Origin of the sequence: Corynebacterium sp. USCH3, assembly GCF_037619475.1 — a bacterium.
GTDB lineage: Bacteria > Actinomycetota > Actinomycetes > Mycobacteriales > Mycobacteriaceae > Corynebacterium.
The window spans coordinates 283,659-339,807 of record NZ_JAQPZT010000004.1 but is presented as its reverse complement, the minus strand read 5'-3'; the positions used below and the strand labels follow the sequence as shown (position 1 = coordinate 339,807).

The 56,149-nt window shown below is 67.9% G+C and carries 54 protein-coding genes (1 of these 54 running past the window's edge); 23 read left to right on the top strand and 31 right to left on the bottom strand.

Annotated features, from left to right (window positions below; translation table 11 throughout):
• The first annotated feature begins 249 nt into the window (after window positions 1–249).
• Window positions 250–744 (top strand): Hsp20/alpha crystallin family protein, encoded by a 495-nt coding sequence (locus tag PQI66_RS10715; RefSeq protein ID WP_339998175.1) that lies wholly within the window; start codon window positions 250–252, stop codon window positions 742–744.
• Here PQI66_RS10715 and PQI66_RS10710 read toward each other — a convergent pair whose 3' ends face one another.
• A complete protein-coding gene (locus PQI66_RS10710) occupies window positions 745–1,896 on the bottom strand; it encodes an ATP-binding cassette domain-containing protein (RefSeq protein WP_339998173.1) in 1,152 nt (383 codons plus the stop codon). It lies immediately after the preceding gene.
• Window positions 1,897–1,940: 44 nt separating this feature from the next.
• Window positions 1,941–3,932, bottom strand: a complete 1,992-nt coding sequence (locus PQI66_RS10705) for a fructose-specific PTS transporter subunit EIIC (RefSeq protein WP_339998171.1) — start codon at window positions 3,930–3,932, stop codon at window positions 1,941–1,943.
• 112 nt (window positions 3,933–4,044) lie between these two features.
• Between PQI66_RS10705 and PQI66_RS10700 the strand changes: the two genes are divergently transcribed.
• The 3 genes from PQI66_RS10700 (at window position 4,045) to PQI66_RS10690 (ending at window position 9,537) form a co-directional block, all read left to right on the top strand.
• A complete protein-coding gene (locus tag PQI66_RS10700) occupies window positions 4,045–6,600 on the top strand; it encodes a YhgE/Pip domain-containing protein (protein ID WP_339998169.1) in 2,556 nt (851 codons plus the stop codon).
• On the top strand, window positions 6,597–8,912 hold the full coding sequence (locus PQI66_RS10695; protein WP_339998167.1) for a YhgE/Pip domain-containing protein: 2,316 nt from the start codon (window positions 6,597–6,599) through the stop codon (window positions 8,910–8,912). Before PQI66_RS10700 ends, PQI66_RS10695 begins: the two co-directional genes overlap by 4 nt.
• Before the next feature lie 190 nt (window positions 8,913–9,102).
• Complete coding sequence (locus tag PQI66_RS10690; protein ID WP_339998165.1) at window positions 9,103–9,537, top strand: hypothetical protein; 435 nt, start codon at window positions 9,103–9,105, stop codon at window positions 9,535–9,537.
• A 13-nt stretch (window positions 9,538–9,550) separates the two neighbouring features.
• Here PQI66_RS10690 and PQI66_RS10685 read toward each other — a convergent pair whose 3' ends face one another.
• The 4 genes from PQI66_RS10685 to PQI66_RS10670 form a co-directional block, all read right to left on the bottom strand.
• A complete protein-coding gene (locus tag PQI66_RS10685; RefSeq protein ID WP_339998163.1) occupies window positions 9,551–10,270 on the bottom strand; it encodes an energy-coupling factor transporter transmembrane component T family protein in 720 nt (239 codons plus the stop codon).
• Window positions 10,267–11,052, bottom strand: a complete 786-nt coding sequence (locus PQI66_RS10680) for an ECF transporter S component (RefSeq protein ID WP_339998161.1) — start codon at window positions 11,050–11,052, stop codon at window positions 10,267–10,269. Before PQI66_RS10680 ends, PQI66_RS10685 begins: the two co-directional genes overlap by 4 nt.
• 333 nt (window positions 11,053–11,385) lie before the next feature.
• Window positions 11,386–11,829: a hypothetical protein gene (locus PQI66_RS10675; RefSeq protein ID WP_339998160.1), complete on the bottom strand. Its 444-nt coding sequence runs from the start codon at window positions 11,827–11,829 to the stop codon at window positions 11,386–11,388.
• Between the two features lie 206 nt (window positions 11,830–12,035).
• Entirely contained in the window at window positions 12,036–13,748 is a 1,713-nt protein-coding gene (locus tag PQI66_RS10670; RefSeq protein ID WP_339998159.1) for an NAD(P)H-hydrate epimerase, read from the bottom strand.
• 446 nt (window positions 13,749–14,194) lie between these two features.
• On the opposite strand from PQI66_RS10670, the gene metE reads away from it, so the two are divergent.
• Together metE and PQI66_RS10660 are read left to right on the top strand one after the other, a co-directional pair.
• Window positions 14,195–16,546, top strand: coding sequence for a 5-methyltetrahydropteroyltriglutamate--homocysteine S-methyltransferase (metE, locus tag PQI66_RS10665; protein ID WP_339998157.1), 2,352 nt, complete (start codon window positions 14,195–14,197; stop codon window positions 16,544–16,546).
• 130 nt (window positions 16,547–16,676) lie between these two features.
• On the top strand, window positions 16,677–17,195 hold the full coding sequence (locus tag PQI66_RS10660) for an RDD family protein (RefSeq protein ID WP_339998155.1): 519 nt from the start codon (window positions 16,677–16,679) through the stop codon (window positions 17,193–17,195).
• Between the two features lie 107 nt (window positions 17,196–17,302).
• On the opposite strand, the gene PQI66_RS10655 is transcribed toward PQI66_RS10660, so the two are convergent.
• Window positions 17,303–17,797: a MarR family winged helix-turn-helix transcriptional regulator gene (locus tag PQI66_RS10655; RefSeq protein WP_339998153.1), complete on the bottom strand. Its 495-nt coding sequence runs from the start codon at window positions 17,795–17,797 to the stop codon at window positions 17,303–17,305.
• 121 nt (window positions 17,798–17,918) lie between these two features.
• Between PQI66_RS10655 and PQI66_RS10650 the strand changes: the two genes are divergently transcribed.
• Window positions 17,919–19,565, top strand: a complete 1,647-nt coding sequence (locus PQI66_RS10650; protein ID WP_339998151.1) for a DHA2 family efflux MFS transporter permease subunit — start codon at window positions 17,919–17,921, stop codon at window positions 19,563–19,565.
• Window positions 19,566–19,657: 92 nt separating this feature from the next.
• Here the strand turns inward: PQI66_RS10650 and PQI66_RS10645 are convergent, their stop codons facing one another.
• From PQI66_RS10645 to PQI66_RS10635, 3 genes are all read right to left on the bottom strand, one after another.
• A complete protein-coding gene (locus PQI66_RS10645) occupies window positions 19,658–20,440 on the bottom strand; it encodes a MarR family winged helix-turn-helix transcriptional regulator (RefSeq protein ID WP_339998148.1) in 783 nt (260 codons plus the stop codon).
• 213 nt (window positions 20,441–20,653) lie between these two features.
• Window positions 20,654–21,673, bottom strand: coding sequence for an SDR family oxidoreductase (locus tag PQI66_RS10640; protein ID WP_339998145.1), 1,020 nt, complete (start codon window positions 21,671–21,673; stop codon window positions 20,654–20,656).
• Window positions 21,670–22,719, bottom strand: coding sequence for an aldo/keto reductase (locus tag PQI66_RS10635; RefSeq protein WP_339998143.1), 1,050 nt, complete (start codon window positions 22,717–22,719; stop codon window positions 21,670–21,672). Before PQI66_RS10635 ends, PQI66_RS10640 begins: the two co-directional genes overlap by 4 nt.
• 87 nt (window positions 22,720–22,806) lie before the next feature.
• Between PQI66_RS10635 and PQI66_RS10630 the strand changes: the two genes are divergently transcribed.
• A complete protein-coding gene (locus PQI66_RS10630) occupies window positions 22,807–23,397 on the top strand; it encodes a TetR/AcrR family transcriptional regulator (protein WP_339998141.1) in 591 nt (196 codons plus the stop codon).
• 128 nt (window positions 23,398–23,525) lie between these two features.
• Here PQI66_RS10630 and PQI66_RS10625 read toward each other — a convergent pair whose 3' ends face one another.
• Window positions 23,526–24,002 (bottom strand): winged helix-turn-helix transcriptional regulator, encoded by a 477-nt coding sequence (locus PQI66_RS10625; RefSeq protein WP_339998139.1) that lies wholly within the window; start codon window positions 24,000–24,002, stop codon window positions 23,526–23,528.
• 237 nt (window positions 24,003–24,239) lie between these two features.
• Between PQI66_RS10625 and PQI66_RS10620 the strand changes: the two genes are divergently transcribed.
• Window positions 24,240–24,596, top strand: coding sequence for a nuclear transport factor 2 family protein (locus PQI66_RS10620; protein ID WP_339998137.1), 357 nt, complete (start codon window positions 24,240–24,242; stop codon window positions 24,594–24,596).
• 125 nt (window positions 24,597–24,721) lie between these two features.
• On the opposite strand, the gene PQI66_RS10615 is transcribed toward PQI66_RS10620, so the two are convergent.
• From PQI66_RS10615 to PQI66_RS10595, 5 genes are all read right to left on the bottom strand, one after another.
• Window positions 24,722–25,075 carry a DUF1801 domain-containing protein gene (locus PQI66_RS10615; protein ID WP_339998135.1) on the bottom strand — a complete coding sequence of 118 codons (354 nt, stop codon included), beginning with the start codon at window positions 25,073–25,075 and terminating at the stop codon, window positions 24,722–24,724.
• A gap of 109 nt (window positions 25,076–25,184) precedes the next feature.
• On the bottom strand, window positions 25,185–26,174 hold the full coding sequence (locus PQI66_RS10610; protein ID WP_445228025.1) for a glycine betaine ABC transporter substrate-binding protein: 990 nt from the start codon (window positions 26,172–26,174) through the stop codon (window positions 25,185–25,187).
• 7 nt (window positions 26,175–26,181) lie between these two features.
• Complete coding sequence (locus PQI66_RS10605; RefSeq protein WP_339998300.1) at window positions 26,182–26,922, bottom strand: ABC transporter permease; 741 nt, start codon at window positions 26,920–26,922, stop codon at window positions 26,182–26,184.
• A 20-nt stretch (window positions 26,923–26,942) separates the two neighbouring features.
• Entirely contained in the window at window positions 26,943–28,088 is a 1,146-nt protein-coding gene (locus PQI66_RS10600; RefSeq protein WP_339998133.1) for an ABC transporter ATP-binding protein, read from the bottom strand.
• A complete protein-coding gene (locus tag PQI66_RS10595) occupies window positions 28,085–28,726 on the bottom strand; it encodes an ABC transporter permease (protein ID WP_339998130.1) in 642 nt (213 codons plus the stop codon). Before PQI66_RS10595 ends, PQI66_RS10600 begins: the two co-directional genes overlap by 4 nt.
• A 327-nt stretch (window positions 28,727–29,053) precedes the next feature.
• Here PQI66_RS10595 and PQI66_RS10590 point away from each other — a divergent pair, with 327 nt between their 5' ends.
• On the top strand, window positions 29,054–30,127 hold the full coding sequence (locus PQI66_RS10590) for an isocitrate/isopropylmalate dehydrogenase family protein (RefSeq protein ID WP_339998128.1): 1,074 nt from the start codon (window positions 29,054–29,056) through the stop codon (window positions 30,125–30,127).
• Here PQI66_RS10590 and PQI66_RS10585 read toward each other — a convergent pair.
• The 3 genes from PQI66_RS10585 to PQI66_RS10575 all read right to left on the bottom strand — a co-directional run bounded on the left by PQI66_RS10585 (window position 30,124) and on the right by PQI66_RS10575 (window position 32,719).
• Window positions 30,124–31,029 (bottom strand): GntR family transcriptional regulator, encoded by a 906-nt coding sequence (locus PQI66_RS10585; RefSeq protein ID WP_339998126.1) that lies wholly within the window; start codon window positions 31,027–31,029, stop codon window positions 30,124–30,126. The two genes, PQI66_RS10590 and PQI66_RS10585, sit on opposite strands and share 4 nt — an antisense overlap.
• Window positions 31,030–31,052: 23 nt before the next feature.
• On the bottom strand, window positions 31,053–31,847 hold the full coding sequence (locus tag PQI66_RS10580; RefSeq protein ID WP_339998124.1) for a histidine phosphatase family protein: 795 nt from the start codon (window positions 31,845–31,847) through the stop codon (window positions 31,053–31,055).
• A gap of 68 nt (window positions 31,848–31,915) precedes the next feature.
• Entirely contained in the window at window positions 31,916–32,719 is an 804-nt protein-coding gene (locus PQI66_RS10575; protein WP_339998123.1) for a histidine phosphatase family protein, read from the bottom strand.
• 83 nt (window positions 32,720–32,802) lie between these two features.
• Between PQI66_RS10575 and PQI66_RS10570 the strand changes: the two genes are divergently transcribed.
• Genes PQI66_RS10570 through PQI66_RS10555 form a run of 4 tightly spaced genes read left to right on the top strand, consistent with a single transcriptional unit; the run spans window position 32,803 to window position 36,605 of the window.
• Window positions 32,803–33,435 (top strand): TetR/AcrR family transcriptional regulator, encoded by a 633-nt coding sequence (locus tag PQI66_RS10570; RefSeq protein WP_339998122.1) that lies wholly within the window; start codon window positions 32,803–32,805, stop codon window positions 33,433–33,435.
• A gap of 31 nt (window positions 33,436–33,466) precedes the next feature.
• On the top strand, window positions 33,467–34,231 hold the full coding sequence (locus PQI66_RS10565; RefSeq protein WP_339998120.1) for an SDR family oxidoreductase: 765 nt from the start codon (window positions 33,467–33,469) through the stop codon (window positions 34,229–34,231).
• Between the two features lie 53 nt (window positions 34,232–34,284).
• Window positions 34,285–35,571, top strand: coding sequence for an acyl-CoA dehydrogenase family protein (locus PQI66_RS10560; protein ID WP_339998118.1), 1,287 nt, complete (start codon window positions 34,285–34,287; stop codon window positions 35,569–35,571).
• Window positions 35,568–36,605 carry a phosphotransferase family protein gene (locus tag PQI66_RS10555; RefSeq protein ID WP_339998116.1) on the top strand — a complete coding sequence of 346 codons (1,038 nt, stop codon included), beginning with the start codon at window positions 35,568–35,570 and terminating at the stop codon, window positions 36,603–36,605. Before PQI66_RS10560 ends, PQI66_RS10555 begins: the two co-directional genes overlap by 4 nt.
• A gap of 24 nt (window positions 36,606–36,629) precedes the next feature.
• Here PQI66_RS10555 and PQI66_RS10550 read toward each other — a convergent pair whose 3' ends face one another.
• The 3 genes from PQI66_RS10550 to PQI66_RS10540 all read right to left on the bottom strand — a co-directional run bounded on the left by PQI66_RS10550 (window position 36,630) and on the right by PQI66_RS10540 (window position 40,199).
• On the bottom strand, window positions 36,630–38,249 hold the full coding sequence (locus PQI66_RS10550) for an AMP-binding protein (protein WP_339998115.1): 1,620 nt from the start codon (window positions 38,247–38,249) through the stop codon (window positions 36,630–36,632).
• Between the two features lie 109 nt (window positions 38,250–38,358).
• Window positions 38,359–39,393 (bottom strand): nucleoside hydrolase, encoded by a 1,035-nt coding sequence (locus tag PQI66_RS10545; protein WP_339998113.1) that lies wholly within the window; start codon window positions 39,391–39,393, stop codon window positions 38,359–38,361.
• Complete coding sequence (locus PQI66_RS10540; RefSeq protein WP_339998112.1) at window positions 39,390–40,199, bottom strand: hypothetical protein; 810 nt, start codon at window positions 40,197–40,199, stop codon at window positions 39,390–39,392. Before PQI66_RS10540 ends, PQI66_RS10545 begins: the two co-directional genes overlap by 4 nt.
• 99 nt (window positions 40,200–40,298) lie before the next feature.
• Between PQI66_RS10540 and PQI66_RS10535 the strand changes: the two genes are divergently transcribed.
• On the top strand, window positions 40,299–41,333 hold the full coding sequence (locus tag PQI66_RS10535) for an alcohol dehydrogenase catalytic domain-containing protein (protein ID WP_339998110.1): 1,035 nt from the start codon (window positions 40,299–40,301) through the stop codon (window positions 41,331–41,333).
• A gap of 262 nt (window positions 41,334–41,595) precedes the next feature.
• On the opposite strand, the gene PQI66_RS10530 is transcribed toward PQI66_RS10535, so the two are convergent.
• From PQI66_RS10530 to PQI66_RS10520, 3 genes are read right to left on the bottom strand one after another with little or no spacing between them, the layout of a single operon-like run.
• The gene (locus tag PQI66_RS10530) at window positions 41,596–41,961 is read right to left on the bottom strand and encodes an MGMT family protein (RefSeq protein WP_339998109.1); all 366 of its coding nucleotides are present in this window, start codon (window positions 41,959–41,961) and stop codon (window positions 41,596–41,598) included.
• A gap of 28 nt (window positions 41,962–41,989) precedes the next feature.
• Complete coding sequence (locus tag PQI66_RS10525; RefSeq protein ID WP_339998108.1) at window positions 41,990–42,520, bottom strand: GNAT family N-acetyltransferase; 531 nt, start codon at window positions 42,518–42,520, stop codon at window positions 41,990–41,992.
• Between the two features lie 12 nt (window positions 42,521–42,532).
• Window positions 42,533–43,819 (bottom strand): adenylosuccinate synthase, encoded by a 1,287-nt coding sequence (locus PQI66_RS10520; protein WP_339998106.1) that lies wholly within the window; start codon window positions 43,817–43,819, stop codon window positions 42,533–42,535.
• Window positions 43,820–43,901: 82 nt separating this feature from the next.
• Here PQI66_RS10520 and PQI66_RS10515 point away from each other — a divergent pair, with 82 nt between their 5' ends.
• Window positions 43,902–44,816, top strand: a complete 915-nt coding sequence (locus PQI66_RS10515) for a hypothetical protein (RefSeq protein ID WP_339998104.1) — start codon at window positions 43,902–43,904, stop codon at window positions 44,814–44,816.
• A gap of 12 nt (window positions 44,817–44,828) precedes the next feature.
• Here PQI66_RS10515 and PQI66_RS10510 read toward each other — a convergent pair whose 3' ends face one another.
• Both PQI66_RS10510 and PQI66_RS10505 read right to left on the bottom strand, forming a co-directional pair.
• Window positions 44,829–45,305 carry a GNAT family N-acetyltransferase gene (locus PQI66_RS10510; protein ID WP_339998102.1) on the bottom strand — a complete coding sequence of 159 codons (477 nt, stop codon included), beginning with the start codon at window positions 45,303–45,305 and terminating at the stop codon, window positions 44,829–44,831.
• A 26-nt stretch (window positions 45,306–45,331) separates the two neighbouring features.
• Entirely contained in the window at window positions 45,332–46,582 is a 1,251-nt protein-coding gene (locus PQI66_RS10505; RefSeq protein WP_339998100.1) for an FUSC family protein, read from the bottom strand.
• A gap of 92 nt (window positions 46,583–46,674) precedes the next feature.
• Here PQI66_RS10505 and PQI66_RS10500 point away from each other — a divergent pair, with 92 nt between their 5' ends.
• The 4 genes from PQI66_RS10500 to PQI66_RS10485 all read left to right on the top strand — a co-directional run bounded on the left by PQI66_RS10500 (window position 46,675) and on the right by PQI66_RS10485 (window position 50,728).
• Window positions 46,675–47,307, top strand: coding sequence for a TetR/AcrR family transcriptional regulator (locus PQI66_RS10500; protein ID WP_339998098.1), 633 nt, complete (start codon window positions 46,675–46,677; stop codon window positions 47,305–47,307).
• Window positions 47,304–48,866 (top strand): MFS transporter, encoded by a 1,563-nt coding sequence (locus PQI66_RS10495; protein ID WP_339998097.1) that lies wholly within the window; start codon window positions 47,304–47,306, stop codon window positions 48,864–48,866. The genes PQI66_RS10500 and PQI66_RS10495 overlap by 4 nt, the downstream gene beginning before the upstream one ends.
• 54 nt (window positions 48,867–48,920) lie before the next feature.
• Window positions 48,921–49,661 (top strand): DUF1345 domain-containing protein, encoded by a 741-nt coding sequence (locus PQI66_RS10490; protein WP_339998095.1) that lies wholly within the window; start codon window positions 48,921–48,923, stop codon window positions 49,659–49,661.
• Window positions 49,662–49,735: 74 nt separating this feature from the next.
• A complete protein-coding gene (locus PQI66_RS10485) occupies window positions 49,736–50,728 on the top strand; it encodes an alpha/beta hydrolase (protein ID WP_339998094.1) in 993 nt (330 codons plus the stop codon).
• A gap of 15 nt (window positions 50,729–50,743) precedes the next feature.
• Here PQI66_RS10485 and PQI66_RS10480 read toward each other — a convergent pair whose 3' ends face one another.
• The 4 genes from PQI66_RS10480 to PQI66_RS10465 all read right to left on the bottom strand — a co-directional run bounded on the left by PQI66_RS10480 (window position 50,744) and on the right by PQI66_RS10465 (window position 54,534).
• Window positions 50,744–51,745: an endonuclease/exonuclease/phosphatase family protein gene (locus tag PQI66_RS10480; RefSeq protein WP_339998093.1), complete on the bottom strand. Its 1,002-nt coding sequence runs from the start codon at window positions 51,743–51,745 to the stop codon at window positions 50,744–50,746.
• Between the two features lie 6 nt (window positions 51,746–51,751).
• Window positions 51,752–52,225, bottom strand: a complete 474-nt coding sequence (locus tag PQI66_RS10475) for a DUF3151 domain-containing protein (protein ID WP_339998092.1) — start codon at window positions 52,223–52,225, stop codon at window positions 51,752–51,754.
• Window positions 52,226–52,238: 13 nt separating this feature from the next.
• On the bottom strand, window positions 52,239–53,276 hold the full coding sequence (fbaA, locus tag PQI66_RS10470; protein ID WP_339998091.1) for a class II fructose-bisphosphate aldolase: 1,038 nt from the start codon (window positions 53,274–53,276) through the stop codon (window positions 52,239–52,241).
• A 97-nt stretch (window positions 53,277–53,373) separates the two neighbouring features.
• The gene (locus PQI66_RS10465) at window positions 53,374–54,534 is read right to left on the bottom strand and encodes a glycoside hydrolase family 76 protein (RefSeq protein ID WP_339998090.1); all 1,161 of its coding nucleotides are present in this window, start codon (window positions 54,532–54,534) and stop codon (window positions 53,374–53,376) included.
• 56 nt (window positions 54,535–54,590) lie between these two features.
• On the opposite strand from PQI66_RS10465, the gene PQI66_RS10460 reads away from it, so the two are divergent.
• From PQI66_RS10460 to PQI66_RS10450, 3 genes are all read left to right on the top strand, one after another.
• Window positions 54,591–55,193: a DUF1707 SHOCT-like domain-containing protein gene (locus tag PQI66_RS10460; RefSeq protein WP_339998088.1), complete on the top strand. Its 603-nt coding sequence runs from the start codon at window positions 54,591–54,593 to the stop codon at window positions 55,191–55,193.
• 135 nt (window positions 55,194–55,328) lie between these two features.
• On the top strand, window positions 55,329–55,673 hold the full coding sequence (locus PQI66_RS10455) for a hypothetical protein (protein ID WP_339998087.1): 345 nt from the start codon (window positions 55,329–55,331) through the stop codon (window positions 55,671–55,673).
• A gap of 368 nt (window positions 55,674–56,041) precedes the next feature.
• Window positions 56,042–56,149: the beginning of a DUF1801 domain-containing protein gene (locus PQI66_RS10450; protein ID WP_339998085.1), read on the top strand. The gene runs 246 nt beyond the window's last position; 108 of the gene's 354 nt are visible here — the first part of the coding sequence; its start codon is at window positions 56,042–56,044; its stop codon lies off the right edge, out of view.

Sequence of the window (56,149 nt, the reverse complement as noted above, 5' to 3'; positions counted from 1 at the left end):
TAGCTGGCAGAGGCACCGGCAGGATGGCAGAGGTGACGGTCGGTTTTCGACAGTGAACCGACCGACACCTCTGATCCCACACCAACCATCATCTACGCCACTGCGCCGACAGCCCTGCCACTGCCGGTCCAGACACTCCTCAAAAAAGTACTCCCCAAAGTTGAGTCTGGTGGAATAAACCTTGGGGACACGTAGTTGAGTCGGGTGTACGCAAGTTCAGCAGACAGATGAAGGAGTGAGGTACCCACCATGGCCACCTTCCGTTTCGATCCTTTCGCCCAGCTCGACTCCGTCGCCCGCGAGATCTTCGGGGAGTCCGGTGCACTCGGTTCCGCGAGCCGGAACCAGGCACCGCGGTTCATGCCGATGGACCTGGTCCGCAAGGACGACGACTACATCCTGACCACCGATCTCCCGGGCGTGGACGCTGGCAGCATCGACGTCGACATCGACAACGGTGTGCTCACCATCTCGGCCCAGCGCACCACCGGGCCGACGCAGAGCGCAGAGACCCCGGACGCCCAAGGCAACGAGGACAACCACAAGTGGATCGCCAACGAGCGTTTCACCGGCACGTACCGTCGCCAGGTCACGGTCAGCGACAGTGTCGACACCGAGCGGGTGACCGCGGACTACACCGACGGTGTCCTGACCGTCACCCTCCCGGTGGCGGAACGGTCCAAGAGCCGCAAGATCACCGTCGGACGCTCCGGGGACGACACCCCGAAGGAGATCGACGCCTGATCAGGCACGGTTGCCCAGCATCGCCGACCGGTCACTGACCGCGTCGGCGAAGCCCGCGTTGTGGCACGACCACAACACCGCCGGCCTGTCCCCGCGCCACAACGCCGGGATCCCGGCAGCGGACAGGTGGGCGTGGTACTCACCCGCGGCATAACCGTGCATCACGCGGGCCAGCCACGTGTACCCCTCAGCGTCGAGACCGACCGTCGGCTCATCGAGAATCACCAGGCCGGGTCCCCGTACCAGGGCGGCAGCCACGGAGAGCATGCGGCGCGGAGAGCTCGGGACGTCCAACGGATGGACATCACGCCAGCGCTCCAGGCCCACCCACCGCAGCGCCGCCTCGGCGTGGGCCTCGTCGGTACCGACAGCGAGTTCCTTGAGGACGGTTCGCCTGGAGAATGCGGCGTCCATTCCCGTCGGTGCCCACCCCGCGACAGGCGCGTCGAGGACCCCCTCATGCGGCAGGAGGCCGAGGACGGCGAGCATCAACGTGGTCTTACCCGTGCCGTTCGGGCCGGCGAGGTGGGTCACCTGGCCGCCGAGAACATTCAGGTTTACCGGTCCGAGCGCGAAGGCTCCACGGGTTACGCCCACATTCGCCATGGTCAGCACAGGGTCTCCGGGGGCGGTCGCCGGGGAGGACGAGGGAACAGGGTCCGGCGCATCCTCCTCCGTCCCGTCCAACCGCACCTCCGTCCTGGCATCGTCCGCCAGGACGGTGCGCACACGGTCGTAGACGGTGACCGCCCCGTCGAACTCGGCGAGTGTGGCGCGGAGTGTCTCCACAGCCGCGGCATCGAGCCCGTCGGTCGGGCAGTCGAGCACCAGTGAACCGGGGTCGCGGAGGAGTGCCGCGGCGACCGCGAGCCGCCGGGTCTGCCCGGTGGAGAGCCTCGACGGCTCCCGCTCGGCGATGTGCCGCAGACCCCAGGTGTCCATCGCCGCATCGATCCGGGCGGCCATGATCTCCGGTGCGATACCCTGCTGCTCCATGCCGAATGCGAGTTCTTCGCGGACGGTGGAGCGCAGCAGGGAAACGTGGGCTGCGGCATCGTTGCCCACCCAGGCCGCCCCGGATTCTTCCGCGGCGGCCCATGCGTGTTCGGACAGCCCGGCACCGGAGGCCGCCCAGATGAAACGGTCGATCATGAGGTGACCGTACCAGTGGGCGGACCGGGTGCCGCTACGCACAACTACGCGGGCACCGGCCCCTGCACCTCCTCGACACCGAGGCCCTTCACCAGGTTGACCACCTCTGCCGACGACGATGCATGCCGCAGGGACTCACGGAACTCGTCCTTCATCAACGCACGGGCGAGCTTCGCAAGGATCTTGAGGTGCTGTTTACCCGCGTCCTCCGGCACCGCGATGAGGAACACCAGATCCACGGGTCCCCCGTCCGGGGCGTCCCACCCCACCGGCGACGCCAGACGGGCGAACGCCAGCGTCGGGACGTTCACCGCAGCACTGCGCGCGTGCGGGATGGCCACACCGTTGCCGACCGCGGTGGTGGACTGTGTCTCGCGGGCCAGTGCGGCATCCAGCACTCCGGCGGCGTCGAGACGTCCCTGCTTCTCCGCCCGCCCGGCGAGGGCACGGATCACGGCGGCGGCGTCTGCTGTCTGCCCGAGGTCGAGAACGACGGTGCCTGCGTCAATGAGGTCCGACGAGGTCGGTTCCGTATCCGACTCCGCGTCGTCCTCCCCGGCCTCCCCCACCCCTGAACCGCCCGTGGTGAGAGCCATGAGCAGCAGGGACACCGCAGATGTCACGGCGATGCCGATGACCAGGCACAGGAAGAACCAGGCGATCCCCTCCACCGCGCCGAGCACCGCGACGATCGGGCCGCCGTGCATCACGTTGTCCTTCACCCCGAACATCCCGGCCAGAGCCCCCGCCACAGCACCACCGATGACGTTCGCCGGGATGATCTGCAGCGGGCGGGCGACAGCGAGCGGAATCGCCCCCTCCGAGATGCCGAAGAAGCCCATGAAGAGCCCGGCGATCCCGGCGTCCCGCTCGGCCTTGTTGAACCGTCGACGTGCCAGCAACGTGGTCACGCCCGCGGCGATCGGCGGGACGGCGATGGCGACGGCCGCCATCCCCATCGGTGCGGCATTGCCGGTCGCAATGAGACCACCGGCGAAGAGGAACGCCGTCTTGTTGAGCGGGCCGCCCATGTCGAAGGCGATCATCGCGCCGATGATCGCCCCGAGCAGCAGTACTGACGAACCCTGCATGCCCTCCAGGCTCTCCGTCATGACCTCGAAGAGCGTGGCGATGGGGTTACCCAGCAGGTAGATGAACAGTCCACCGACGATGAGGGTCGTCAGCACGGGGATGACGATGATCGGCCAGATCGGCTGGATGTACTTGTGGACGGGGATCTTCCGGATCGCCAGGGCCACGTAGCCGGAAAGCACACCGGTCACGATCCCGCCGAGGAAGCCGGCGTCGGCTTCGGAGCCGTACAGGTCCCCGGTCACCGCCACCAATCCGGTCACGAAGCCCGGAGCCAGGCCGGGGCGGTCGGCGATGGCCATCGCGATGTACCCGGACAGCACCGGGACCATGAGAGAGAACGCCAAGCCGCCGAGCTGGTTGAGCGTGTCCCAGAACGTCCCCTCCGGGATGACGAGGCCCTCCGCCGTCGGCTCGCCCCCGAGGGAGAGCGCCACGGCGAGCATCAGACCACCGGTGACGACGAAGGGGATCATGTGCGAGACACCGTTCATCAGTGCCCGGTAGAGGTCATCGCCGAACCGACGGAGCCGGGACCGCCCGGCACCCGACCCCCCGGCGTCGTCACCACCTCCGGCGCGGACACTGCCGTCGACACCCGCAGCGTCGCCGCCACTGCTCGCCGGCGCGCCCAGTGCCGACCGGAGCAGTTCCGCCGGTTTCCTGATCCCCTCGTCCACGCCGGTCGACACCAGGGGCTTGCCGACGAACCGGGTGGTGTCGATCTTCATGTCGGCCGCGACGACAACGGCGGCGGCCCCGCGGATCTCCCCGTCGGTGAAGGCGTCCTCCACACCGATCGAGCCGTGTGTCTCCACCCGGACGCGGACGCCGGCAGCGTCTCCGGCTGCCGCAAGGTTCTCCGCCGCCATGTAGGTGTGGGCGATACCGGTAGGGCACGCGGTGATCGCCAGGACGAGGGGTCGTGTCTCCGGGTCCGTCATGCCACCGAGGGTACTGATGATTCAGCAAGAAAACAGCACAGTGACCGCGGTGCGACGGAGCGAGTGCTACGGTCACCGGGTGGCCGTAAGCTGGAATATCTTCACACGTGACGTGGGACGCATCCTGCGCACCCCCAAAGTATGGGTGATCGTCATCGGGGTGCTTATCACCCCTGCCCTCTACTCCTGGGTCAACGTCGCCGCCTTCTGGGACCCGTACGCCAATACGGGGAACATCGGGGTCGCCGTCGTCAACGAGGACGAGGGGGGAACCTCCGACATCACCGGCCCCATCGACGTGGGTGGCCAGATGATGGACCAACTGGACCAGAACGACCAGTTGGGCTGGCAGTTCATGGACGAGGACGAGGCGGACGACGCCTTACGCAAGGGCGACGTGTCCGCCAGCATCACCGTCCCCACCAGCTTCTCCTCCGACATCCTCAGCATGTTCGAGGGCACCTACTCCCAGCCGACGATCCAGTACCAGGTCAACGAGAAGAAGAGCGCGATCTCACCGAAGATCACCGACCAGGGTGCCACCACCCTCGACTCGACGATCACGTCGGTGTTCAAGGAGACCGTCGCCGAGGCCGTCACCAACGAGCTCCGCGACGCCGGCGGCTCACTGGGCGACCGGCTCACCGACGCCGGTACCCGCACCGCCAACGCCTTCGACGAGACCGCGGAGACGATGGCCTCGGCACAGGACGAGGTCAGCCGTATCCAGGGCCGCCTCGACGACGCCCGCCCCACCATCGCCGCCACGCAGGAGGCACTGCGCTCCGTCGACGCGACCCTGGGCGACGCCGCCACCGCACTCGGCCAGGTGCAGTCGATCATGACGGAGGTCCAGGACCAGGTGACGTCCTTCTCCGACGCGGCGACCGCGGCCTATGTGGAAGGGACCACCGCGCTGGCGGACGGGACCGCCTCGGCCAATGCGGCGATCTCGTCTGTCACCGGGGAACTCGAACGGGCGGAGTCCGGCCTCGGCACCGCGACGCGCGAGGCGTCGGGCATCGTCCGGCAGGGCGACCAGGCGATCGACCAGCTCCAGAGACTGCTCGACAACGCCGCCGTGACCCCCGGCGTCGCCGGCCCGCTGACGGAGACTCTCGACGGCCTCCGGGAACGCAACGCCACGAACCAGGAACTGCTCGACGATCTCACAGGGCTGCAGGGCAACGCGTCCGACACCGTGTCCTCCGTGACCGCGGCGGCCGACGCCCTGGCTGCCGCCACCAGCGACACCCGCGACCGGGCGCAGGGGCTGCGCAGCTCGGTCAGCGACTCTCTTCCGGCACTGAACTCGGCCATCAACCAGGTCAGCTCCACCGCCGGCGCGTTCTCCTCCGCCCTGAGCTCACAACGCACCCTCCTGGGCGAGTCCATCACCCTCCTCGACGGACTCGACCGGCAGATCGGGACGTCGAAGGAGGTCCTCGGCAACTTCCGCAACGATCTGTCCGGCATCGAGGACGGACTGCAGACCGCACGGGCGGACGTCCTCGCGCTCAACGCCTCGTCCGGGGACGGCATCCTGGGCACGGTGTCCAACCTGGACTCCGTCGGCATCTCCGAGTTCATGGCCACCCCGGCAGAAATGGAGAGCCACGCCGTCTACCCGGTCGCCAACTACGGTTCCGGCATGGCGGGCCTGTTCACCAACCTGTCGCTGTGGATCGGCGCCTTCATGCTCATGGTGATCTTCCGGACCGAGGTCGACACGGCAAACCTCAGGAAGAAGATCACGGTCGCCCAGGCCTACCGCGGGCGTCTCCTCCTCCTCGCCGTGCTGAGCACGTGCCAGGGCGTGGTCGTCTCCGTCGGCAACATGATCATGGGCGTCCAGTCGGTGAACCCGGTCGCGTTCGTCGCGACCTGTGTGGCCGTCGGGCTCTGTTACCTGAGCATCGTCTACGCCCTGATATCGGCGCTGGGCAACATCGGACGGGTGATCGCCGTGGTACTGGCGTTCCTGCAGATCCCGGGCGCCTCGGGGATGTACCCGGTGGAGATGACACCGGACTTCTTCCAGGCGCTGCACCCGATCCTGCCACTGACCTACGGCATCGACGCCCTACGCGAGACCATCGGCGGTTTCTACGGGAACCACTACTGGAAGGCCATGGGAACACTGCTGGTCATGGCTGTGGTCTCGTTCATCCTGGGCACATTGCTGCGAAGAGGACTGTCGAACGTGAAGGGGATGGTCAACCGGCAACACGCGGCGTCCGGCCTGATCGTCAGCGACCAGGTGGAGGTCGTCGGCAGCAGCTACCGTCTGACCGACGTCATCCACGCCATGCGTGACCGGGACGCCTTCCGCGCCGAGATCGACAACCGCTGGAAGCCGGTCCGGGACAACTACCCGAGGCTGCTGCGCGCGGCGATCATCACGGGTGTCGTCGGCGTCGTCGTCCTCTGTGTCCTCGCCCGGATCTACACCGACGAGAAGGCCCTCCTCTTCGGCCTGCTGTGCCTGTGGGGCCTGCTGATCGTGGGAGTCATCGCCGCCCTCGAGTACGTCAAACAGAGCTTCGCCCACGTCCAGGAGCTGACCGACCTCTCCGAGGAGCAGCTCCAGGAGGCCGCCGACACACAGAGCAAGCGTCCGAAGACCTACTCCCTGGGTGGGGACAACGCGGACGGAGACAACGCATGAAGAAGGCCATGAACATTCTCCGCAGCGACCTGCGAGGTGTGAAGAACAATGTCATGACCGCTGTCGTGGTCTTCAGCCTCGTCGTCATCCCGCTGCTGTTCTCCACGTTCAACGTGCTGGCCAGCTGGAACCCCTTCGGCAACACCGACCAGCTGAAGATCGCCGTCGCCAGCGCCGACGAAGGCCACGAGAGCGACCTGGCGTCACTGCGCATCAACCTCGGTGACCAGGTGCTGTCCCAGCTGAGCCGTAACGACCAGATCGACTGGGTTGTCACCGGCGAAGACAAGGCGATCGAGGGAACTAAGGCCGGCGACTACTACGCGGCCATCGTCCTGCCCCCGTCCTTCAGCACCGACATGCTGACGTTCTATGTCGAAGGCACCGAACCCTCCAAGCTCGAGCTGTACACCAACGAGAAGAAGAACGCGCTCTCCACGGTGATCACCACGCAGGGCGCCGACGGCATGATCTCCGAGATCAACGAGACCTTCACCCGGACGCTGAGCAGCGTGGGCCTGGGGCTGGTGTCCTCCCTCGACGACTACCTCGAACAGGACGACACCCAGGCGGCGATCCAACGGATCGAGTCCCGGGTGGAGAACGTCAGCACCCGTCTGCACTCCGGCGCCCAGTCCGTACGGTCGCTGACCGGCCTGGTGGACTCGTCCATCCCGCTGGTCCAGGGAGCGGACAGCATCATCAGCGCCGCCGGCGACCAGTTCGACGACCCGTCCACCAGCATCGGCGGCGGCTCCGGCGCCGCGACCGACCTCGACTCCACGCTCCGCAACGCCACGGACTCCCTGGAGACCGCGCTGCAGGCCACCGGTGACAGCTACGGCGCGGTGAGCGACCGTCTCGGCGAACTGTTCGACAGCGCCAACGCCACCAGCGACAGCACCGCGTCGACGTTCAACACGCTCGCCAGCCGCGTCCAGCAGCAGGTCGACTTCTTCCAGTCGCTGCGCGACAACCTGGAGAGCAACGTCTCCGGTGCGCTGCCCGATGTCGCCCAGCCCGGTTACGAGCGGGTGCTCGCACGTCTCGACGCGGCGATCGACCGGAGCACGGACCTGCAGAACAGTTTCGCGCAGACCGCGGAGGACATCTCCAGCGGCAACGGGTCGGCGCAGTCGTCCCGCCAGGAGAGCCAGGACGCCATTTCACAGGCCCGGGCCGCGGTGAACGACGCCGTCACGTCCTACCGCGAGGACCTGAAGCCCCAGCTGTCCGAGCTCGGGACGACCCTGGACTCACTCGGCAACAACATCGCCAGTGTCCGCGAGGACCTCAGCGACATCAGGTCGTCCACGTCCGACTCACCTGGTTCCGTGCAGGACGCGCTCAGCCGGACGCGCGACGCCACCGCAGGCATCGCCGACAAACTCGACGAGCACGCCGGACGCTTCTCCGACCTTCAGGACGCACTGTCAACTGCGGGGGACACCGGTGACTTCTCCCGCCTCGCCGAGGTCGTGGGCTCGGATCCGGAGGCACTGGCGTCCCAGCTGGCCGCGCCGATCGACGTCAAGCGTGAACCGGTGTTCCCCGTCGCCAGCTTCGGTGTCGGAATGACCCCGCTGTACCTGACCCTCGCACTGTGGATCGGCGCCGTGCTGACCTCCGTGCTCGTGCGCACCGGTGTGCCGGAGAAGAAGAGGGACGGCAAGAACTCGGAGAAGGCCGGGGACACGGCCGACGGCGCGGCTGACGGTGAAGCCGACCTCGCCGCACCTGCGTCCGGTCAGAATGACGCCTCTGACAACTCCGACGCTTCCGGCGCTTCTGACGAGGTCACGGAGTACACGCGGACCCAGGCCTACTTCGGACGTTTCGCCATCTTCGCCTGCATCGGACTGGCACAGAGCACGCTCGCGGTGCTGGGTCTGATCTTCTTCGTGCAGATCGAGGCCGCCCACCCACTGCTCCTCCTGGTCTGCGGCTGGGTCACGTCACTGGTGTTCATGCTGATCGTCTACACACTGGTGCTGTCGTTCGGTAGCGCCGGCAAAGCGATCTCGGTGTTGCTGCTGGTGTTCCAGGTGTCCGGCGCCGGTGGCGCGTACCCGCTGCCGCTGCTGCCGGGCTGGTTCCAGAACATCAGCCCATGGCTCCCGGCGACCCACGCGATCGACGCGATGCGCGCCGCCATCGCCGGTGTCTACCAGGGAGACCTGTGGATCGAGCTGGGGCTGCTCCTGTTGTTCGCCGTCCCGATGCTGATACTCGGGCTCGTCTTGCGGGGCCTTCTCGACGGCTACAACCGCAAGACGACGGAGGCGATCGAGTCGACGAAGATCATGCAGTAGGCGGGTTCTGGAATACGCCGAAGCCCAATGCTGGCATCTCGACGCCGTTGTTCAAAGTCACATTCATGCTCATGGACGTCAACGGTAGGACCGTATTCTCCGTTGCGGGAGGAACTGGCAGTACGCGGTAACTGCCCGGTAGGCTCGGCCATCACCCGTCTCCGGCGTCCGGACCCGAGGAGATAACGCCATGAGCGATGCATTCAACAACAAGCACAACGACGCCCTACAGCTGGCGTTCAGCCGTTCGCTCAAGAACCTCGAAGACGCCTCTTCGGGACCCGTCGACCCGTCGATACTCGCCATCCTCGGCGACTCGGTGTCGGCCGACGTCCCCGAAGAACTCTGGAGCGCAGAGAGCATAGACAAGGTCGACAACGCCATACGGTCGGGCGATGCGGCGGTGACCGCCGAGGCTCTCACGCTGTACCTCGGGAAGTACCTCGTGGAACAGGCCGGCTGCACCTGGGGCGTCATGGACGCCTCCCCCGGAGACTGGCCATCCACCCGCATCTGGTTCGGCGTCTACAACGACAGACGCAGCTCCTTCACCCCGGTCTACAGCTGGGCACGCCACGTGGTCGACGGTGACGACTGGGCACCTCTCTCCTTCCTGTTGCTGTAGCACCCACCGTCAGTTACATGACCGCGCCGGCCACAACCACCACGACGACCCCGAGCAGCATCAGCCACCGGCACACCCGCTGAACCGCAGAGTCCGGCACCGGCACCAGCAGCGTGCGCGCCCCCGGCTCCCCGATCCCGGTACGCTGCAGCGGGCGGGCCCGCTGGGATGCGTCGTCGATCAGCCCCACCACCAGGGGAAGGACGGTCGCCCCACGCGACCGCCACGTCTCCACGTCCACCCCGCGGGACGCCTGGACCTGCCGGATCGCCCGCCACCGCTGCTGCGCCATCGGCAACAGACGCACCACCGTCCCGACCATGTACACCAGTGGTGCGGGCACACTGAGCTGCAGTCTCCGCATCAACGCATCGACGTCGACGAAGCTGCCGAGCACCAGGCCCGAACACGTCATCGCGGCGAAACGCAGTCCGAGGTCCCAGGCGATCCACGCCCCGTCCGACGTGACCGGAACCACCACCCGGGCGACCTCGATATCACCGAAAGGCACGTAGATCAGCGCATACGACAGGAACGCCGGTGCCGAGAGCACCAGACCGGCGACCAGCGCACGGCGCTGCCGACGTCCTGCGCATGCAAGAAGGACCGCACCCAGCAGGAACGCGGCAGACACCCACGGGTTGTGCAGCACCATCACCGTGACGATGGCGCAGACCGCCGCGGTCAACGGGGTCAGTGGGCTCACTGGGCTCACCGGGCTCACTGGACTCATGCGGTCGCGGGGACCTTCTGCGCCGGGGTGGCGTCGGGGTCGAACGTCCTGCGGGACCGCTCCGGCAGGGAACGCACCACCACCCACACCACGAGGAACACGATGACCTTGTCCAGCGGGTCGGACGTCCACGACTGCAGGAACACCGCCGTGGTCTGCGACGCACCGAGCGACTGGTAGAAGCTCACCAGCAGACCGGTGCCGGTGCCCGCGGTACCGCCGAAGATGAAGGACGCCACGGGTGCGGACACCAGCGCGGACAGGAACCCCAGCACCAGGCCGGCGACCACGACCTTCCACCAGGACGACCGGAACAGCGCCCTGACCAGCCCCGCAGCCAGTCCCATCAGTGCGTAGCCGGCGGCGAAGGGCACGATCGTCGGGTTGAACGTCCCCCACACCAGCGCCGAGAGCCCACCGGTGGCCAGGCCCGCCGCCGGGCCCGCGAGCACGCCGACCAGCACGGTGCCGAAGGAATCGAGGTACAGCGGGATCGGCAGGCCCATCGTCCCCACGACCTGGCCGACGACGATGTTGAGCACCAGCGCCACCGGCATCAACGCCAGCGTGCGGACCGGGAGGGTGGGGATCACCGCAATGAGGGCGATGACTGTGGGCACCAGGAAACCGATGAGTGCGGTCGTCGTGGAGGCGGAGTCCGCCATGGAGGAGAAGTCGGAGTCCTCCGGCTGGTTGAGCACGAGGTAGAGCCACGTCGCCGTGTAGATGACGACAGCGATCGTGATCAGGGTGATGCGCAGGGTTCGTGACAGGGGACGCACTGGTGGGCTCCTGGATGGGGGCGGATGTGTGGCGCTCGCAGATGCGGCGCCATGACCGGCTCCCCTATGTCACCTCGGGGGTCGGCCTGTAGCTGGTCCTATCTTGCCTAGTCGCGTCGGCGGGGGCAAGTGGGTGGCGCGGTGAGGACACAGGAGGTGGCTGCCGTGTCCCGCGTGCGTAGGTGTGCGGCGAGGGCGCATGTCATCTGAGCCACCACAGGAGCCACCACATCGCTGATTATTGCCCCGTGCGGTGGCTCAGACGACATCGGGCACGTCCCAGGAGAGCCACGGGCCCCTCAGGGGCGGTACCTCGGTGAGCCGAAAAACAACTCACCGCTGAAGAATGCTGTCGTCGTCGAGGTGCTGTACCTCACGGTCCCCGACCTCGTCCCCCAGGTCAACCAGTAGCGACGCTTCCCTGCCGATGTCGGGACAGGCCGAGTGCGCCTCAGGAACGGTGCCCACGATCGTCGCAATGAGGACGGCCTCGGACTCCTCCCGGACGACCGCGCGTGTGCCGTAGCAGGTGGTGGTACCCGCCGTGAAGTGCACCCGCAGGGTCGTGGGGTCCACCTCGTCGACCGACGTCCACGGGGTGATGCGTTCGTCGGTCATGTCATCGCGCGGCTCGTCGTCGACTGGTTCGGCCCCATCGGTCCCCGTCGCGGACGGAGCTGTACCGCCCTGGTCCCCAGGCCCACCACGGTTCTCCACGGAACACCCGAGGAGCACCAACGGGAGCAGCACCACCGACAAGCATCTCAGGCGGGTCATGGTCCCTCCGTCCGTCTGCCCTGCAGTTCCTTGTGGCCCACAGTACGCAGCTCGTGGCTCTGGGATGACCGGACAGGTGAGGCGGTTTCCCTGCTGGACGTCGAGTTCGCCGGGCGACTACCTCGGAACGTTGGTCAGCCAGTAGTCATGTCATGTGAGCCACCGCAGGGGTCACGAAACGGCCATTTATTGACCTGGGCGGTGGCTCAGATGACAGGGTCCTTCTCCCGTCGCGGCGTCTGAAGTTCATGCAGGGTGCGGCGCTGGCGAGCCGCAATCTGCTGCGCCCGTGGGACAACGTCAGGTTCCCGCTCTTCAGCGACCGTTGCACAGGCCAGCAGAGTCAACGCAGCCTCAATCAGCAGATCGTCGTGCATCCTGGTCGCCGCGACCGCCCCTGCGATCACCTCGGGCATGCCCTGGACTCGCGACGCCTCCGTCGTTGTCCGCACCAGGAATGTCTTGTTGCCACGAGAGTAGACAACCGTGGTGCCGGTGAGGATCACTCCGTATCCGGTGCAGGCAGTCAACTCTTCTGCAGCGGTGACCGGATCCCACCGGTTGGGCCGCATCTCATCATCGCGCTCACCGCACCATGCGTCCAACGCCGCATCAGCCGTGGGACGGTCCACAACCAGGACAGACCGCTTGCCGGCCAGCCGCTCCGGTGGCCGACGTCCCTGATCCAACCAGTCTCGGACGGCATCACGGGTCACCACGAGCTTGTCTGCCATCTCCACCCGTGCCGTCGATGTTCCGGAACAGAGCACGTGGGGGAGGGCAGTTTCCCGTATGTCCCCGTCACTCACCTCGGTCTCCGGATATGTGTTGCCGAGCCTGTGTACCGCGTCTTCATCTGCGAGAAGATCCACCGGGCGGACTCCGGTCGCCCCCGCGGCGACGAGTAACGGCGCGCCGGGGCGACGCTGAGGAACACCGACGATGCATAGGTGAGACGCGGGCTGCAGTCGACGCCGGACGTCGAACAACAGATCCAGGTTCCCCATCACTTCCGGACGGTAGGTGGTGCCGTGACCGTCGCTGTCCGGGTACGCCGGAACAGCCTTCTCCGGAGAGGGGTCCCGCACGATCACTCCACTACGCGTCCGGACGGAGAAGTACTTGTGCGTGTCGAAGACGTCCATGTCAGCAGCATCGGCGGCACGGAGGCGCTCGTCCTCCGCCCGGCGGAGCAGCCTGCCGAGTCCACCGGGAACATGAACGAGACGGCCACAATCTTCCCTCAAGAGATGCACCGCCCGCAGACCACCGAGGACGACGGTCGTCGCTGCCGTAAAACCGCCCTGAGCAGGTACGGCCCGTTCCGATGCAGGCACCGTACGCCCACTGTCCGGGAGCATGCCGGTCGGGGAGTCAACGGCGATATCTGCATGGCATGCCCACGCCGTCGCCGGACCGCGGAGACGTCCGTCGATCCCCCTGCCGCAGATAGCGTCGACGGTGATGCAGAGCTCTCCGACCTCATCGTTAAACCGTCGGGAGGTGATTTGCCCTCCGTACTCCAAGAACCGCTCCAGCAGTTCGTGTGCTTCAGGTGTAGCGTCGTCTCGCCACAGAGCCTGCTGGTCGTCGTAGAAGTCCGGGTACCGGTCCGGGTTGTCACCCTCCCGGGGGACAGGAAGTAACTCGACCTCCACCCGGTACCCACGCTTCACCAGCAGCCACGCCGCCCTCAAGCCGGCGCGCCCGTTACCACCCGCCCCGACCAAAATGAAGACGAGAACAGGGTGGTCACGGCGCTGTTGTTCCACCTCGACGCAGGCAGCAACAGCCTGGGCCTCCTGGTCGTAACAGTCCTCGCGATCGCGTCGGGTACGCCAGTCCTCTGGTTCGGGCTCACCGTCGGCCCATTCCTGCAATGCCGCGCGGTACTGCTCTCCTGTGTACACGTTCCACATCCACCCGACGCTACGTGACATAGGCTGCGCCCAGACCCCGATCGAGATCTCCGTTTGTCATGTGAGCCACCGCAGGGGTCACGAAACGGTCATTTACTGACCTGGGCGGTGGCTCAGATGACAGGAGGCAGAACAGACGGTGCGACAGGCGACAGCACGGGGATAACGTGACGGACTTGACAGACTAAGCGGTCTACTGGTTACCTTGGTCGCGAAGCAGTCGACGAGAGTCGAGTTCCCCTCCTGGAGCCCCGGACGAGGTGGAACCTGCGGTGTCCCACGTCCCGGCCGAGCCCGGGTACTTGCAACACACCGCAGCATGTGGCCTGCCGTCCATCGCCGCCAATGGTCGATGACCGCCATGTCCGGGACTCCATCCCCCGTGCACCACATGTGACTCACCGTTCGACGGCGAGAACCGTACATCCACATGTGAAGGATCATTTGTGAACGCACAGATCAACGCCACCGTCGCCGGGGTTCCGCGCATCGGCCCGAAGCGCGAGCTGAAGAAGGCCCTCGAGACCTACTGGAAGGACGACTCCACCGGTCGCAACCTGGCCACCGTCGCCACCCAGCTGGTCAACCAGCAGGCCGACAACCTCACCGAGGCAGGCCTCGACTCCGTCCCCACCATCGGCCGTAGCTTCTACGACTCGATGCTGGACACCTCCGCCCTGCTCGGCGCCCTGCCGGCCCGCGTCGCCGACATCGAGGACCACGGCAACGACGGCCTCCCCGCCTTCATCGACCGGCTCTTCGCCGCCGCCCGCGGCACCGCCGAGCTGCCCGCCAGCGCGATGACCAAGTGGTTCGACACGAACTACCACTACATCGTGCCCGAGCTCGCCGCCGACACCGAGTTCCGCCTCGACGACGCTGCCCTGCTCGCCGACCTCGGTGACCAGGTCACCCGCGGCACCGCGGCCCGTCCGGTCCTCATCGGCCCGCTGACCTACCTGGCTCTGGCCCGCACCACCGACGGGTCGGACGCACTGACCCACCTCGAGGAGATCTTCGAGGCCTACGCCCGCCTGCTGCCCCGCCTAGCCGACCGCGGCGCCGCCTGGGTCCAGTTCGACGAGCCCTACCTGGTCACCGACGTCGACAACGACGACGCCCGCAAGGCCGACCTGCTGGCCCGCACCCGCGCCGGCTACGAGAAGCTCGTCTCCGCCGCAGGCGGCACCAACCTGCTGGTCCAGACCTACTTCGGCGACGGTGACCTGGCCGTCAAGACCCTCTCCGGTATCGGTATCGCCGCGTTCGGTGTCGACCTGGTCACCGGCCGCACCGATGAGCGTCAGGCCGACGACACCAACGTCGCCGACGCCGACCTGCTCCCGTCCTGGTCCGGCGAAGAGGAGATCCTCGCCGGCGTCGTCGACGGGCGCAACATCTGGCGCACCGACCTGGCCCGTGCCCTGGACACCCTCAAGGCCCTGGCGAAGCGCGGCCCGGTCGGCGTGTCCACCTCGTCCTCCCTGCTGCACGTCCCCTACTCCCTCGCCCAGGAGACCAGCCTCGACGACGATTCCGAGCTGCGCAGCTGGCTCGCCTTCGGCGCCGAGAAGGTCGCCGAGGTCGCCCTGCTGTCCCGCGCCCTGCGTGGCGAGGAGTCCGAGGGTGACGACGCCGCCGTCGCCGAGGCCCACGCGGCCGTGGCGTCCCGCAAGAACTCGGAGCGCACCCGCAACGCCGCGCTGCGCGAGCGCACCGCCGCCATCACCGAGGCCGACCGCCACCGCAACCCCTTCGACCAGCGTCGCGAGGTGCAGGAGAAGGAGCTCGGCCTGCCGCCGCTGCCGACCACCACCATCGGTTCCTTCCCGCAGACCACGGAGATCCGTCAGGCCCGCGCCAAGCTGCGCAAGGGTGACTTCACCCCCGAGCAGTACCACGAGGCCATGGTCAACGAGATCAAGGACGTCATCGACCGTCAGGAGGCCCTCGGCCTCGACGTGCTCGTCCACGGTGAGCCCGAGCGCAACGACATGGTGCAGTACTTCTCCGAGCAGCTCGAGGGCTACCACTCCACCGACCTGGCGTGGGTCCAGTCCTACGGCTCCCGCTGCGTCCGTCCGCCGATCCTGTTCGGTGACGTGACCCGCCCGAAGGCCATGACCGTCGAGTGGTTCACGACCGCGCAGTCCTTCACCGACAAGATCGTCAAGGGCATGCTCACCGGTCCGGTGACCATGCTGGCGTGGGCCTTCGTCCGCGACGACCAGCCGCTCGGCGAGACCGCCGACCAGGTCGCCCTGGCCCTGCGCGACGAGATCGACGACCTGGTGGACGCCGGTGCGAAGATCGTCCAGGTCGACGAGGCCGCACTGCGTGAGCTGCTGCCGCTGCGCCGCGCCCAGCAGCCGTACTACCTGGAGTGGTCCGTCGGATCCTTCCGCCTGGCCACCTCCGGTGCCGAGGACGCGACCCAGATCCACACCCACATGTGCTACTCCGAGTTCAACGAGCTCATCGGCACCATCGCGGACCTGGACGGTGACGTCACCTCCATCGAGGCCTCCCGTAACGGCATGCAGGTGCTGCACGCCCTCAAGGACTCCGGCTTCGAGCTGGCCGTCGGGCCGGGTGTGTGGGACATCCACTCCCCGCGCGTCCCGGAGCAGGGCGAGGTCGACAAGCAGCTTGCCGACGCCCTGGAGGCCGTGCCGGCCCGCCAGCTGTGGGTCAACCCGGACTGCGGTCTGAAGACCCGCGGCTGGGAGGAGACCACCGCGGCCCTCAAGGTGCTCGTCGCCGCCGCAGAGAAGGCCCGCGCATCCGTGAACGCGTAGTTCCCTGACGCTGCACTTCGTGGCCAGTGGCCCGTGGCAACCCCGGAAGCCGATCTGTCGAGCTTCCGGGGTTGCTCCTCTATGCTGAAGACCCGTCTTCCCTCGACGTATCAAAGGACGTGAGATTCCCATGACGAACAGTTCGAACCCCTACGACGGTGTCCCGTCCTACGGTGCCTACAACAACGACCCCTACGGGCAGGACCCGAACCGGCTCGTCCCGAACAACCGGCCCGGCGCGGGGCGTCGCCTGGCGGGGACGTTCATCGACGGTGTGATCATCGCCCTGATCTCCACGGCGATCACCTCACTGTTGGGCGTGGACAGCTCTGACCTGGGCACCGGTTCGTTGTTCACCACAAGCCTGGTCATGATCATCGTCTGGCTCGTCGGCAGCGAGGTCGCCTGGGGTGCCAGCCCCGGCAAGCGGATCCTCGGCATGAAGGTCGTCACCGCGGACGGTTCGAATCCTGATGCCGTGGCGTCACTGAAGCGCAACAGCTGGATCATCAGCCAGATCATCCCGATCGTCGGTGGTCTGGTGCAGATCGCGCTGCAGATCTTCATCGGCGTCGGCATCGCCAACGACCCGGAGAAGCGCTCCTGGTTCGACAAGCTGGGCAACCTCTCCGTGGTTCGCACCAGCTAGCACGGCACGGGTCCGTCCCGGCCGACCCGGCCCCACGCTGAACCCCCGCCTGGTGTTGGTTTCACCTCTCCGAAACCGACACCAGGCGGGGGTCTCCGTTTCCCCACCTATCCCGTCCCACGCTCCCGGGCGTAGACCTCCATCGTCGAGCGCAGGTCCTCGATGACCGCCTCCACCTCGGTGAGCAGGTCCGCCGGATACTTCTCGAGCACGGCGGTGACCCGGACGCCGAGCGGGTCGAAGAACCGGTCCGCGGCGGCCTGGATCCCGGGGGTGGACCGCAGGGTGACGACCCGGCGATCCTCCTGGTCCCGTGACCGGACGATGTGCCCGGCACTCTCCAACCGCCGGAGCAGCGACGACGTCGCCCCGGTGGTCAACCCGATCCGCTCGCTGAGCCGCGCCGGCGTCAACGGTGTGCCGCCTTCCTCCGCGGCGAGAATCTCGATCACGGCCGTCGCGTCCGTGTAGTGCAGGTCCAGACCGGCAGCGAACTGTCGTCCGACTTCACCGTAGGTCTTCCCGTAGGCCCGCAATCCGGTGATCATCCGGTCGCGTTGCCGCTCCAGTGCACCAGGACCTTCCTGCGTTCCATCACTCATGCCGTGCTGCCCTTCGCTCTCGTGTGCGCTCCCCGCCGGGTCCCGTCAGTTGACAACGTATCACCCTCCATTTACCTTCATGATGTAACTATAACACTGTGTGACTATATCGGAGGTCTGCATGACACCGGAAGTACAGACGGGCCGCCGCTGGCTCGGTCTGATCGCCCTCGCCCTGGGGGTGGCGTTGATCGTGGTGGACACCACGATCGTCAACGTGATCACCCCGTCAGTGATCGACGACCTGGGGATCAACTCGTCCCAGGCGCAGTGGGTCCAGGAGTCCTACGCCATCGTCTTCGCCGCACTCCTGCTCGTCGCAGGACGCATCGCCGACCTCCGCGGCGCGCGCTTCGTCTTCCTCGTCGGCGTCATCGTCTTCGGTGCCAGCAGCCTGATGGCCGGCGTCGCCGGCTCCGGCGAGATCCTCATCCTCGCCCGCTTCATCCAGGGCGTCGGCGCGGCCATGGTCCTGCCCACCACCCTGGCGTTGCTGAACCACATGTTCACCGGCAAGGCACGCGGGCAGGCGTTCGCCGTCTGGGGAGGCACCATCGGCGCCGCCACCGCTCTTGGCCCCGCCCTGGGTGGCTGGCTGTCCGAGCACGCCTCCTGGCGCTGGGCCTTCGGGATCAACATCCCGCTGACCCTCGTCATCATCGCGCTCACCGTCACCTTCATCGCACCGTCCCCCCGCACCAGGGGACGCGTCGACCTCACCGGTGCCGTACTGTCCGTCCTCGGCCTCGGCCTGCTGGCCTTCGGCGCCATCGAGGGCCGCATCTACGGCTGGCTGACCAGTAACCACCCCTTCAGCCTGGTCGGGATGACCTGGAACTCCGGCCCGTCCCCCGCCTTCACCGCACTGGTCGTCGGCACGGTCCTGCTGGTCTTCTTCACCCTCCGCCAGGTCCGGCTCAGCCGGAGCGACGCGGGCGAGGAGCCACTGATGAACACCCGCCTGTTCTCCATCGCGTCCTTCCGCAACGGCAACATCGCCACGCTGATCATCGGTCTGGGCGAGTACGGGATCATCGCCGTCATGCCGCTGTGGCTGCAGTTCACCCTGGACTACTCACCACTGCAGGCCGGCCTGGCGCTTGTTCCGATCGCGCTGGGCAGCTTCATCGCCAGCGGCATCAGCTTCCCGATGTCCGAGCGCTTCTCCGCACTCAGCTTCGTCCGTGTCGGCCTCCTGCTCGAGATCGCCGGCCTGGTTGGTCTCGGAGTGGTGGCGGCAACGACCGACGCCCAGTGGGCCGCCATCGCCGCCGTCCTGTTCCTGTACGGCATCGGCGTGGGCTTCGCCACGGCACAGGTGACCAACGTCGTCCTCGAGGAGATCTCCGAGGAGGAGGGCGGGCAGGGCTCGGCCATCCAGAGCACCTTCCGCCAACTCGGTTCCGCCCTGGGCATCGCCGCACTGACCACCGTGTTCTTCTCCACCATCACCTCGAGCCTGCGCTCCACGCTGACGGACAGCGGGATGGACACGGAGCAGGCCGACGAACTCTCGAAGGCCGTCGCCGACAGCGCCGGTGCGGCCATCGCGTCGTTGGGCGAGAACCCGGAGACCGCGACCGTGGCGGACGCCGCGCGGGACGCGATGACCCACGGCCTCGCGCTGGGGTCCTACCTCGCCGCAGGTTTCCTCGTCCTCGGTGTGGTGGCCACGTTCCTCATTCCCCGGTCCTCGAGCGTTGACGACGCTGGAGACGCCGCAGATACGAATGGGCCGACCCCCACCCACAGCCGGCACTCCGCATAGACACCACGACCGCAGCGCTCCGGGAGGTCGGCATAGCCAACCTCCCGGAGCGCTGCGGTCAACGGCAGGGGTCCGTGGTCACTCAGTGAGACTCAGGCGAAACCCGGCTCCTCACCGAAACCACGTCCGAACCCGCGGCCGAAGCCCCGGCCCCGGCCCATCATGCCCATGCGGAACATCGCCATCCGGCCCATGTCCTGCATCTCCCGCACGCCAGGCCACTCGGCGCCGTCCTGATGACAGTGCTCGTGCCAGTGCGCGCGGTCTCCCGCCTCCCGATCACCGTCGGACATGCCGTGGCCACCACGGCCACCGTGGCGCCCGTCGAACCCACGTCCGCCGCCGAAGGGGAACGGACCACCGAAACCGCGGCCGCGGCCGCCACCTCGGGGATCGTCCGGGAGCTTCCCACGCACCGCGGCAGAGACACGGTCGAGCAGGTCGCCGAACTGTTCCTGTTCCTCGGCGGAGAGGACGTCGAACGGATCGTCGGCCTCCGGAACATCAGAGGCCGCTTCCCTGCCTTCCTCGGTGATGTCCACGATGAATGTCCGGCGGTCCGTGTCGTCCCGACGGCGTTCGACGAATCCGGCGGACTCGAGTTTGCCGAGAAGCTCACTGAGCGACTGCGGCCGGACGCCCAGCATGAAGGCGAGTTCCTTCTGCGGCATCGGGCTGCGCAGTGTGAGGATGTGCAGTACCCGGCCCTGTCCGGCACGCATTCCGCCGAACGGTCGACCCGGTCGACCCATCATGTCCATGCGCCGCAGCATCATGGCGAGGTGGGTGAGCCGGTCTGCGAGGTCCGGGGTAGCACCGCTGTCGCCGACGCCTGCGGTGTTGTCGTGGTTGTTGTTGCTGGTCATGTCTTCCATGTCCACTCCTTCAGGTAGTGCGGTACCTATTGTTCAGGTACCTTCTGAAGGACATACTACGCAGGTACCTGACAAAGTCAAGCGGTACCTTCATACATTCGGGGAGGACGCCGCCATCGCCGCCTCAGAGCGAATGTGACCGTCCACTGTCTTCGCAATGCCACTCACCCCCATTCTCGCCGGCACGCAGCTACCGGTGAGCGAACTCTCATATCACCGGACGCCGGAAGACAAGATACTCTCACCAGTATCCGCGATCGTGTCCTCGATATGGCGTGGAGCCCACCCGAGCAACCGTTCGGCTTTCCCACCGGCGGCATCGAAATCACGCCCGAGCTGGGGCCGAATGGACCGAAGTCCCGGGGCGAAGCGACTGAGCACGCGGGCCATCCAGAGCGGAAGCTCACGGGTAGGCACTTTCGAAGCGCGTGCACCCAGGCGCCTTCTCAGGATGCGCGCAACCTCGGCGACACGGAGGCTGCGACCGGCCGAGGCGAGCCAGCGTTCCCCTGCCGCAGCCGGATGGGTCATCGCGCGTAGATGCAGGTCGGCGACGTCCCGGACATCGACCCAGCTGGTACCGAACGGTGGACTGGCCGGAACACCCCCATCAAGCATGCTACGGATGATGCGCAACGATGGCGGGTCATCCGGCACCAGGACCGGTCCGATCACTGCGACAGGGTGAACTGCGGCAAGCTCCAGGCCATTGCCCTCGTCCGCGATGAAGGACCACGCCGCCTGCTCAGCGAGCGTTTTCGAGCGCTGGTACGGTGCAAGGTCCGCATCGAGGTTGGTCCAGTCCTCTTCAGAAAAAGGCGTGGAGCGGTGCGGATGCCCATAGCCGACAGCGCCGAACGCGCTGGTCAAGACCACGCGATGCACACCGGCATCACGGGACGCACGCAACACCCGGAGCACGCCGTCACGGGCGACGGCAAGCATTGCCTCCCCATTCTCGGGAGAGTGTCGGAGCGTCGGCGACGCAACATGAAGCACGAAGTCGCACCCCGCGACCGCATCTGCCCAACCTGAGTCATCCCCGAGATCGGCGAGCACAACCACGAGCCGGGCGTCGTCGAAGTCCGCGACAGCGTGGAGGCGTTCGCGCAGGGCCCGCCCGCGGCAGAGATCGCGGACAGTAGTACGCACGTCATAGCCTGCCTCGAGAAGTGCCAGGACACACCAGCTGCCGATGAATCCGGAACCTCCGGTGACGAGTACCCGTGTCATGCGAGTTCCATCCCCGGAACCCGTCGGCGGATCGCTTCCAGCTCGGCCTCGTCAGAGACACCCTGCCAGTCATATCGTGGTGTGTAGAACGATTCGAGTGCGCTCACCTCATCGTCACTGAGACTGATGTCCAGTGAAGCTACGGCCTCATCGAGTTGCCCTATCGACCCGGCACCGACCAGCGGGGCAGTCACGACGGGCTGGCGGTGCAGCCAGGCCAGGGCAATCTGTGCACGACTCACACCCCGCGCCTCGGCAACTCGACCGACCGACTCGACAATCGCCCGGTTCGATGCCTCCTGGTCGGACGTGTAGAGCGTGTCAGCATAAGCTCCGTCTGTCTGCGACCGGACGGTCGAACGTGCCTCGTTCCAGCCCCGTGCCAGTCTCCCGCGGGCCAGGGGTGACCAGATGACCATGCCGATCCCTTCATCCATGCACAGTGGGATCATCTCCCGCTCTTCCTCGCGAGCAAGGAGGTTGTAGTGATCCTGCATCGACACGAACCGGGTCCACCCGTGCTGCCTCTGCAGATGAAGTGCTTTCGCGAACTCCCAGGCATGCATGGAAGACGCCCCGAGGTAGCGCACCTTGCCCGCCTTGACGAGGTCATGCAGCGCTTCGAGCGTCTCCTCCCACGGGGTTGAATGATCATTTCGGTGGATCTGATAGAGGTCGATGTAGTCGGTGCCGAGCCTGCGCAGGGAATGGTCGACCTCGGTCATGATCGCTTTACGCGACAGGCCGCGGCCGTTTGGACCGAGCCGCATCGGGTGGCGCAGCTTCGTCGCGATCACCACGGCGTCGCGGTCCGCGTAGTCTCTCAACGCTCGGCCGAGAATTTCCTCACTGGAGCCGTTCGAGTAGAGATTCGCGGTGTCGAAGAAGTTGATACCTACCTCGACGGCGTGACGAATGAGCGGACGTGCCTCCTCCTCCCCCTTCGACCAGACCGGGTGCCCACGGCGAGGTTCTCCGTAGGTCATCGCGCCGACCGCGACAGGTGAGACGTCGAGGCCGGTTGAGCCAAGCTTGATGTAGTCCATGGTGCTCCTCTAAAGTATCTGGAGAGTTCTCCAATTACAGTAGTGGAGAGCTCTCCACTTGGCAAGAGAGACAGATGGAGGCACGTCATGGTGCGCGCAGACGCCAGGAAAAACCGGGAGAACATCCTCATCGCTGCCAGGGGAGCACTCACCGAGGACGGAAGTGCCTCGATGAACCGCATCGCCCAACGCGCAGGCGTCGGCGCAGGCACCCTGTACCGCAACTTCCCCACACGTGAAGCGCTGGTCCTCGCCGTCTACCAGGATGAAGTCACGCGCATCGTTGACGCTGCACCCGCTCTTCTCGCCGATCTCCCGCCACTCGATGCGCTCAGGCAGTGGACCACCCTCCTGGTCCAGGCCATGCGTCGCAAGCACGGCCTGGGCGACGCCTTAAGTCCGGACGCGCAGCGGACAATCACGGAACAGACCTACGGGCCGGTGATCTCAGCCATCATCCAGATCTTCGATGCAGGCAAGACGGACGGCACGATCCGTTCAGACGCTGACGCCGGCGATTTCCTGCAGTTCACCGCAGCACTCTGGCGTGCCGCACCAGGCCCGGAGGACCGGGCGCCCCGGATGCTCAACCTCCTTCTCGACGGGCTCCACGCGAACCCGAGACAGACACACCGGAGTGCAGACGCCACACACGAGTCCATAGACCCTCCCGCTTGAAAGCACTACACAGGCGGACCTCCGGGAAAACAGCCGCCCGGCCCCATTACCGACGCCCGCGCACAGCTCCACCTCGCCGACCATCCGGTCAACACAATCAGGCGTCCACACGGTTCGCGTCCATCAAGTCACAGATATCGGGCGCGCATCTGTTCGCCAGCGGCGGGTCCGGCAGCGAACTCAAATCGACGGTCAGAAACAGGTAGCCCCGTCACGGGATCAATAACGACCGGTTCCACTTCACGCCCAGTCTCAGCATCAACGAGGATCATCGCCCGATCCTCAGATGCGATCTGGGAGTTTCTCCACGCCGCCATTGCAACCAGGATCGGCCGTAGGGACCTGCCGAAGTCAGTAAGGACATATTCACGCCTGACCGGGCGCTCCTGGTAAATACGCCTCTCGAGAATGCCACTCTCAACGAGTCCCTTCAGCCGCGAGGTGAGCATACTGGAGGACAGGCCGATATTGGCCTGGAACTGGTCGAAACGGGTGTAGCCGTCGAAGCAGTCATGGAGGATCAGAACGGTCCACCATTCGCCCACGTAGGACATCGCCGTCGACAGCGGACACTCCCGGTCCTCGGCTCTGACGTGTGCTGACACAGACTCCTCCTCAGGTTCAAACAAAGCGCGAGGTTCGACACACTCGCGAGTTACTGCTAGTATAGCAGACTCTGTTACTTCTAAAACAGAAGTTAGGTTGTCATCGCCGCGGCGCGCCGTGCAGGTGAACTACACCTGTACCTAAGCTTCCCTGTAGAGGTCCGTCTTGAGTCGACCGGCATCCAGACCGAGACAGTCACGCCTGAACCACACAACACCAGATACAAGGACAGACCCATGACGAACAACTTCTCCGCCTATGACCCCGCTCAGCTTCCCGTCTCCGTGCTCGGCTACCTCGATGCCCACGACGACAATCGCTACGGCGACGCACGAGCTCTCTTCACCGCAGACGCCAGAGTCATCGATGACGGGCACATCTACGAGGGAATCGATGAAATCGGCACGTGGATCGAGCGCACCTCCGGCGAATACGACTACGTCAGCACTCGTACCGGACAGCGCCACGATGACGATACCCACGTCACCGTGCAGGTACGCCTGGACGGAAACTTCCCCGGTGGGACTGTCACCCTGCGGTATCAGTTCACACTCGACAAGAACCTCATCGGTGGGCTCGTGATCGAGGTATAGACCCCCGATGGCAGCATGTCCTGACCGGCAGCGCCTCTCAGGAGCCGGCGGAGGTTCGACGGCGTCGGTAATCCCGCGACGGTTACGGAACCTACAGCGGTACAGACCCGATGCCCGTTGGTCGGTCAATCCTTGAAGCACTCAACGACAACCAGCGCACGCAACACGTCCCTGTCGACGTTCGCCAGACGGGAGATGTACAGGCAGGCCGTTCCGGCGCGGTACTTCCCGAGATCACGCATGAGTTCCGGGTGCCGGTCCTCGAACCCACCGTCGAGGTAGACGGTGTGCTGACGCGCGCCGGTAGCGAAGGCAGCCACGGGCATGTCTCCCTCGTGCCCCGACTCGTAGCGGTAGTGCCGGTGACCGAAACCGATGATGCGTCCGGCCCAGAGCACCACCAGCTCGTCTGCCTCGGCACGGCGAGGACCGTCCACACGATCGAGGACGTCGGCGTACGGGGTCTCGGACGGTGACATCGCGGTCCTCCTCGGGCAACAACGGCGACTGGATGACTCCGTCGATAATGATGACGTTCACTACCACCACCCGGCCCATGAGTACCCTCCTCAGCGCGATGCCGCGACCCTACCCCTCGATGAACCCCTCGTCGCGGAGCCAGTCCCAGGCGACGTCGGTCGGTTCTTCACCGTCCACGTCGATCCGCGCGTTCAGGTCGATGAGGGTCTCGTCGTCGAGTTTCTCCGACACCGGGGCGAACAGGTCCGCGATCTGCGGGTAGTCGTCGATGAGGCCCTGTGCGACGACGGCCGACAGGTTGTACTTCGGGAAGAACTGCTTGTCGTCCTCGAGGATCTGCAGGTCAAGCGCCTTGATCCGTCCATCGGTGGTGAACACCTCACCGAAGTTGCAGGTACCTCCGGCCGTCGCGGCGTAGACGGCGCCGGTGTCCATCAAGGACTGGTCCACGTCCGCCGGCGTCAGACCGTACGCCTCGAGCATCGGGATCAGCCCGTCGTTCCGGTTCGCGAACTCCGACTCCACGCACAGTGTGCGGTCCGCCCGCGGGACGTCAGCCATGTCAGACAGTGTCGACACCCCGAGCCTCTCGGCGACCTCGCGGGTGGTGGCGAATCCGTAGGTGTTGTTCATCGGTGCCGGCGGAAGCCACACCAGACCGTTGGCCTTCTCCTCGTCGCGGACGGCCTCGTACTGCTTCTGTTCGTCCGGGATGGGGTCGTCGTGGTTCAGGTAGGTCGTCCAGGCGCTGCCGGTGTACTCCCACTGCATGTTCACGTCGCCCTCCACCATGGCCTGACGTGCACTGGAGGAACCCGGGATATTCGTCAGGTCCTGCACGTCCGCACCGGCGGACTGGAAGAGGATCACCGCCATCTTGCCCAGGAGGATCTGCTCGGTGAAGTTCTTCGACCCCACCGCCACCGACGCCCCGGAGAGATCCACGTCCTCCAGGTCACCGGAGAGCGTGCCGCTGGGACTGTAGCCCCCGGCGGTGCCGAGGCCACAGGCCGTCGCCAACATCGCCGACAGTGCCGTCAGCAGAGCGAGGATCCGGACCCGGCCGCGGGCCCGCGGAGTATCAGTTCTCGTCGTCATCTCTCGATCACAGTCCCTTCGGGGTCAGGGCGACTTCCAGCAGTCGGCCCACCCATTCCACGAGCAGCGCAAGCAGGGCGATCAGGATCGCTCCCGACACCAGGACCGGGAACCGGTACAACGTGATACCCGTCTGGATGAGGGCACCGAGCCCACCGGCGTCGATGAACGTCGCGAACGCCCCGGCACCGACGAGCAGCACCAGCGCGGTCCGCGCCCCGGTCATGATCACCGGCAGCGCCAACGGCAGCTCCACGCGGAACAGCACCTGCACCGGTGACATGCCCATGCCGCGTGCGGCCTCGACGAGGGTGCGGTCCACCCCGGTGAGCCCGGTGACGGTGTTCGCCAGCACCGGCAGAAACGCGTAGATGCTCAACGAGAGCACCGCGGTGGGCGTCCCGAATCCCAGCCAGATGGCCAGCAGCACGATCACGCCGATGACCGGCGCCGACTGGCCGATATTGCCGATCAGGGTGGTCAGCATGGACAGCACCGGCGTCCGCCGCCGCGTCAGCAGGATCCCGGCGGGCACGGCAGTGACCATCACCAGCGCCGCGCAGAGGATCACCAGCACGATGTGCTGCCTGGCCATGGTCAGCACGCTGCCCCAGGCCAGGGCACGTGCCTCGACGTCACCGAGGTCGGCGGTCTGCCGCCAGGCGAACCAGCCGAGGAAGACCACGACCACCAGGACGGGGATCCCGAGGATGAGGAGCTTGTCCTCCCCGGACATCCGACGCACCATGCCTGCTGTGCCTGCCACGTCTACTGCCCTCCGTCGGAGTTGAGGGCGCGGATGTACTCGGTGACCGCCTCGTAGTAGATCACGCCGGCGTACCTGCCGCGGTCGGTGACGATCGCGCCGCCGTGACTGGAGACGAGCATGGAGTCCAGGGCGTCGTTCACCGTCGAACGCCGTTCCACCGTGGTCTCCAGGTCGAGGTCCGGCGCGGGGACCGTGCTGCGGTTCCGCAGCGTGCGCAGCCAGACCCAGTCCCGGGGACGGTGGCGTTCGTCCAGGATGATCACACTGTCCTTCCCCTGGTCGGTGACCCGCTGCACCACCGGGGCCGCGTCCTCCCCGACCGTGCAGGTGGGGAAGTCCGCGACGCCGACGTCGTCGACGCGCAGCAGCGACAGCTGCTTGAGCTTCGACCCCGACCCCACGAAATCGGCCACGTAGTCGTCGGCGGGGTTACCGAGGATCTGGTCGGGTGTGTCGTACTGGGCGATGTGCGCCTGCTCCCTGAGCACCAGGATCCGGTCGCCGAGCTTCACCGCCTCGTCGATGTCGTGGGTGACGCACACGATCGTCTTGTGCAGCTCGTTCTGCAGGCTGATCAGCTCGTCCTGCAGACGTTGCCGCGTGATCGGGTCCACCGCGCCGAAGGGCTCGTCCATGAGCAGCACGGGCGGGTCGGCGGCGAGCCCGCGGGCGACGCCGACACGCTGCTGCTGTCCGCCGGAGAGCTCCCGCGGGAACCGGCCACGGTACGTCGCCGGGTCGAGGCCCACGAGGTCGAGCAGCTCGTCCACCCGGTCGGTGATCCGCTTCTTGTCCCATTTCAGCAGTCCGGGCACCAGCCCGATGTTCTGCGCGACGGTCATGTGCGGCAGCAGGCCGCCGCCCTGGATGACGTAGCCGACGCTGCGCCGCAGTTCGGTGGGGTTTTTCGTGGTCACGTCCTCACCACCGATGGTGATGGTGCCGTCGGAGGGCTCGATGAGACGGTTGATCATCTTCAGTGAGGTGGTCTTGCCGCAGCCGGACGGGCCGACGAACATGACGGTCTCGCCGGCGGGAATCGTGAGATTGAGGTCCTCGACGGCCGCCGCATCCTGCCCGCCGTAGCGCTTCGTGATGCCGGAGAGCTGGATCTCCGCACCGGAGTTCTGTCGGTCGGTAGTCATACGCGGAGCCCCTTCGAGGTTGTCAGTCGGCCCAGCAGGACGAGGACGGCGTCCAGGATCAACGCGACGATGATCACGCCGATCGTCCCCACCAGGGTGTAATAGAGTGCGTTGGCGCTGCCGATCTGGCTGAGCCCGGTGAATATGTAGCCGCCGAGCCCCGGCCCCAGGGCGTAGGCGGCGATCGCCGCCACACCCATGGACATCTGGGTCGAGACCCGGATCCCGGTCATGATCACCGGCCACGCCAGCGGGAGCCGGACGCGCACCAGGATCGACGCGGCGTTCATCCCCTGTCCCCGGGCCGCCTCGATGAGCTCGGCGGGGACCTGCTGCAGGCCGACGATCGCGTTGCGCAGGATCGGCAGCACCGCGAAGAACACGACGATGAACACCGACGGCAGCGTTCCGATGCCGACCAGGGGAATCACCAGGCCGAGCAGCGCCAGCGACGGGATCGTCAACCCCACCGCCGACACCGCATTCGCCACCGGGGACAGCCCCCGGTACCGCGTGACGATCACGGCGATCACCAGGGCCACGACCGTGGCGAGAATCAGAGCCTGAACCACCAGACTCGCATGTTGATACGAACGGAAGAGAATATCCGTCCATCGTGAGGAGATGAATTCATTCACTGGGTCACGTCAATTCGTCGGCAGCATGAGTGGAGGTGTCATGGATCACACCGGGTCCACGGTAGGCCGTCCCACCCACTACTGCAACTGGCCGTCAAAACCGTACGCTGCACATTCACCCCCAGCGGGCCACCACCGGATGCTTCCCGTGGTGGAATTCCGGGGTTTTCGACATTTCGGGGAATCCGATATTGACCGGCGACGGGACAGCGCCTGCGCCAGAAAAACGTGCACAAAATCCTCCCGAAAAATACACCTGCCGCCGACCGCACCGGAGTCCGACAACCGGATACGCAGATGGTTTTTACATGCTGTAAAATACCAGACATGAGGATCCTGACACTCCCCGGCGACGGCATCGGTCCCGAGATCACCACCGCCACCCTCGACGTCCTGTCCCATCTGACCTCCACCCGCGACCTCACCCTCGACATCGAGGAGGACACCGTCGGCCTGACCTCACTCGCTACTGAGGGAACGACCCTCCCCGACCGCGTACTGGACAGGATCCCCGACGTCGACGGCGTGATCCTCGGACCGGTGTCCCACTACGACTACCCACCGACGGACCAGGGTGGAATCAACCCCTCCGGCGCCCTGCGCACCACCTTCCGCCTCTACTCGAACCTGCGCCCCTGCCGCACACGGCCAGGCCTGGCGGAGCTGTCCGTCCTGCGCGACCCGATGGACCTGGTCATCGTCCGGGAGAACACGGAGGGCTTCTACTCCGACCGCACCATGGTCGCCGGGTCCGGCGAGTTCATGCCCGACGAGGACTCCGCCTTCAGCCTGCGCAAGATCACCGCACGTGCCTGCCGGGAGGTCGCCCTCGCCGCCTTCTCGCTCGCCCGGACGCGCCGCCGGAAAGTCACCGCGGTACACAAGGCCAACGTCCTGAAGCTCTCCGACGCACTGTTCCTCCGTGAGGTCCGTGCCGTCGCGACCGACTACCCGGACGTGGAGCTCGAGGAACTGATCGTGGATGCCGCCGCCGCCCACCTGATCCGCCGCCCGCACGACTTCGACGTGCTGGTCACCACGAACATGTTCGGCGACATCCTGTCCGACGAAGCCTCCGAGCTCTCCGGCGGCCTGGGCCTCGGCGGATCACTGAACGTCGGCGCGGTGACCGCCGTCGCCCAGGCCCAGCACGGTTCCGCCCCGGACATCCAGGGACTCGGCGTCGCCAACCCGACCTCGCTGATCCTGTCGGCGGCGATGCTGCTCGACTGGTACGGCCGCCGCACCGGGCAAACCCCGTACTGCGCCGCCGCCACCGACATCGGGACCGCGGTCGATGCCGCGCTCGACGACCCGGCCACCCGGACCCACGACCTCGGCGGCACGCTCGGCACGGCGGACTTCACCGCCGCCGTCGTCCGGCACCTCGGAAACGGCTAGCCGTTCCCCTGCTTCTCCGCCGCCACACTGCCGAGGTGTCCGGCGAGGAACTCCGAGGCCTCCCGCAGCCTTCCCGCCACCACCAGGTCGGCGAGTTCGACGTGCTCGGCGCACCGCACCCGCGCACGGTCCGGTTCCAGGGTCTTGCGGTACTCCAGCAGGCGTCGCAGGCGGTTGACCCTGGCCACGGAATCCACGAGGAAGGGGTTGCCGCAGCCGGCGACGAGCGTCTCATGGAACCGGGAGTTCAGATCGAAGAGCTCGGGAACCGACACCTCCCGCACACCACCGTCCGCCAGCGCGGCCTGCTCCGCCCGGCGCGCGGTCAACGCCGCGACGTCCACGCGGTAGCCGGGCTCCAGCAGGGCGGCGGGTTCGACCACCGCGCGGAACCGGTGACTGTGCGCGTAGGACTCCGGTGAGGTGAGCACGTCCCGGAAGCGCCAGCCGTAACCGGGAGCGGGCTCGCCCCAGCCCTCCTCCGAAATCCGACGGCACACCTCGGTCACCTGGGCCGACGTGAGCCCGTAGCGTCTCATCAGGGCCCGCTCGGTGATCCTGTCGTCCAGCACGCCGTCCAGGCGGTCGGTGGCGATCGCCAGGTAGGCCTCGTCGAGTCGGCCGGCGCCGACGGAACCTGGCGCAGGGGCCGCTGCCGTGGTGTCGCCGGTGAGGACATCCCCTGCCAGGACATAGCCGGATCGGCCGGTGTCGTCACGGCGCACGACGCCGTCCTGTGCGAGCAGCGCCAGCGCCGAGCGCACCGGCGTCCGCGACACCCCGAGCCGCTCGGCGAGCGCACGCTCGACCAGCCGGGTGCCGTCGACGGCGCCGTCCTGCCGCAGGAGCTCGACGATCCGCGCGCGCAACGACTCAACCAACGGGGTGACGGGGCGGGACATGGTGACGCTACCGGGGGCGGATGTCAGATCAGGGTCAGGTCGCCGCGGGCGTCCGGCCGGTCCAGGTGGGCGTACTCGTTGAACGACAGCAGGTCGACCCCGGCACTGCCGCCACGGTGGCGGCCGGCCTCGTCCGCGACCCGCAGAACGGTGACCGAGGCATTGAACACCCTCCCCACCAGCGACGGGACGGCCTGACGCGGCAGGCCCGACACGGCGGCGGTGCACGTGGCGATCACCCCGGCCGACGTGGCGACGACGGCCGCCCCGTCCTTCCGCGCCGCGGCGGTCGCCCGCCCCAGGCCACCGAGCACGGTCTCCCGGAACTCCTGGAACCCGGAACCGTCGACCCAGTCGCCGAGCGCACCGTCGAGTACCTCGCGCACGGTCGCCTCCGCCTCGGCGGCGTCCCCGGTTCCCTGCCGGACGTCCTGCATGACCTGCCGCAGGCGCCGCGCGGCGTCGACGTTGCGCTCCATCCAGGGCACCACGACCGTGTCGGAGTCGAACTCCCGCCACGCCTCGTCGGTGGTCGGGTCGCTGGCACCGGTGGCCGATGCGACGGCGGCGGCGGTGTCGTGCTGGCGGTGCAGCGGTCCGCAGAACACCGTCGGCACCGCGCGTCCGTCACCGGCACCTGCGCCTGCACCGGGGCCGAGCCGTCCGGCGAGCGACTGCGCCACGACCTCCGCCTGCCGACGCCCACGGTCGGTGAGCCCGTCGTAGCTCTTCTCCAGACCCTCCCCGGCGGTCCCGTCACCGTAGGAGCCCATGCCCGCGCCGGCCTGACCGTGCCGGACGAGGTAGATCACAGCCATCAGTCCATCTCCCGTTCTCCGGCCACCGCGGCCGGGGTTGTCGTGCTCCAGCGTAACCTGCGCCCGTGTCAGGAGAACCGGCGCAGCGGGCGGCGCCCGTCCGGACCGGGTTCATCCAGGTGGGCGTGCTCGTTGAAGGAGAGCAGCTCCACGCCGTGACGACCGTCCGTACCGGTGTCCCCGTCATCCTCCCCCACCCGGAACAGACTGACCGAGGCGGTGAACAACCTGCCGGCGATGCCCGGCCACGCCTGCACCGGCAGTCCGCAGGTCTCCACCACACACAGGGCGATGACGCCGGCGGACGTCACGACCACCACCGTCCCGTCCTCCCGTGCGGCACGTGCGGCGGTTCCGAGACCACCCAGCACCCGGGTGCGGAAGTCAGCGAAGTCGGGTCGGTCGACCCACCACGCCATCGCGTCCTCGAGCATCGTGCCGGTGAGCGCGGCGAGTGCGCGCCGGTCCCCGACGGCGGCCGTCCTCCCTGCCGCTTCCGCCTGCCGCATCCGCTCGGCGACCTCCGGGTGCGCCGCCAACCACGGCGCGACGACCGCGTCGGTGTCGAACTCCCGCCAGGCCTCGTCAACGACCGGCACGACCGGCGCGACCGGCACGGCAGACGCCCCGAGTTCCTCGGCGACGTGGGCGGCGGTGTCCCGCTGGCGGTGGAGCGGCCCGCAGAGCACCGGCACGGTGGCACCGGGGGACTGACGTCGGGCGAGGGAACGTCCGGTCGCGGCGGCCTGACGGTGCCCGCGGTCACTGAGGACGTCGTAGGCGCGCTCCACGCCGTACGCGTCCTGCCGCCCGTCGCCGGTCAGCATCCGTTCACCGGCCTGACCGTGCCTGACCAGGTAGAGAAACGCCATGGTGCACGTCCTTCCCACTGTTGCCCGGCGCAGATCCTGAACCGGGATTCAATATGTCGCTGCCCAGCGTATACGATTCCTGCATGACGACTGAGCGAGAATCCCGCACCGACCGGGCGGCCCGACGCCGCTCCGAGATCCTCACCGCGGCCCAGAACGTGTTCGTGCGCGACGGCTACCACGGCGCGAAACTCACCGTCGTCGCCGCCGAGGCCGGCTGCTCGGTGGGCACCCTCTACACCTACTTCGCCGACCGGTCCGCCCTGCTCGGCGCGGTCCTCGACGACGTCGAGGAGCAGATGCGCCACCCGGGCGGGCGCCTGCCCGCCGACCGTCCCGTCACCGAGCAGATCAGCGCGGCCAACCGCGGCTACCTCGCCGCCTACCGGCGCAACCACCGCATGATGGCGCTGATGGAGCAGGTCTCCCAGGCCGACGAGGCCGTGGCCGCACGCCGCGCACGCCGCGCCGACGGCTTCATCGACCGCAACACCCGCGCCCTGACGCGCTACCTCGCCGACGGGACGGTGACCGGCGTCGACGATCCGGAGATGATCGCCACGGCCCTGTCCGCCTCCGTGTCCCGCCTGGCCTACCTGACCTGGGTGGAGGGGCACTTCCCCGACACCGACGAGACCTTCGGCCGGGTGTGCGCCGCCGCGGACATCATCTGGTTCCGGACCCTGGGACTGGCGGACATCTCCGGACGCCCGTGATCTGAATCACGATTCAATGTAGGGTCATGTCATGACCACCTACGATTTCACCGACCGCACCGCCCTCGTCACCGGCGGCTCACGCGGCATCGGCTACGCCACCGCCGAACTCCTCCTGCGCTCCGGCGCCACCGTCGTCGTGACCTCACGCAAGGCCGACGCCGCCGAGGCGGCCGCCGCCAGCCTCGCCGAGACCACCGGCCGTACCGGCCGGGTACTGGGACTCGCCGGCCACGTCGCCGACGAAGAGGCCGCCACCCGGGTCTGCGACGAGGTGGTCTCACGCTTCGGCAGCCTCGACGTGCTGGTCAACAACGCCGGTACGAACCCCGCCTTCGGCCCCGTCACCGAACAGTCCCGCACCGTGATGCAGAAGGTCTTCGACATCAACGTCACCGGCCCCGCCATCTGGGCCGGCGCCGCCGTCCGCGCCGGACTGGGACGCGACACCCCCGGCGCGATCGTCAACGTCTCGTCCATCGGCGCCCTGTTCATCGAGGACGGCATCGGCGTCTACAACGCCTCCAAGTCCGCCGTCATGCACCTCACCCGCCAGATGGCCCACGAGCTGGCCCCGTCGGTCCGGGTGAACTCCGTGGCCCCCGGCATCGTGCGCACCAGGCTGTCCGAAGCACTCTGGAAGGACGACGAGGACGCCGCGGCGGCCACCACCCCGCTGGGGCGCATCGGCGAACCCGCCGACGTCGCCGACGCCATCTGTTTCCTCGCCGCCCCGTCCACCTCCTGGATCACCGGATCCAACCTGGTCATCGACGGCGGCCAGCTCGTCCACTGACACCACCGCCCACCACCCCACCGCCTACCGCCCACCGACAGAAAGTCACCGCCATGGATTTCAGCTTCAGCGAACGCTCCCTCGACTACCAGCGCCGACTCACCGACTTCATGACCGAGCACGTCTACCCCGCCGAGCCGGTCGCCGCGCAGCAGATCGCCGACTCCGGCGACCCCCACCACTTCCCCGCCGTCCTCGGTGAGCTCAAGGAGGAGGCGAAACGTCGCGGCCTGTGGAACCTCTTCCACCCGCACCCGGATCGCGCCGACGGCGAGGGTGGCGAGGGTGGCGAGGGTGGCGAGGGTGGCGAGGGTGGCGACGGTTCAAGCAACCGCCCCGGCCTCAGCAACGCCGAGTACGCCCCGCTGGCCGAGATCATGGGCCGCAGCCCGCACCTGGCCCCCGAGGCCTGCAACTGCAACGCCCCGGACACCGGCAACATGGAGACCCTGGAACTGCACGGCACCGCCGAGCACCGCGAGAAGTTCCTCGAACCCCTGCTCGCCGGCGAGATCCGTTCGGCGTTCTGCATGACCGAGCCGGGCACCGCCTCCTCCGACGCGACGAACATCAGCATGTCCGTGGAGCGGGTCGACGGCGGCTACCGCCTCACCGGCCGCAAGTGGTTCGCGTCCAACGCCATGCACCCGCACCTCAAGGTGCTCATCGTGATGGGCAAGACCAGCCCGGACGCGGAGACCCACAAGCAGCAGTCGATGCTCGTCGTCCCGTCGGACGCCGAGGGCGTGACCATCGTCCGCAACCTCACCGTCTTCGGCTACCACGACCGCGAAGGCCACGCCGAGGTCACCTTCGACAACGTCTTCGTCCCCGACAAGGACATCCTCGCCGGGGAGGGTATGGGGTTCCGGATCTCCCAGGACCGGCTCGGCCCGGGCCGTATCCACCACTGCATGCGTGCGATCGGCATGGCCGAGCGCGCCCTGGAACTGCTGTGCACCCGTGCCCTGTCGCGGTCGACCTTCGGTAAGCCGCTGGCCGAGCGCGACAACATCCGCGACTGGATCGCCGAGGCCCGGATCAACATCGAGGCCGCCCGCCAGCTCACGCTCAAGGCCGCCTGGATGATGGACACCGTGGGCAACAAGGAGGCCCGCCAGGAGATCGCCGCGATCAAGGTCCTCGTCCCGACCATGGCGCTCACGGTCGTCGACCGGGCGATCCAGCTCCACGGCGGCGAAGGCGTCACCGACGACGTCCCGTTGGCGTCGATGTGGGCCGGGCTGCGCACGCTGCGTCTGGCCGACGGGCCCGACGAAGTCCACAAGATGACCATCGCCCGCCAGGAACTCAGGAAGTACAGGGAGCCCCGCCGATGAGCACCACACCCTCCAGCACCAGCCCGTTCTCCGAGGAAGCCCTGACCGACTGGCTGGCCGACATCGCCGGGACCCGCGGCCCGCTCACCCTCACCCGCATCGGCGCCGGCCAGTCCAACCTGACCTACCTCGCGACCGACGGCGACGGCACCGAGGTCGTCGTCCGCCGTCCCCCGCTCGGCCGTCTCGCCGCCAGCGCGCACGACGTCGCCCGCGAGGGCCGCATCATGGCCGGTCTCGCCGACACCGCCGTCCCGGTGCCGGAGATCTTCGGGATCGCCGACCCGGGGCAGGTGTCCGACGCCCCGGTGGTCGCGATGTCCGTGATCCCGGGCACGTCGCTGAACTCCTCCGACGCCGCCGCGTCGATTTCGCCGGAGGCCCGGTCCGCGGCCGCGCAGGGTCTGGTTGAGGCGATGGCCACCATCCACGAGGTCGATCTCGCCGCCACCGGCCTCGACGATCTCGCGTCCCACGCCCCCTACGCCGAGCGCCAGCTGCGGCGCTGGTCAGGCCAGTGGGAGAAGACGAAGACGCGGGAGCTGCCCGCCCTGGACGCCCTGACCGACCGCCTCCGCGCCGCCGTCCCCCCGCAGACCGAGACTGTGCTGGTCCACGGGGACCTGCACCTGGGCAACATCATCGTCGACCGGGGGTCCGGGCACGTCAACGCGGTCGTCGACTGGGAGCTCACCACCCTCGGCGACCCGTTGGCCGACATCGGCTCGCTGCTGGCCTACTGGCCCACACCGGACGGTCCGACCCTGCCCGGGTTCGACGCCGCCCTAGAGCCCGGCTTCCCCGACGCCGACACCCTGGCGCGGCACTACCTCTCGCGCACCGGACGGTCCCGCGAGGCGCTGGACTTCTGGCACGTCCTGGGGATCTGGAAGGTGGCGGTCATCGTGGAGGGTGTGGTGCGCCGCACCCGCGATGTGCCGGCGAACGCCTCGTCGGGGGCGACGCTGCCGGCGTCCCTCGTGGAGTCACTGGTCGACCAGGCCACCGCGCTGGCCGACCGGGTCGGGATCTGACACGACGGGCGCGCGCCGACGGGGCTAGCTGTCGGCACCTACCGGCAGCCCCCGCAGGTCCTTGCGCAGGATCTTGCCGGTCCCGGACTTCGGGATCTCGGCGACGACCTCGACCATGCGGATCTTCTTGTACGGGGCGACGCGTTCGGCGACCCACGCCATCAGCGCCTCCTTGTCGACGTCGACAGGGTTGCCGTCGCGGACCTGTGCGACCACGAAGGCACGTGGCAGCTCCTCACCGTCCTCCTCACGGATGAACCCGACGACGGCCGCGTCGGCGATGTCCTCGTGGGTCATCAGCAACGCCTCGAGCTCGGCCGGGGCGACCTGGTACCCCTTGTACTTGATCAGCTCCTTCGCCCGGTCCACGACGTAGACGTTGCCCTCGTGGTCGTACTCCACGACGTCGCCGGTGCGCAGCCATCCGCCGTCGACCAGGGTGTTCGCCGTCGCCTCCTCGTTGTTGAGGTAGCCGAGCATGACCTGGGGGCCACGGATCCACATCTCACCGGACGCCGACCTCTCGCCCTCGTTGCCGGGAGGGAGGATCTCCCCCAGCGCGTCGTCGGTGAGGTCGACGACCTTGCACTCGGTGTTGGCGACCGGCAGGCCGATGGACTCCAACGGGGTCTCCCCCCGGATACCGGTGTGGGTCACCGGGGACGTCTCCGTCATGCCGTAGCCCTGGACGACGGTGACACCGAGCCGGTCCTGCACGGCCGCGGCGAGGGCGTGGTCCAGGGCCGCGGCACCGGACAGCAGGGTGGCGAGGCTGTCGAGGTCATACTCGTCGACCAACGGGTGCTTGGCGAGCACGACCGCGATCGGAGGGGCGATGAAGGCGAAGTCGATCGCGTGCGCCTGGTGGAGCTCCAGGAAGTTCTTCAGGTCGAACGACGGCATGGTCACCAGGTGGGCGCGGTTGGCCAGCGTGGTGTTCAGCACGGTGTTCATGCCGTAGATGTGGAAGAACGGCAGCACGGCCATCACGGTCGAGTCCCGGCTCTGCCCGTTCTCCTGCAGCTGCGGCAGCGTCTGCAGGATATTGGCCACCAGGTTGGTGTGGCTGAGTTTCACGCCCTTCGGCACGCCGGTGGTCCCCGAGGAGAACGGCAGCACCGCGATGTGCTCCGCCGGATCGAAGGTGACCTGCGGTGCGGCGTGGCCTTCCTGCAGCATCGCCGACAGGCCGGACGCGCCGTCGGTGAGGTCGATGACGTGGTCGTCGTCCAGGCCGGCGGTGCGGGCACCGTCGGCGCCGTTGGGCCCCAGCAGGCTGACCGTGAACAGCAGCGACGCGCCCGACGCCGTGATCTGCTTGGCGACGTCCTCCGCGGTGTTCAGGGAACCGACGGTGGTGACGGTCGCCCCGGCACGCATGATGCCGTGGAAGGCGACGACGAACGCGTGCGTGTTCGGGCAGTGCAGCGCAACCACGTCGCCGACACCGATTCCGCGGGCTGCCAGCGCGCCGGCGAACAGGTCGACCTGCCCCCGCAACTCGCCGTAGGTGACGACGACACCGGTGGCCGAGTCCGTGAGAGCGGTCCGGTCGGTGTCCTCGGGACCGAGGGTCCCGAAAATCTGCTCGTAGACGCTGACGGCGGGGATCTCGGTACGGGGACGGGGACTCTCGACTGGCACGGTGTTTCTCCTGATCTCTCGGCACGACCGGGGCCATTCGGTGGCCCCGGTCACATTATTGCCCTTTGAACACCAAACTATCGCGTCCCGCCCCGTCCCCGCAGTGTTTTCACCGAGGAGACGGGCCCGGGGGAACCACGGTGTCGGCGAACCGTGCGAACACCTCCCCGGGGTCGATCCCGGTGAGCACACGCGCCGTCGCGGGGCGTCCCCAGTAGGGGCCGGAAGCGGTGTCATCCACCCAGTCGGCGACGGTCGTCCCCCGCAGCAGCGCCGACTCCGACTCCACCGCGACAGTCCCCGTCCGGAACGAGGCGTCCACGGCACCCAGCATCACCATCGCCGCCGCAAGGTCGTGGATCTGGGCGACGTGGCCCACCCCCACGGACTCGTGGAACTCGAAGTAGAACCGCAGCGCGTCCTGCAGCATGCCCGCCAGCTCGGAGGCTGTCCCGTCCGGCCCCGCCATCCCGTCCGTCCAGGCGTCGAGACGTTCCGGGGTCAGGATGACCTGTTCAGTGACGTTGAGCGGGCAGATCACCGGCAGCTCCGCCCCGTCCGGCCAGTTCTCCAGTGCGAACGACAGAGCGTGCGGGTCGACCCAGGCATTCCATTCCGCGGTGGGGGTGGTGTTGCCCGGGTAGGTGAACGCGCCGCACATCAGGGTCACCCGCGCCTGCCGCAGCAGGTCGGGCGCATGGTCGACCGCGTAGGCCAGGTTCGTCGCCGGCCCGGCGACGAGCAGATGGTCCGGGCGGGCGCGCACCCACTCCGCCACCGCGTCCGCCGGTCTCGCCTGTGCCGTCTGTGCCGTCTGTACAGCAGCTGCCGGGACGGCCCCGGTTGCCGACGGGCGCCAGTACCCCAGCCCCTCCGGCCCGTGGGTCTCGGGCGTCGTCGTCAACGGCAGGACACGCGGCGCCGCGGCCCCCGTGACAACCGGGACGTCCGACACACCGCAGACACGCAGCACCTCCGCAGAGTTCCGCGCGGCCAGCGCCGCGGTGGTGTTGCCCGCCGACGTCGTCACATGCAGGTCGATGTCCCCGGCGCGGTGCCGTGCGGCCAACCAGACGAGGGCGAGGGCATCGTCGATACCGGTGTCGACGTCGGCGACGACGCTCAGCCGCCCGTCGCCACTCACCGGCGCACCGTCTCCGCCGTGGCGTCGTCCCACCCGCGGGTCAGGAAGGACACGTCGCCGTCGGCGAAGGCCGCCACGTCGGCCACCACGGACTCCAGGTCACCGGCATGACGCCGGAAATGCGAGCGTTTCGTCCGGTACTCCACGACCCACCCGTTGCCCAGCAGCGCCGCCTGCACGAAACGGACATGCCCGAGCGCCGTGTCCTCCATCGGCGACCGTCCGTCCGACAGGCCCGTCTCCACCACCACGTAGGGGATGCCGTCGTCGGAGCGTTCGCGCCGGTCGGCGTCATCCAGCAGGGTGGAGCGCACACTCTCGGCGTCGACGTGCGTCGTCACCGTCCCGACCGAGGAACGCATGCGCAGGCCCCGGTCCACCCCCGTCGGATTCACCCAGATCTGCTCCATGTCATCGACCATGCACAGTCCCAGGTCACAGGCCTTCAGCTGGAGCAGCCTCCCGGTCTCCCCCGCCTCCGAGAACGGCAACGCCACATGCAGCGCGTCGTTGACCACCTCGACCGGGAACTCCAGGAGACTGAACGCCTCCCCCTCCCGTGGTCCGTGTCCACCACCGACATCGGCATGCTCGTTCACCCACGCCGCCAGGGCGGCGACCCCCCGCGGCGCAGGACGGCCCGGGTGGGGGTCCCCGAATCCGTGACGGAACGCCTCCGGGTCCGTGGTGGCGCTCATGTCGTCGCCGAGTTCCTCGTGGATCCGGTGTGCTTCGGCAAGGAGGTCCTCGTCAGGACGGTACATGTCACCTGCACAGGGACGGAAGAAGAGGAAGCCGAGGGTCATGCCCGCCCATTCTATGGTGACGCGTATCACGCCCGGAGAGTTGGGGTGGTGAACTACCCCCGCGGGCGACGGCTGGGCCGGCGGCTAGACTGCAGCCGCATGAGAGCAGCCGTCGCCGACCGTCCCGGCCCCCTGGACGAGGTCGTCACCGTCCGCACGGTCGAGGCCCCTGCGCCGCCCGGGCCGACGGAGCTGACGCTGCGGATGCTCGCCACCACCGTCAACCCGTCCGACGCGGTCACGGTGTCCGGCGCCTACGCCTCCCGCACCACCTTTCCGCTGGTCCCGGGCTTCGAAGGCGTCGGCGTCGTCGAGGCAGTGGGGGCTGCGGGGGCTGGCGGCGACCTCGTCGGACGGCGCGTCCTGCCCCTCGGCGGACCGGGCTGCTGGCAACAGCGACGGACCGTGGACCGCTCCTGGTGCGTGCCCGTGCCGGACGACCTCGGCACCCGCACCGCCTGTTTCTCCTACATCAACCCGCTGACCGCCTCGCTGATGGTCGCGCAGTACTGCGCAGGGGCGCGTTCCGTGGTCGTCACCGCAGCAACCTCGGCGATCGCCGGGCACCTGGCCGAACTGCTGACCGAGCAGGCCGGGCAGACCGGGCAGACCGGGCAGACCGGGTTACGGCCCGTGGGTCTGGTCCGGGGCACACCCGGCAGCACCGCCGCCGACCCTGACCGGTGGAAAAGCCTGGTCAGCACCGCAGACCCCGACTGGCGTGCCCAGCTGCGTTCGGCGACCTCCGGCGGTGCCGACGTGGTCCTCGACTGCATCGGAGGTCCCGTCGGCCCAGACCTCGTCGATGCACTGGCCCCGGGAGGGACCCTGGTGCTCTACGGACTGTTGTCCGGGGAGCCTCTTCCTGCGGAGTGCTTCGACGGCCGCCGCGGGACCCGGGTCGACATGTTCCGCCTGCGGGACACCGTGCACTCACACCCACGCCCGGGGCTCGCGGATCTCTTCACTCCGGTCTTCGACCTGCAGAGACGGGGGCTGCTGCGTACTCCGGTCGCGGCCGAGACCGGGCTGAGCGGGCTTCCGGAAGCCTTGAGACTGCAGGCGTCGCGCGGGCCGCGGCATTCGGGTGGCGGCTTCGGGCGGGGCAAGCTGTTGATCGACCCGTGGGCGTGACGGCGGATGTCGTCTGAGCCACCACCGGGGTCAAAAAATCGCCGATTCCTGACCAGAGCGGTGGCTCAGATGACAACGCACCGGAGAGCTCCGGGGCAGTGAGGCCAGCCGCCGGAAAAGTCTGTCGCCGTGCACGTCCCACCAGGGGCACAGTGACACGGCGACCGACTTTTCCGGGTGTACGGGAGTCGAGACACCAGTCCAGACACGGGACCAGCCACGGGACCAGTGACAGTCCAGACACGCGACCAGCGCGGGGCAGCTACGCCAGCCGCTCGATGATCTCCGCGGCGTCCAGGCACTGGCTCGTCGGGATCAGCAGGGTGTCGCCGTCCCGGGTGAAGGACACCGCCCGCCGGGCCAACCCCGCCGACCGGGAGTTCTCCCCCTCCCCCATCTCCGGGACGATGAAGTGGCGGGGACGCCCCCGCCCACCACGTACCGTCCCCACCGGTATCACCGGAGCCGCCAGGTCCCAGCCGAAGTCCCCGGTGGCCAGTGCCCGTGCCACTGCCCGGGCACCACGTGGCACGCCGACGGCCCTGGCGATCTCCCCGTATCCGGTGACTTCACCGTCGTCGAGCAGTCTGAGGACCTCCCCCACGCGGTCGTGCAGGTCATCCGTCACTGGTCATCCGTCACTGGTCACACGTCGCCTAGCGCCGGTCCGACAGGATCCTGCGGTAGAACACCGACCGTGACTCGCGGTCCGAATAGACCCGCGGAGTCTCCTCGACGTGCATGCGCTCGGCACCGTTCTTCTCCATCGACCGGCACGAGCGGAGGTTCTCGACATCGGCGCGGAACCAGACCTCACCGACGCCCGCAGAACGGAGGGCGGTGTACATCGCGTCCTTCATCTCCGTGTTCGCGACGCCACCACGCCCCCGTGCCGACGGCATCACCCAGGTGTAGCCGAGCATCACCGTGCCGGCGGACCGGTCACCGTTGTAGACGGTGGTGCAGGCCAGCGGCCGGTCGCTGTCCCACAGCACATAGGTCCGTCGGGAGTCGTCGGCGACGAACTCCGCCAGCGGGAACGGGGAGAAGGTGAAGAACCGGAAGGTCTCCTCCCGATCCGGTTCGGGAAGTGCTGCCTCGACCTGGGCAGCGTCCTGGGCGGTCACCCGCCGCATCTCCCGGCCGGTGCCGGCCGGGAACCGGTCAGGGAGCTCGGGCCAGAACATCAGGCTGCCCCGTCAGGCCAGGACGTCGTGGATGACGATGGTCTCGTCGCGTCCCGGGCCGACGCCCACGTAGGAGATGCGGCAGCCGGAGAGCTCCTCCAGGCGGTTGAGGTAGTCCTGCGCCTTGGCGGGCAGTTCGTCGAAGGTCCGGCAGCCGGAGATGTCCTCGTCCCAGGCCGGCATCGTCTCGTAGATCGGGGTGGCGTGGTGGACGTCGGTCTGGCTCATCGGCATCTCGTCGTGGCGGACGCCGTCGACGTCGTAGGCCACGCAGATGGGGATCTCACCGATGCCGGTGAGCACGTCGAGCTTGGTGACGAAGAGGTCGGTGAAGCCGTTGACCCGGGAGGCGTAGCGGGCGATGACGGAGTCGTACCAGCCGCACCGGCGCTTGCGCCCGGTATTCACCCCGAACTCACCGCCGGTGGTCTGCAGGTACTCGCCCCACTTGTCGAAGAGCTCGGTGGGGAACGGGCCGGCGCCGACACGGGTGGTGTAGGCCTTGATGATGCCCAGGGAGCTGGTGATCCGGGTGGGGCCGATGCCGGAGCCCACGCAGGCGCCGCCCGAGGTCGGGTTGGAGGAGGTGACGAAGGGGTAGGTGCCGTGGTCGACGTCGAGCATGGTGGCCTGGCCGCCCTCCATGAGCACGGACTTGCCGGCGTCGAGCGCCTGGTTCAGCTCCAGTTCGGCGTCGATGAGCATGGGGGTGAGCCGCTCGGCGTAGCCCATGAAGTACTCGACGATCTCGTCGACGTCGATGGCCTTGCGGTTGTACAGCTTCACCAGCATCTGGTTCTTCTGGTTCAGCGCACCCTCGACCTTCTGCCGCAGGATCGACTCGTCCAGCAGGTCCTGGGCCCGGATGCCGATGCGGGACACCTTGTCGGCGTAGGACGGCCCGATACCGCGGCCGGTGGTGCCGATGGCGCGCTTGCCGAGGAAACGCTCGGACACCTTGTCCAGGACCTGGTGGTAGGGCGCGACAAGCTGGGCGTTGGCGCTGACGCGCAGGCGGGAGGCGTTGGCGCCACGAGCCTCGAGCCCGTCGATCTCCTCGAAGAGGGCCTCGAGGTTCACCACGCAGCCGTTGCCGATGACGGGGACGGCGTTCTCGCTGAGCACACCGGCGGGAAGCAGTTTGAGCTCGTACTTCTCCCCACCGACGACGACGGTGTGGCCGGCGTTGTTACCGCCGTTGGGCTTGACGACGTAGTCGACCCGGCCGCCGAGGATGTCGGTGGCCTTGCCTTTTCCTTCGTCGCCCCACTGCGCTCCGACCACGATGATTGCTGTCATTGGCTCTGCCGTCGCTTTCCTGTCCGGTTGCAAGTACGTTGACCAACTGAACAGTGTAGCCGGTCGAGTACCATAGGTCCCCATGACGACCGTTGTGCTCGCGTGTGGGCCACGCGCCGCCGATCTGGTCGGCGCACTCCTCGCCGACGCAGTCACTCTCCCCGCGGTGCCGGGCCGGCGTGACCTGCGACTGCTCGACGATCTCGCCGCCGCGCACCTGCCGGTCGACGACACTCCCGGCCTCGATGAGATCGCCGCGGCGCCGGACGTCCCCCACCAGGGTGCGCCGCAGTTCGCTCCGCAGCGTCCCGACCGCCCGGTGCGTGTGGTCGTGGTGGGGGCGGACGCGGCCCTGTCCGCGGTGGTGACCCGTCTGATGCGCATCGACGCGATGTGGATCTCGGTCGGGTTTGTCCCGGTGGTCGCCGAGGGCGAGACCTCCGTCGTGGCACAGAACTGGCAGTTGTCGACGGTGACCGGCGGAGGCACCGGTCCTGACGGCGGACCGAGTGTGGCGGCGCTGAACTTCGCCCTGACCGCGCCGGTCCGTCCCACCGCCGTCGTCCGTGACGACGCCGGCATCGTCACGCTGGGGTCGGCGGAGATCTTCCGCACCGGCGCGGAGCTCGTCGGCGAGATCATCGTGGACTCGCAGACCCTGGTCGCCAACACCGCGTCGCGGGCCTGGGACGGTCGGCCCGGCGCGTTCGGCGCACGGCTCGTCCCCACGGTCGACGCCCCCGGCCTGGCCGCGACGCGGCTGGTCACCCCGTCGGTGTGGGACGCCGACGCCGCCGGACGCACGCCCCGGCGCCGACTGTTCCGCCGCCCCGCGGAGATCGGCGGGGTGGACCCCGACGCCGTGCTGACCGGCCGGGCGCTGCAGGCCGGCGGGGTGGAGCTCACCGTCGTCCGCGACGGGGTCGTCCACCCCCGCAGTGTCCCGAAGGTGACGTTCTACCGGCACCTGCGCGACGGGCAGTTCGTACGGCGGTGACCGGCCACCGGCTCAGCTGGTGCGCACCATCGACACGTGCGGGATCCCGCCTTCGTCGTACTCGTCCCCGAAGGCCTCGAAACCGTAGTGCTCGTAGAGTCCGGTGATGTAGGTCTGGGCGTGCAGCACGATCGGCTCACCGTCGTGCAGTTCCACGGCCCGTCCGATCAGCGTGCCCGCCAGCCCCCGGCCGCGGTAGCGCGGGTCGGTGGCCACGCGCCCCAGGACACGGCGCACCACCGCGGTGCCCGGCACGTTCCACAAGGCCGGTACCGACAGTGTGCGCAGGTAGGCGACGACTTCCCGGCCACTGCGGATGAAGACGTGGACGGTGCTGTCGTCCAGGTCGCGCCAGTCGAGTTCCTCGTCCTCGACCTTCTGCTCACGCAGGAAGACCTCCGAACGCAGGCGGGCGATGGCGTAGACCTCGGTGGTGTCGAGATCTCCCCAACGCTTGACGATGATGTCGGACAGAGCGGTTGTTGCCATACCGATACTGTATCCGACTGTGGCGACTATCCCTGCCCGTCGTCCCGCTCGCCCTCGTCGCCCCACACTTCCGGTGGGAAGCGCGGGTCGTCCACGGTGGGCTGCAGCACCGACATCGCCGACTCCCGCGACATCCCGCAGATCTGCAGGGTGTCGACGATGATCGACCGGCACTGCGCCAGGACCACGGTGCCGGACAGCCCCGCGCCCTCGGCGACCGACAGGTCCGAGCGTCCCGCCAGGACCTGGAGGCGGCGGGTGATCTCCGGGATCTCCACGAGCTCCTGACGGGTGCCGCGGGTGCCGCCCGAGGCGTACACGGTGCCGAGGTGGCCGAGGGCGTCGGACAGGTCACGGATGAGCTTCGGCAGTTCAGGGTCGGGCGTGACCCCGTCGCCGACCATGATCTCGGCGCGTCGGGCGAGCACCCGGGAATTGCGCATCACGTTGTCCACGGGGGTGAGGATGCGGTTCATCGAGCGGGCGTAGCGCCGGGCGGACCAGTAGATCGGCGAGATGTTCACGACCTCGTCCCCGCCACCGACCGAGGACATCAGCTCGTTGACCCCGGCCTGGGTGCTGCGTGCCGTACTCAGCGCGTCGCCGATGAGTCTCTCGTCGTGTTCCTCGATGCCCTGGGCGACGTCGTCGAGCACCAGGGCGGCCTTGCTGATCAGGCTGGCGACCTCACGTCGGGCCGTGCGCAGCGGGCTGTTGGGGATCACGGCGACGACGAGCAGACCGACGAGGCCGCCGATGAGGGCGTCGACCATGCGCTCCCACCCCGCCTGGTCTCCCGGCGGAATGAGCGTGGCCACCAGCACCGCGGAACTCGCCGCCTGGTTGGCCACCATCGGCCCCTTGTCCACGAACACCGCCAGCAGCATGGCGACGAAGACGGCGATGGTGATCTGCCAGGCGCCCTCGCCGATCTGGGAGATCACCAGGTCCCCGATGCCGATGCCCACGGCGACGCCGATGACCAGTTCGAACCCACGCCGCGCCCGCTTGCCGCCGTAGGCGCCCAGGCTGATCACCGCGGCGATCGGCGCAAAGAAGGGCTGCTCGTGCCCGACGACGTTGTGGGCGATGAAGAACGCCAGCCCGGCGGAGACCGCACACTGCAGGGCGAAGACGGAGCTGCCGCGCATGCGGTTGACCCGTTCGACGACGGCGAAGCGTCGCAGGGACTCGGCCGCCGCCTTCACCCCGGCACGCGCCCGGTCGCGTGGACGCTCGCGGGCCCGCCTCTCACGCTGCTTGTGGCTCTCGGTCATGGAGTCCATTGTGACACGTCCTGTTGCCGGCGCACCGGGGGTTAATGTACACATGTACATGTACAGATGTACATCAAGAGAAAGGTGGCCCTGTGCCGACCCCAGGAAAACGCGACCCCGCCGGTCGTCGGGCAGCGATCCTCGACGCCGCCACCGAGCTGATCTGCGAGAGAGGCGCGTCCTCCCTGACCCACCGGGCCGTGGCGGCGCGTGCCCACGTCGCCGTCGGCTCCACCACCCAGTACTTCGACAGCATCGACGACCTCCGCGACGAGGCCCTCCAGGCGCTCGCCGACGAGACCGAGGACGACCTCGCCGAGATCGCCGGACTGCTCGACGGGGCCGAGGACCCGGAGGACCTCCCCGACGTCATCGCCCAGTGCGCGTCGATCATCCGGGAGTTCCTCCTCGACTCCCGTCAGGTCCGGGCGAACCTCGCCATGATCAGCACCGCGATGACCGACCCGTCGCTGCGCGAACTCGCCCTGCAGTGGTCCGACCAGCTCACCGACCTGCTCGCCGAACGGATCGGACGGCCACGGGCCGCGGCGGCGGTGGCCTACATCGACGGTCTCACCGTGCACGCCGCCCTTCACGACGACGCGACGGACACCGCGTCCATCACCGCCACCCTCACCGCACTACTCGCCACGCCCGACACGCCAAACACACGCGACACCCACGACACCCACGACACCCACCACACCCAGGAGCAGACCCCGTGAGCACCCCGCCCACCTCCTCGACCGTCCGCCCCGTCGGCCCGTCCCACCCCGCCGACGGCATGTCCCGCACCGCCCGCTGGGCGGCCACCGCCGTGCTCACCGCGAGCCTGCTGGTCATCACGATGGACATGACCATCCTCAACATCGCCCTGCCCGAGATGGCCGCCGAACTGCAGCCGACCTCCACCCAGCAGCTGTGGATCGTGGACATCTACTCCCTGGTCCTCGCCGGTCTCCTGGTCTCCTGGTCGGCGGTGGCCGACCGCTGGGGACGCAAGAAGATGCTGATGCTCGGCTACAGCTTCTTCATCATCGCCTCCCTGCTGGTCCTCGTCGCCGACTCCGCCGCACAGATCATCGCGATCCGCGCGTTCCTCGGCATCGGCGGTGCGATGATCATGCCGCAGACCCTGTCGATGATCCGCGTCATCTTCACCGACCTCAAGGAGCGTGCCACCGCGCTGAGCATCTGGGCCGCGATCTCCGGACTGGGCGCGGCGTTCGGCCCGCTGGTCGGCGGTATCCTGCTGGAGCACTTCAGCTGGCACGCCGCCTTCCTGGTCAACGTCCCGCTCATGGGTCTGGCGATCATCGCCGGGGCCTTCCTGCTGCCGGAGTCCACCGTGTCCGCCCCCGGACGCTGGGACGTGTTCGCCGCCGTGCAGTCGATGGTGGGCATGGTCCTGCTGGTGTGGTCGGTCAAGGAGTTCGGCAAGGAGGCGTCCTTCGCCGTGCCCGGCGCCCTGATCGCCTTCGCTCTCGCGGTTGCGATTCTCGCCTGGTTCACCGTGCGCTGCCTGCGTAGCGACTCGCCGTTGCTGGAACTGCGGCTGTTCCGCAACCGTCCCTTCACCGCGGGGATCATCGCCGCGCTCGGGTCCACGTTCGCCATGATCGCCGCACTGCTGCTGCTGGCCCAGTGGCTCCAGCTCGTTGAGGGGGCGACGCCGATCGAGACCGGCGTGAAGCTGATCCCCGTCGCCGTGGCGGCGGCGGTCTCGTCCATCGCCGCGCCACCGCTGAGCCGGCTCGTCGGGTCCCGCGGCGTACTCGCCGGAGGTCTCGTCCTCGCCGGGGCGGGCCTGCTCTACATCGGGCTGACTCCGGGGGACGTCACCTACACGACGATCCTCGCGGCGATGGTGCTCGTCGGCGCCGGCGTGGGCTCACTGGCCATCGCCTCGGCGATGATCATGGGCGCGTCGCCGGAGGAGAAGGCCGGCAACGCCGGCGCTCTCGAAGAAGCGTCCTACGAGCTCGGCGCCGTACTGGGCATCACGGTGCTGGGCAGTGTCTCGGCACTGGTGTTCCGGGACCACCTGCGCGATCTCGTCTCCGGGTTCGGACTGCCGTCCGAGGTGGTCGACCCTGCCGGCGAGTCCCTCGGCGCGGCCATGCACATCGCCGAGGAGGCGCACCTGCCGTCGCTGGCGGCCAGTGCGGCGGAGGCGTTCACCGACTCACTGCAGTTCGCCGGCGTCATCGGCGGGGCGATCATGGTGGTCGTCGGTGTGGCGGTCTTCCTGATCACCCCGAAGGGGACGCAGGCGGCGCACTAGCACCGGGCATCGGGCCGGACACAGGATGGCCCGCCGCCTGTCTACACTGGCGCCATGACCGCCACGGATGCCGCCGAACCGTCCCGCCCGATCCGCAGCGACCTCTTCCGCGCCAACGTCAGCGCGCTCGCCGCACTGGCCACGTCCGCGGTGGCGGTCGTCCTCGCTTTCCTGCTGACGGACGCCCCACCCGCCGAGTGGACGATCCCCCTGTCGATCCTGATCTTCCTGGTGTACTGGCTCTCCTTCGCGACGTTCTACCTGTGGTGGACGCACCGCGTGTATTCCACGGCGGACGTACCCGCCGTCCGCGAGGTCGCCGTGCGGGACCGGAAGACGCGCCGCACCTGGGCCGGTCGGATCTCCGGGCTCACCGGTCCGACGGACTGGACCACCGCAGCCGCCATGATGGCGGTCGTGGTCACCGTGGGGATCGCACTGTCGCCGGGGGCCAGGGAGAACCCCGTGATCATCCTGCTGGGGCTGTCGACCGTCGCCAGCTCCTGGGCGCTCATGGTCTACTCCTTCGCACTGGACTACATGCAGGTCACCGTTCTTCAGGAACCGACGGAGACGCCCCACATCGCGTTCGGGTTCTCCGACGAACCCACGTTCTCCGACTACCTGAGCTTCTCGGTGATGGTCTCCGCCATGGCGTTCGCCGCGCCGGCGGAGGTCACGTCACGTCGGATGTGGCGGAAGCTGCGCAGCCACGTCCTGCTGGCGTTCATCTTCAACACCGTCATCGTGGCGATGATGGTGTCCCTGCTCTTCGGCGGCCTCACCGGGGGTTGACCGGTCACAGTCCGACCACTGTCCGGCCACACACGGGCCACACGCGGGCGCCGGCCGTGGCAGAGTGGGACCGCATGAACCCCTCCGTCCCCCGTCACCCGCCGTTCGACCCGGAGCTGATCCCAACGCTCGAGGTGATCCGGTCGATGACACCGCCACAGCTGCTGGTCGAGGATCTCCCCGCCCTGCGCGAGCGCGACCGGACCGCGCAGACCCTGGAGCACATCCGTGCCCGCGGACTGGTCACCCGTGAGGTGACGGTCTCCGGCCAGCACGGGGCCGGTCTCCCCGCCACCGTGATCAGTCGCAGGGACCAGGACGACCGTCCCGCCGGCCCCGGCATCTACTTCCTCCACGGCGGCGGCATGGTCAGCGGCCGTCGGCTGGACGCCGTGGAATTCATGCTGCAGTGGGTCCTCGACCACGACGCCGTACTGGTCACACCGGACTACCGTCTCGCGCCCGAGCACCCGGCGCCGACCCCGGTCGAGGACTGCTATGCCGGGCTGGTGTGGATGCACGAGCATGCCGCGACGCTGAATGTGGACCCCACCCGCATCCTCATCGGTGGAACAAGCGCCGGCGGTGGTCTGGCGGCGGGCACGGCGCTGCTCGCCCGCGACAGGAACGGTCCCGAACTGCTGGGACAGATCCTCATGAGCCCGATGATCGACGACAGGAACACGACCACGTCCTCCCGGCAGATCGACGGGGCCGGCGTCTGGGACCGTGGTGACAACCTCTTCGGTTGGACGTGTCTGCTGGGCGACCGTCGCGGAACGGAGGGCGTGTCGGTCTACTCAGCACCGGGTCGGGCCGTCGACACGACGGACGGGCTTGCCGGGCTTCCTCCGACGTTCATCGACTGCGGGTCTGCGGAGGTCTTCCGTGACGAGAACGTCGCCTACGCGTCCGGGCTCTGGGCCGCGGGCATCCAGGCTGAACTGCATGTGTGGGCCGGGGCGTTCCACGGCTCGGCGATGATGGTGCCGGACACGGCGGTGAGCCGTTCCGCACTGGAGGCGAGGGACTCCTGGGTCGCCAGGCTTCTGAGTCCCCGGCGCTGACCGGATCTGCCCGGATCAGACCGAGATATCGGCCCACACCCCACGGTGATCCGTCCCCGCAACCCGCACCGTGCCGCCGTCCTCACAGGTACCGTCCCGGACGAGAATATGGTCGATCCGGACCAGCGGGAACCGGTCGGGCCACGTCGGGATTCCGGTAAGACGCCGTATCCCACTGCCGCCCTCGCACCTGACCAGACCAGTGTGGTCAAGGACGTCCCGGAACTCCGGGTGGGCGACGGTGGCGTTGAAGTCCCCCGCCAGCACCAGGGGGACGTCCACGACATCACTGCTGCCGAACGAGTCTCTGAGCGTCCCGAGGTCGTCCTCCCACCCGCTGATCAGGTCGCTGAACGCCGGTGGGAGGGTGTGCACGCCGTAGACGTCGACCGGCACAGGGGCAGAGAGCCGGACCGACGGCGTCTGGTGACCGGTCAGTTCCTCGTCCCCGGCGGCGTCGGACACCAGGGTGTCCCGCCGGACGAGGACCGCGGTCCCCGAGGCACCGTCACTGTCCTGGACTGCTGACGTGGACGTCAACCCCGTCCCCCGCTCAACAGCGGAAACCTCGGCGGGGGAGGTCTCCGAGAGGACGAGAACATCGGGGTCGAGACGGCGCGTCTCCTCGATGATCGACGCATCATCCGCGCCGTTGAAGTAGGTGTTGAGCGCCATCACCCGCAACGTCTCTCCTGGCCCGCCTGACTCCCCCGACGCCTCCGTGTCCGGTGCCCCAGCCTGGGCCGTGACGATTCCTACAGGCGCAACGACAGCCGCGGTGAGCAGCACGGCCAGTACCCCCGGCACCGCAGAGCGGCGTCGCCACGCCTGCCAGCACACCACGATCAGGCAGATGAGTGCCCCCAGCACACCGACGACGAAGACCGCCTGCGCGGCCGGAACAAGCCGGGCGAGGCGGTCAGGGAGAGCACCGGTGATACGCCACAACGGGGTGGACGCCCACACCAGGAAGAGCACGAGGGCGACCGCCGGAATGGGACGCAGCAGGCGTCGCACCGTCGCTTACGACTCCGAGCCGGCCCCGGAGGACATGGCGTCGGCGGCACCCGGGTCACAGTCGTTGACCAGGTTGAGGCAGCGGATGTACTCGTCCTCTTCCCCGATGGCGCGGGCGGCGGTCGCGAGCATCATGATCGCGCGCAGCACGCCGCGGTTCGGCCCATGGGACCACGGCACCGGCCCGGTGCCACGCCACCCGTTGGAGCGCAGGGCGTCCAACCCGCGGTGGTACCCGGTGCGCGCACAGGCGTAGGCGGTGACCTTCTCGGTACCGGCGCCCTCCGCGGTGCCCTGGGACAGGTGGTAGGCGGCCAACGCGGCCCACACACCGGAGTCCTTCGGGTTCGCCACGGCGAGGGTCTCGAGTTCCTCGAGGGACTCTGACCCGGTGACCGCGGTCGCCAGCTCGACGGGAAGACGGACCTCGGGGTGCTCGGCACCGAAGAGGTCACGTCCCTTACGGATCTGCTCCGCCATGACCGTACCGTCCCTACTTCGACACGGTGGTGCCGACGGAGTGCAGGTCGTTGCAGGCCTCGACGACGCGCTCGCTCATCGCGGCCTCGGCCTTCTTCAGGTAGGAGCGCGGGTCGTAGACCTTCTTGTTGCCGACCTCGCCGTCGATCTTCAGCACGCCGTCGTAGTTGCCTAGCATGTGGCCAGCGATGGGACGGGTAAAGGCGTACTGGGTGTCGGTGTCGACGTTCATCTTGATCACGCCGTAGCGCAGCGCCTCCTCGATCTTCTCCTTCTCGGAGCCGGAGCCGCCGTGGAAGACGAAGTCGAAGGGCTGCGCACCCTCGGACAGTCCGAGCTTCTTCGCGGCGGTCTTCTGGCCCATGTCCAGGACCTCGGGGCGCAGTTTCACGTTACCCGGCTTGTACACGCCGTGGACGTTGCCGAACGTGGCGGCCAGCAGGTAGCGCTGCCCCTGGTCACCGGCACCGATGGCGTCGACGGTCTTCTCGAAGTCCTCGGCGGTGGTGTACAGGTTGTCGCCGGCCTTGGCCTCGACACCGTCCTCCTCGCCGCCGACGACACCGATCTCGATCTCGAGGATGATGTTCGCCTCGGCGCACTTCGGGAGCAGGTCCTTGGCGATCTCGAGGTTCTCGTCGATCGGGATGGCGGAGCCGTCCCACATGTGCGACTGGAACAGCGGGTTCTCGCCGGCCTCGACGCGCTTGCGGGAGATCTCGACCAGCGGACGCACGTAGGTGTCGAGCTTCTCCTTCTGGCAGTGGTCGGTGTGCAGGGCGACGTTGATGCCGTAGTGCTTGGCGGCGTGGTGCGCGAAGTGGGCCAGCGCCTCAGCACCGGCGACCATGTTCTTCACGCCGAGACCCGAGCCGAACTCCGCGCCACCGGTGGAGAACTGGATGATGCCGTCCGACTCGGCGTCGGCGAATCCCTTCAGCGCCGCGTTGATGGTCTCCGACGAGGTGCAGTTGATCGCCGGGTAGGCGAAGCCGCCCTCCTTGGCCTTGTCCAGCATGTCGCGGTAGACGGCGGGTGTTGCGATGGGCATGGGGTGTTCCTCCGTGTGTGGTCGACGGGTGGGGTCCGCGTTCTGTGCTCAAGTATGCCGTGCTCCGGCGGATCTGTCAGTTGCCCACGGTCAGCCGTCACTCACTGTCGTGGGTCACGGCGGCCGCCGCCTCCATGAGCATCCACCCCGAGAGCTGCACCGACAGGTCGCGTTCAGGGATTTCCGCCGCCGCGACCGAGCCCGACAGCGCTGCACCCATGAGTCCACCGGACTGCGGCAGCACCGCGTCCCCACCCCAGGATGCGGGGAAGACCGGCAGGCCGTCGATCTCCAGACGGTAACGCCACACGGACTCCGCCGAGCGCAGGACGATACGACGGGCGAGCCGCCGCGTCGCCGCACTCGCCCGGTCGTCACCGGGCAGCGACGTGGCGACGAGTGCGAGGTACCGGGCGAGGATCCCCTTGAAGAGTCCGTTGTCGCCGCCGCGCGCCTTCCAGTCCAACGACCAGTTCGGGGTGGTCATGTGGTGGGAGACGGCCTCGACGAGACGGTGCACGCGGGTGAGTGCCTGGGTACCGACGGGGTCGACGGCGTCCATGTCGATGCCCGCGGCGCGACGTTGGGCACGGGCCAGTTCCAGGTTCGCCCCGATCATCACACCCTGGCAGTAGGCGTGGATCTCGGAGACCGTCTCCGGGCCGGAGAGTGTCATCTTGATGCCGTCCATCACCAGACCGTCGGTGTTGATCAGGTTGGCGTGGACCCAGTCGATGAGCTGCTCGGCGAGCTCGATGCGTCCCGTACGGGCGGCGAGAATCGCGACGGGACCGTTGGTGGGCACGTTGTAGAACGTCTCCCCCACCCGCCACGGCATGACGCCGGTGAGGTTGTCGACGCCGTCGAAGATGTCCTCCTCCAGGGCGCTGCGGTAGCGGACCTTGCCGTACCGGTCGAGACGTTCGACGCGCTCCAGCGCGAGTGCGAGCCACGCCTTGTCGTCGTAGTAGCTGTTGCGGGTGAGCCGTCCGAAGTTGCGGATCCGCATGCCGCGGATGGTGCGGCGGATGAAACTGAGCCGCAGCCGGGTACTGCGGCGCAGGGCGGCGTCCGCCTGGCAGTCGATGTAGTGGGCCTGCCACCAGTAGTGCCAGCGGTAGAAGAGCTTGTCCCGGGTGCTCGGCGGCCAGGCGACGACGGCGAGGTTGGTTCGCGGCACGCCCCAGAGCCGTCCGCCGTGGCGTTCGGTGATTGCCTGCTCGGCAAGATCGGCTCGGTGATCCCAACGTTCCTGCATAGCTCACATTGTGCATGCGCACCGGGGCTTTTCGCACGTATTGGTAGCCTGGCCACATGAACAGTGCCGATGGTGCGGACAAGTTACGCCTCAGCGACAACGACCGGATCCACGCGATGAGTGCCCTGGGCACGCACTACGCCGACGGGCGGCTGGACGAGCACGAGTTCAACCAGCGTTCCGGCGCGGTCGCCGAGGCCCGGACCGTCGGTGAGCTGCGTCCCCTGTTTGACGACCTGCCCGGCGGCCTTCCCTTCGACGGGACGGGGACGGCGGTCGCGGTGCCGGGGCAGGACGCGGCGACCCTGGACGGACCTGGTGCAGAACTGTCCCCGCGCGACCCGGAAGCCGCCGAGGTCGAGAGCCTCCGTAAGCGCGGCAACCTGGTGCAGACCCTTGACGGTGTCATCCTCGGCGTGACCTTGGTGACGTTCCTCGTCCTCCAGTTCGTGTTCCACATGAGCTACGCATGGATCGTGTGGCCGTCGCTGGCGGTGACCTTGTCCGTGCCCCGGATGCTGTTGAAGTACTCCGACGAGGATGAGGAGCTCTTCGAGGAGATCCAGGAGGCTGAACAGGAGACACGGAAGGAACGCCTCCGGCGCGCCGCCGAGCGGATGCATGAGCTGGAGCCGCGGGACACGCGCGACACGGAGTAAGTGCGGGTTTACCCGAAACCTTGAGGGATATAAGTGATTATGTAATGATCGCTTCACGAACGGATTCTGAGTATGACGTTCTCAGGCACCGTTGCCCTGTTTCTTGTCTACTGCACCATCACAGGAGGATGCATCATGTCCCGTACTGACACGTCCATGCCCGCCACGTCCGGTGTTCGTCGCTGGGTCACCCGCGCCGCTGTCGCCGCCGCCGGCGCAGGTCTGCTCGCCGGTCTCGCCGCCCCGGCCGCGAGTGCTGCACCGGTAAGCGACATCGAACGAGGTGGAGCGGTGTCATGCAGAATCCATCACGACGTGGCACTCGGTCCCGTCTTCGGCGGATACACGCAGGGGAACTGCCGCACCCAACCAGGTGCGTTCTACCGCGGAGTCGGAGGCGCCCCCGACGTCTACTCCATCGGCCAGGTGTTCCTTCCCGGTGGCGCCAGCTACTCCGGGTGGGTCGAGAAGGTCTGGTAGTCCGGACCATCCACAGCGATCCCTGAGGCCCCAGGGTTGGGGGGGGGGGGGGGCCCCCCCCCCCCCCCCCCCCCCCGGGGGGGGGGGGGGCCCCCCCCCCCCCCCCCCCCCCCCAACCCTGGGGTCTCGAGTGTGTGGTGCCACGGAGTCGGCTTCACAGAACGCGAGAAACCCCTTCCTTCAGGCGCCGCCGCTCCTGTAGTCTGACCTCAGTGGTTCAATCCACCACACGCACTTCCACGTGACGACCACGTGAATCATTGCGGAGAGAACTGGCCAGTCCAGGACATGTCCGGATGGGGTGTGGCGCACAGAAGCGCCGACTTCATGCCACCGATGCCCGCCATCGGTCGGAGAAAGGACACGACATGCCTTCCAAGGACGACAAGAACCTCGCCCGGGTGATCGACAAGATCGCCGCAACGGACGAACCCCGCCGCTCCGTGATGCAGCAGGTGCACGACATCATCATGGCC

Coding starts and splice junctions, on each gene's coding strand:
- PQI66_RS10650 (WP_339998151.1), top strand. CDS start 17,919: ATGACACCGGAAGTACAGACGGGCCGCCGCTGGCTCGGTCTGATCGCC.
- PQI66_RS10540 (WP_339998112.1), bottom strand. CDS start 40,199: ATGACCCTCGGCTTCCTCTTCTTCCGTCCCTGTGCAGGTGACATGTAC.
- PQI66_RS10615 (WP_339998135.1), bottom strand. CDS start 25,075: ATGTCACCGTCCGAGACCCCGTACGCCGACGTCCTCGATCGTGTGGAC.
- PQI66_RS10640 (WP_339998145.1), bottom strand. CDS start 21,673: ATGACACGGGTACTCGTCACCGGAGGTTCCGGATTCATCGGCAGCTGG.
- PQI66_RS10590 (WP_339998128.1), top strand. CDS start 29,054: ATGAGGATCCTGACACTCCCCGGCGACGGCATCGGTCCCGAGATCACC.
- PQI66_RS10505 (WP_339998100.1), bottom strand. CDS start 46,582: ATGACCGAGAGCCACAAGCAGCGTGAGAGGCGGGCCCGCGAGCGTCCA.
- PQI66_RS10630 (WP_339998141.1), top strand. CDS start 22,807: ATGGTGCGCGCAGACGCCAGGAAAAACCGGGAGAACATCCTCATCGCT.
- PQI66_RS10485 (WP_339998094.1), top strand. CDS start 49,736: ATGAACCCCTCCGTCCCCCGTCACCCGCCGTTCGACCCGGAGCTGATC.
- PQI66_RS10705 (WP_339998171.1), bottom strand. CDS start 3,932: ATGACGGACCCGGAGACACGACCCCTCGTCCTGGCGATCACCGCGTGC.
- PQI66_RS10610 (WP_445228025.1), bottom strand. CDS start 26,174: ATGACGACGAGAACTGATACTCCGCGGGCCCGCGGCCGGGTCCGGATC.
- PQI66_RS10605 (WP_339998300.1), bottom strand. CDS start 26,922: ATGGTGCGTCGGATGTCCGGGGAGGACAAGCTCCTCATCCTCGGGATC.
- PQI66_RS10655 (WP_339998153.1), bottom strand. CDS start 17,797: ATGAGTGATGGAACGCAGGAAGGTCCTGGTGCACTGGAGCGGCAACGC.
- PQI66_RS10670 (WP_339998159.1), bottom strand. CDS start 13,748: ATGTGGAACGTGTACACAGGAGAGCAGTACCGCGCGGCATTGCAGGAA.
- PQI66_RS10525 (WP_339998108.1), bottom strand. CDS start 42,520: ATGTTCTGGCCCGAGCTCCCTGACCGGTTCCCGGCCGGCACCGGCCGG.
- PQI66_RS10575 (WP_339998123.1), bottom strand. CDS start 32,719: ATGGCGTTTCTCTACCTGGTCAGGCACGGTCAGGCCGGTGAACGGATG.
- PQI66_RS10695 (WP_339998167.1), top strand. CDS start 6,597: ATGAAGAAGGCCATGAACATTCTCCGCAGCGACCTGCGAGGTGTGAAG.
- PQI66_RS10690 (WP_339998165.1), top strand. CDS start 9,103: ATGAGCGATGCATTCAACAACAAGCACAACGACGCCCTACAGCTGGCG.
- PQI66_RS10510 (WP_339998102.1), bottom strand. CDS start 45,305: ATGGCAACAACCGCTCTGTCCGACATCATCGTCAAGCGTTGGGGAGAT.
- PQI66_RS10660 (WP_339998155.1), top strand. CDS start 16,677: ATGACGAACAGTTCGAACCCCTACGACGGTGTCCCGTCCTACGGTGCC.
- PQI66_RS10560 (WP_339998118.1), top strand. CDS start 34,285: ATGGATTTCAGCTTCAGCGAACGCTCCCTCGACTACCAGCGCCGACTC.
- PQI66_RS10715 (WP_339998175.1), top strand. CDS start 250: ATGGCCACCTTCCGTTTCGATCCTTTCGCCCAGCTCGACTCCGTCGCC.
- PQI66_RS10455 (WP_339998087.1), top strand. CDS start 55,329: ATGTCCCGTACTGACACGTCCATGCCCGCCACGTCCGGTGTTCGTCGC.
- PQI66_RS10620 (WP_339998137.1), top strand. CDS start 24,240: ATGACGAACAACTTCTCCGCCTATGACCCCGCTCAGCTTCCCGTCTCC.
- PQI66_RS10520 (WP_339998106.1), bottom strand. CDS start 43,819: ATGACAGCAATCATCGTGGTCGGAGCGCAGTGGGGCGACGAAGGAAAA.
- PQI66_RS10465 (WP_339998090.1), bottom strand. CDS start 54,534: ATGCAGGAACGTTGGGATCACCGAGCCGATCTTGCCGAGCAGGCAATC.
- PQI66_RS10460 (WP_339998088.1), top strand. CDS start 54,591: ATGAACAGTGCCGATGGTGCGGACAAGTTACGCCTCAGCGACAACGAC.
- PQI66_RS10515 (WP_339998104.1), top strand. CDS start 43,902: ATGACGACCGTTGTGCTCGCGTGTGGGCCACGCGCCGCCGATCTGGTC.
- PQI66_RS10570 (WP_339998122.1), top strand. CDS start 32,803: ATGACGACTGAGCGAGAATCCCGCACCGACCGGGCGGCCCGACGCCGC.
- PQI66_RS10565 (WP_339998120.1), top strand. CDS start 33,467: ATGACCACCTACGATTTCACCGACCGCACCGCCCTCGTCACCGGCGGC.
- PQI66_RS10675 (WP_339998160.1), bottom strand. CDS start 11,829: ATGACCCGCCTGAGATGCTTGTCGGTGGTGCTGCTCCCGTTGGTGCTC.
- PQI66_RS10580 (WP_339998124.1), bottom strand. CDS start 31,847: ATGGCTGTGATCTACCTCGTCCGGCACGGTCAGGCCGGCGCGGGCATG.
- PQI66_RS10535 (WP_339998110.1), top strand. CDS start 40,299: ATGAGAGCAGCCGTCGCCGACCGTCCCGGCCCCCTGGACGAGGTCGTC.
- fbaA (WP_339998091.1), bottom strand. CDS start 53,276: ATGCCCATCGCAACACCCGCCGTCTACCGCGACATGCTGGACAAGGCC.
- PQI66_RS10635 (WP_339998143.1), bottom strand. CDS start 22,719: ATGGACTACATCAAGCTTGGCTCAACCGGCCTCGACGTCTCACCTGTC.
- PQI66_RS10645 (WP_339998148.1), bottom strand. CDS start 20,440: ATGGAAGACATGACCAGCAACAACAACCACGACAACACCGCAGGCGTC.
- PQI66_RS10555 (WP_339998116.1), top strand. CDS start 35,568: ATGAGCACCACACCCTCCAGCACCAGCCCGTTCTCCGAGGAAGCCCTG.
- PQI66_RS10475 (WP_339998092.1), bottom strand. CDS start 52,225: ATGGCGGAGCAGATCCGTAAGGGACGTGACCTCTTCGGTGCCGAGCAC.
- PQI66_RS10685 (WP_339998163.1), bottom strand. CDS start 10,270: ATGAGTCCAGTGAGCCCGGTGAGCCCAGTGAGCCCACTGACCCCGTTG.
- PQI66_RS10585 (WP_339998126.1), bottom strand. CDS start 31,029: ATGTCCCGCCCCGTCACCCCGTTGGTTGAGTCGTTGCGCGCGCGGATC.
- PQI66_RS10490 (WP_339998095.1), top strand. CDS start 48,921: ATGACCGCCACGGATGCCGCCGAACCGTCCCGCCCGATCCGCAGCGAC.
- PQI66_RS10710 (WP_339998173.1), bottom strand. CDS start 1,896: ATGATCGACCGTTTCATCTGGGCGGCCTCCGGTGCCGGGCTGTCCGAA.
- PQI66_RS10600 (WP_339998133.1), bottom strand. CDS start 28,088: ATGACTACCGACCGACAGAACTCCGGTGCGGAGATCCAGCTCTCCGGC.